At 42.4% G+C, this 48,596-nt stretch carries 62 protein-coding genes and 1 pseudogene; 51 read left to right on the plus strand and 12 right to left on the minus strand.

Features of this window, described 5'->3' with window-relative positions; all coding sequences use genetic code 11:
• Window positions 1-441: 441 nt before the first annotated feature.
• The 3 genes and pseudogenes from HC733_RS23550 to HC733_RS14370 form a co-directional block, all read left to right on the plus strand.
• Window positions 442-558 (plus strand): annotated as a pseudogene (locus HC733_RS23550) (type I restriction-modification system subunit M N-terminal domain-containing protein); the annotation flags it as partial.
• 214 nt (window positions 559-772) lie between these two features.
• Complete coding sequence (locus HC733_RS14365) at window positions 773-982, plus strand: hypothetical protein (RefSeq protein WP_238937563.1); 210 nt, start codon at window positions 773-775, stop codon at window positions 980-982.
• Window positions 983-1,038: 56 nt separating this feature from the next.
• Window positions 1,039-1,386 (plus strand): DUF3024 domain-containing protein, encoded by a 348-nt coding sequence (locus HC733_RS14370; RefSeq protein ID WP_190365716.1) that lies wholly within the window; start codon window positions 1,039-1,041, stop codon window positions 1,384-1,386.
• A 59-nt stretch (window positions 1,387-1,445) separates the two neighbouring features.
• Here the strand turns inward: HC733_RS14370 and HC733_RS14375 are convergent, their stop codons facing one another.
• Together HC733_RS14375 and HC733_RS14380 are read right to left on the minus strand one after the other, a co-directional pair.
• Window positions 1,446-2,012, minus strand: coding sequence for a hypothetical protein (locus HC733_RS14375; RefSeq protein ID WP_190365717.1), 567 nt, complete (start codon window positions 2,010-2,012; stop codon window positions 1,446-1,448).
• 106 nt (window positions 2,013-2,118) lie between these two features.
• On the minus strand, window positions 2,119-2,679 hold the full coding sequence (locus HC733_RS14380) for a hypothetical protein (protein WP_190365718.1): 561 nt from the start codon (window positions 2,677-2,679) through the stop codon (window positions 2,119-2,121).
• Between the two features lie 1,087 nt (window positions 2,680-3,766).
• Here HC733_RS14380 and HC733_RS14385 point away from each other — a divergent pair.
• From HC733_RS14385 to HC733_RS14405, 5 genes are all read left to right on the plus strand, one after another.
• Window positions 3,767-4,657 carry a PD40 domain-containing protein gene (locus HC733_RS14385; protein ID WP_190365719.1) on the plus strand — a complete coding sequence of 297 codons (891 nt, stop codon included), beginning with the start codon at window positions 3,767-3,769 and terminating at the stop codon, window positions 4,655-4,657.
• Window positions 4,658-4,886: 229 nt separating this feature from the next.
• Window positions 4,887-6,653 (plus strand): endonuclease/exonuclease/phosphatase family protein, encoded by a 1,767-nt coding sequence (locus HC733_RS14390; RefSeq protein ID WP_190365720.1) that lies wholly within the window; start codon window positions 4,887-4,889, stop codon window positions 6,651-6,653.
• A gap of 413 nt (window positions 6,654-7,066) precedes the next feature.
• Window positions 7,067-7,669: a recombination mediator RecR gene (gene recR, locus HC733_RS14395; RefSeq protein WP_190365721.1), complete on the plus strand. Its 603-nt coding sequence runs from the start codon at window positions 7,067-7,069 to the stop codon at window positions 7,667-7,669.
• 82 nt (window positions 7,670-7,751) lie between these two features.
• Window positions 7,752-8,105 carry a hypothetical protein gene (locus HC733_RS14400; protein ID WP_190365722.1) on the plus strand — a complete coding sequence of 118 codons (354 nt, stop codon included), beginning with the start codon at window positions 7,752-7,754 and terminating at the stop codon, window positions 8,103-8,105.
• A 502-nt stretch (window positions 8,106-8,607) separates the two neighbouring features.
• Window positions 8,608-9,813 carry a tyrosine-type recombinase/integrase gene (locus HC733_RS14405; RefSeq protein WP_190365723.1) on the plus strand — a complete coding sequence of 402 codons (1,206 nt, stop codon included), beginning with the start codon at window positions 8,608-8,610 and terminating at the stop codon, window positions 9,811-9,813.
• On the opposite strand, the gene HC733_RS14410 is transcribed toward HC733_RS14405, so the two are convergent.
• The 9 genes from HC733_RS14410 to HC733_RS14450 form a co-directional block, all read right to left on the minus strand.
• Window positions 9,788-9,997 carry a helix-turn-helix domain-containing protein gene (locus tag HC733_RS14410; protein ID WP_190365724.1) on the minus strand — a complete coding sequence of 70 codons (210 nt, stop codon included), beginning with the start codon at window positions 9,995-9,997 and terminating at the stop codon, window positions 9,788-9,790. The two genes, HC733_RS14405 and HC733_RS14410, sit on opposite strands and share 26 nt — an antisense overlap.
• A gap of 19 nt (window positions 9,998-10,016) precedes the next feature.
• A complete protein-coding gene (locus HC733_RS14415) occupies window positions 10,017-10,616 on the minus strand; it encodes a hypothetical protein (RefSeq protein WP_190365725.1) in 600 nt (199 codons plus the stop codon).
• Window positions 10,617-10,621: 5 nt separating this feature from the next.
• Complete coding sequence (gene rdgC / locus HC733_RS14420; protein WP_342366019.1) at window positions 10,622-11,761, minus strand: recombination-associated protein RdgC; 1,140 nt, start codon at window positions 11,759-11,761, stop codon at window positions 10,622-10,624.
• Between the two features lie 10 nt (window positions 11,762-11,771).
• Window positions 11,772-12,389: a single-stranded DNA-binding protein gene (gene ssb, locus HC733_RS14425; protein ID WP_190365726.1), complete on the minus strand. Its 618-nt coding sequence runs from the start codon at window positions 12,387-12,389 to the stop codon at window positions 11,772-11,774.
• On the minus strand, window positions 12,389-13,132 hold the full coding sequence (locus HC733_RS14430) for a hypothetical protein (RefSeq protein WP_190365727.1): 744 nt from the start codon (window positions 13,130-13,132) through the stop codon (window positions 12,389-12,391). Before HC733_RS14430 ends, ssb begins: the two co-directional genes overlap by 1 nt.
• A gap of 134 nt (window positions 13,133-13,266) precedes the next feature.
• Window positions 13,267-13,860, minus strand: a complete 594-nt coding sequence (locus HC733_RS14435; protein ID WP_190365728.1) for a 3'-5' exonuclease — start codon at window positions 13,858-13,860, stop codon at window positions 13,267-13,269.
• 27 nt (window positions 13,861-13,887) lie between these two features.
• The gene (locus tag HC733_RS14440) at window positions 13,888-14,889 is read right to left on the minus strand and encodes a hypothetical protein (protein WP_190365729.1); all 1,002 of its coding nucleotides are present in this window, start codon (window positions 14,887-14,889) and stop codon (window positions 13,888-13,890) included.
• Window positions 14,889-15,800, minus strand: a complete 912-nt coding sequence (locus HC733_RS14445) for a Rad52/Rad22 family DNA repair protein (protein WP_190365730.1) — start codon at window positions 15,798-15,800, stop codon at window positions 14,889-14,891. The genes HC733_RS14440 and HC733_RS14445 overlap by 1 nt, the downstream gene beginning before the upstream one ends.
• Entirely contained in the window at window positions 15,800-16,081 is a 282-nt protein-coding gene (locus tag HC733_RS14450; protein ID WP_190365731.1) for a hypothetical protein, read from the minus strand. The genes HC733_RS14445 and HC733_RS14450 overlap by 1 nt, the downstream gene beginning before the upstream one ends.
• A 263-nt stretch (window positions 16,082-16,344) precedes the next feature.
• Here HC733_RS14450 and HC733_RS14455 point away from each other — a divergent pair, with 263 nt between their 5' ends.
• The 4 genes from HC733_RS14455 to HC733_RS14470 all read left to right on the plus strand — a co-directional run bounded on the left by HC733_RS14455 (window position 16,345) and on the right by HC733_RS14470 (window position 17,780).
• Complete coding sequence (locus tag HC733_RS14455) at window positions 16,345-16,836, plus strand: hypothetical protein (protein WP_238937564.1); 492 nt, start codon at window positions 16,345-16,347, stop codon at window positions 16,834-16,836.
• Between the two features lie 11 nt (window positions 16,837-16,847).
• Window positions 16,848-17,213: a hypothetical protein gene (locus HC733_RS14460; protein ID WP_190365733.1), complete on the plus strand. Its 366-nt coding sequence runs from the start codon at window positions 16,848-16,850 to the stop codon at window positions 17,211-17,213.
• Complete coding sequence (locus HC733_RS14465) at window positions 17,210-17,347, plus strand: hypothetical protein (RefSeq protein WP_190365734.1); 138 nt, start codon at window positions 17,210-17,212, stop codon at window positions 17,345-17,347. Before HC733_RS14460 ends, HC733_RS14465 begins: the two co-directional genes overlap by 4 nt.
• A gap of 70 nt (window positions 17,348-17,417) precedes the next feature.
• Window positions 17,418-17,780: a hypothetical protein gene (locus HC733_RS14470; protein WP_190365735.1), complete on the plus strand. Its 363-nt coding sequence runs from the start codon at window positions 17,418-17,420 to the stop codon at window positions 17,778-17,780.
• A 32-nt stretch (window positions 17,781-17,812) separates the two neighbouring features.
• Here the strand turns inward: HC733_RS14470 and HC733_RS14475 are convergent, their stop codons facing one another.
• Entirely contained in the window at window positions 17,813-18,220 is a 408-nt protein-coding gene (locus HC733_RS14475) for a helix-turn-helix domain-containing protein (protein WP_190365736.1), read from the minus strand.
• 117 nt (window positions 18,221-18,337) lie between these two features.
• On the opposite strand from HC733_RS14475, the gene HC733_RS14480 reads away from it, so the two are divergent.
• The 39 genes from HC733_RS14480 to HC733_RS14670 form a co-directional block, all read left to right on the plus strand.
• Window positions 18,338-18,565, plus strand: coding sequence for a YdaS family helix-turn-helix protein (locus HC733_RS14480; RefSeq protein WP_190365737.1), 228 nt, complete (start codon window positions 18,338-18,340; stop codon window positions 18,563-18,565).
• Window positions 18,566-18,733, plus strand: coding sequence for a hypothetical protein (locus HC733_RS14485; protein WP_190365738.1), 168 nt, complete (start codon window positions 18,566-18,568; stop codon window positions 18,731-18,733).
• Between the two features lie 215 nt (window positions 18,734-18,948).
• A complete protein-coding gene (locus HC733_RS14490; RefSeq protein WP_190365739.1) occupies window positions 18,949-20,460 on the plus strand; it encodes a DNA cytosine methyltransferase in 1,512 nt (503 codons plus the stop codon).
• 18 nt (window positions 20,461-20,478) lie between these two features.
• Window positions 20,479-20,889, plus strand: coding sequence for a hypothetical protein (locus HC733_RS14495; RefSeq protein ID WP_190365740.1), 411 nt, complete (start codon window positions 20,479-20,481; stop codon window positions 20,887-20,889).
• A 245-nt stretch (window positions 20,890-21,134) separates the two neighbouring features.
• The gene (locus HC733_RS14500; protein WP_190365741.1) at window positions 21,135-22,004 is read left to right on the plus strand and encodes a helix-turn-helix domain-containing protein; all 870 of its coding nucleotides are present in this window, start codon (window positions 21,135-21,137) and stop codon (window positions 22,002-22,004) included.
• Window positions 22,004-22,177 carry a hypothetical protein gene (locus HC733_RS14505; RefSeq protein ID WP_190365742.1) on the plus strand — a complete coding sequence of 58 codons (174 nt, stop codon included), beginning with the start codon at window positions 22,004-22,006 and terminating at the stop codon, window positions 22,175-22,177. The genes HC733_RS14500 and HC733_RS14505 overlap by 1 nt, the downstream gene beginning before the upstream one ends.
• Window positions 22,134-22,700, plus strand: a complete 567-nt coding sequence (locus HC733_RS14510; protein ID WP_190365743.1) for a hypothetical protein — start codon at window positions 22,134-22,136, stop codon at window positions 22,698-22,700. Before HC733_RS14505 ends, HC733_RS14510 begins: the two co-directional genes overlap by 44 nt.
• Before the next feature lie 248 nt (window positions 22,701-22,948).
• Window positions 22,949-23,416, plus strand: coding sequence for a DUF1367 family protein (locus tag HC733_RS14515; RefSeq protein WP_190365744.1), 468 nt, complete (start codon window positions 22,949-22,951; stop codon window positions 23,414-23,416).
• Window positions 23,416-23,637 (plus strand): hypothetical protein, encoded by a 222-nt coding sequence (locus tag HC733_RS14520; protein ID WP_190365745.1) that lies wholly within the window; start codon window positions 23,416-23,418, stop codon window positions 23,635-23,637. The genes HC733_RS14515 and HC733_RS14520 overlap by 1 nt, the downstream gene beginning before the upstream one ends.
• Window positions 23,634-23,933 (plus strand): nuclease domain-containing protein, encoded by a 300-nt coding sequence (locus HC733_RS14525; RefSeq protein ID WP_190365746.1) that lies wholly within the window; start codon window positions 23,634-23,636, stop codon window positions 23,931-23,933. The genes HC733_RS14520 and HC733_RS14525 overlap by 4 nt, the downstream gene beginning before the upstream one ends.
• The gene (locus HC733_RS14530; protein ID WP_238937565.1) at window positions 23,933-24,136 is read left to right on the plus strand and encodes a helix-turn-helix domain-containing protein; all 204 of its coding nucleotides are present in this window, start codon (window positions 23,933-23,935) and stop codon (window positions 24,134-24,136) included. The genes HC733_RS14525 and HC733_RS14530 overlap by 1 nt, the downstream gene beginning before the upstream one ends.
• Window positions 24,137-24,511 carry a hypothetical protein gene (locus HC733_RS14535; RefSeq protein WP_190365747.1) on the plus strand — a complete coding sequence of 125 codons (375 nt, stop codon included), beginning with the start codon at window positions 24,137-24,139 and terminating at the stop codon, window positions 24,509-24,511.
• A gap of 285 nt (window positions 24,512-24,796) precedes the next feature.
• The gene (locus tag HC733_RS14540) at window positions 24,797-24,949 is read left to right on the plus strand and encodes a hypothetical protein (RefSeq protein WP_190365748.1); all 153 of its coding nucleotides are present in this window, start codon (window positions 24,797-24,799) and stop codon (window positions 24,947-24,949) included.
• Window positions 24,950-25,465, plus strand: coding sequence for a DNA-methyltransferase (locus HC733_RS14545; RefSeq protein ID WP_190365749.1), 516 nt, complete (start codon window positions 24,950-24,952; stop codon window positions 25,463-25,465). It begins immediately after the preceding gene.
• 437 nt (window positions 25,466-25,902) lie between these two features.
• Window positions 25,903-26,103: a hypothetical protein gene (locus HC733_RS14550; RefSeq protein WP_190365750.1), complete on the plus strand. Its 201-nt coding sequence runs from the start codon at window positions 25,903-25,905 to the stop codon at window positions 26,101-26,103.
• Window positions 26,104-26,132: 29 nt separating this feature from the next.
• Window positions 26,133-27,008: a hypothetical protein gene (locus HC733_RS14555; RefSeq protein WP_190365751.1), complete on the plus strand. Its 876-nt coding sequence runs from the start codon at window positions 26,133-26,135 to the stop codon at window positions 27,006-27,008.
• A 41-nt stretch (window positions 27,009-27,049) separates the two neighbouring features.
• Window positions 27,050-27,490, plus strand: a complete 441-nt coding sequence (locus HC733_RS14560; protein ID WP_238937566.1) for a glycoside hydrolase family protein — start codon at window positions 27,050-27,052, stop codon at window positions 27,488-27,490.
• A complete protein-coding gene (locus tag HC733_RS14565; RefSeq protein ID WP_190365752.1) occupies window positions 27,490-27,888 on the plus strand; it encodes a 3TM-type holin in 399 nt (132 codons plus the stop codon). The genes HC733_RS14560 and HC733_RS14565 overlap by 1 nt, the downstream gene beginning before the upstream one ends.
• Entirely contained in the window at window positions 27,885-28,103 is a 219-nt protein-coding gene (locus HC733_RS14570) for a hypothetical protein (RefSeq protein WP_190365753.1), read from the plus strand. The genes HC733_RS14565 and HC733_RS14570 overlap by 4 nt, the downstream gene beginning before the upstream one ends.
• Before the next feature lie 444 nt (window positions 28,104-28,547).
• Complete coding sequence (locus HC733_RS14575) at window positions 28,548-29,000, plus strand: HNH endonuclease (protein WP_190365754.1); 453 nt, start codon at window positions 28,548-28,550, stop codon at window positions 28,998-29,000.
• A gap of 113 nt (window positions 29,001-29,113) precedes the next feature.
• On the plus strand, window positions 29,114-29,554 hold the full coding sequence (locus HC733_RS14580; RefSeq protein WP_190365755.1) for a P27 family phage terminase small subunit: 441 nt from the start codon (window positions 29,114-29,116) through the stop codon (window positions 29,552-29,554).
• A gap of 17 nt (window positions 29,555-29,571) precedes the next feature.
• Window positions 29,572-31,314: a terminase large subunit gene (locus HC733_RS14585; RefSeq protein ID WP_190365756.1), complete on the plus strand. Its 1,743-nt coding sequence runs from the start codon at window positions 29,572-29,574 to the stop codon at window positions 31,312-31,314.
• 178 nt (window positions 31,315-31,492) lie between these two features.
• On the plus strand, window positions 31,493-32,755 hold the full coding sequence (locus HC733_RS14590; protein WP_190365757.1) for a phage portal protein: 1,263 nt from the start codon (window positions 31,493-31,495) through the stop codon (window positions 32,753-32,755).
• Window positions 32,743-33,657 (plus strand): S49 family peptidase, encoded by a 915-nt coding sequence (locus HC733_RS14595; RefSeq protein WP_190365758.1) that lies wholly within the window; start codon window positions 32,743-32,745, stop codon window positions 33,655-33,657. Before HC733_RS14590 ends, HC733_RS14595 begins: the two co-directional genes overlap by 13 nt.
• A gap of 72 nt (window positions 33,658-33,729) precedes the next feature.
• On the plus strand, window positions 33,730-35,028 hold the full coding sequence (locus tag HC733_RS14600) for a phage major capsid protein (RefSeq protein ID WP_190365759.1): 1,299 nt from the start codon (window positions 33,730-33,732) through the stop codon (window positions 35,026-35,028).
• Window positions 35,029-35,083: 55 nt separating this feature from the next.
• Window positions 35,084-35,551, plus strand: coding sequence for a hypothetical protein (locus HC733_RS14605; protein ID WP_190365760.1), 468 nt, complete (start codon window positions 35,084-35,086; stop codon window positions 35,549-35,551).
• A 55-nt stretch (window positions 35,552-35,606) separates the two neighbouring features.
• A complete protein-coding gene (locus HC733_RS14610) occupies window positions 35,607-35,945 on the plus strand; it encodes a head-tail connector protein (RefSeq protein WP_190365761.1) in 339 nt (112 codons plus the stop codon).
• A 1-nt stretch (window position 35,946) separates the two neighbouring features.
• Window positions 35,947-36,270, plus strand: a complete 324-nt coding sequence (locus HC733_RS14615) for a head-tail adaptor protein (RefSeq protein WP_190365762.1) — start codon at window positions 35,947-35,949, stop codon at window positions 36,268-36,270.
• A complete protein-coding gene (locus tag HC733_RS14620) occupies window positions 36,267-36,812 on the plus strand; it encodes an HK97 gp10 family phage protein (RefSeq protein WP_190365763.1) in 546 nt (181 codons plus the stop codon). Before HC733_RS14615 ends, HC733_RS14620 begins: the two co-directional genes overlap by 4 nt.
• Window positions 36,813-36,816: 4 nt before the next feature.
• Entirely contained in the window at window positions 36,817-37,194 is a 378-nt protein-coding gene (gene gp17 / locus HC733_RS14625) for a tail completion protein gp17 (protein ID WP_190365764.1), read from the plus strand.
• A 10-nt stretch (window positions 37,195-37,204) separates the two neighbouring features.
• Window positions 37,205-37,621 carry a hypothetical protein gene (locus HC733_RS14630; RefSeq protein ID WP_190365765.1) on the plus strand — a complete coding sequence of 139 codons (417 nt, stop codon included), beginning with the start codon at window positions 37,205-37,207 and terminating at the stop codon, window positions 37,619-37,621.
• On the plus strand, window positions 37,621-37,968 hold the full coding sequence (locus HC733_RS14635; protein WP_190365766.1) for a hypothetical protein: 348 nt from the start codon (window positions 37,621-37,623) through the stop codon (window positions 37,966-37,968). The genes HC733_RS14630 and HC733_RS14635 overlap by 1 nt, the downstream gene beginning before the upstream one ends.
• 11 nt (window positions 37,969-37,979) lie before the next feature.
• Entirely contained in the window at window positions 37,980-38,180 is a 201-nt protein-coding gene (locus tag HC733_RS14640; protein ID WP_190365767.1) for a hypothetical protein, read from the plus strand.
• Window positions 38,177-40,474, plus strand: a complete 2,298-nt coding sequence (locus tag HC733_RS14645; RefSeq protein WP_190365768.1) for a hypothetical protein — start codon at window positions 38,177-38,179, stop codon at window positions 40,472-40,474. Before HC733_RS14640 ends, HC733_RS14645 begins: the two co-directional genes overlap by 4 nt.
• An 8-nt stretch (window positions 40,475-40,482) precedes the next feature.
• Window positions 40,483-41,097, plus strand: a complete 615-nt coding sequence (locus HC733_RS14650) for a hypothetical protein (protein WP_190365769.1) — start codon at window positions 40,483-40,485, stop codon at window positions 41,095-41,097.
• Window positions 41,090-41,695, plus strand: coding sequence for a hypothetical protein (locus HC733_RS14655; RefSeq protein ID WP_190365770.1), 606 nt, complete (start codon window positions 41,090-41,092; stop codon window positions 41,693-41,695). The genes HC733_RS14650 and HC733_RS14655 overlap by 8 nt, the downstream gene beginning before the upstream one ends.
• A gap of 15 nt (window positions 41,696-41,710) precedes the next feature.
• Window positions 41,711-45,622: a hypothetical protein gene (locus tag HC733_RS14660; protein WP_190365771.1), complete on the plus strand. Its 3,912-nt coding sequence runs from the start codon at window positions 41,711-41,713 to the stop codon at window positions 45,620-45,622.
• A gap of 2 nt (window positions 45,623-45,624) precedes the next feature.
• Window positions 45,625-46,992 (plus strand): hypothetical protein, encoded by a 1,368-nt coding sequence (locus HC733_RS14665; protein ID WP_190365772.1) that lies wholly within the window; start codon window positions 45,625-45,627, stop codon window positions 46,990-46,992.
• A 12-nt stretch (window positions 46,993-47,004) separates the two neighbouring features.
• On the plus strand, window positions 47,005-48,596 hold a 1,592-nt coding region (locus HC733_RS14670), incomplete at its 3' end, for a hypothetical protein (protein WP_190365773.1).

The following is a 48,596-nucleotide window of genomic DNA, read 5'->3' on the forward strand; positions in this document are numbered from 1 at the left end:
TGGACAATGCCGATAAGAAATTGGAAATCGGCCTTGAATCGATTTATGATCGAATTCGAAGACCGATTAAAAGATGTTATTTAAAACTGGCAGTTACACAAAATGTGTTACAGGGTCTTTGAAGGGTGTTGTCGCCTATAATCTATTGTATAACGCAAACATAAACCCTCGTACCCATTACAAGTTACTGACAACCTAGCTCAAAAATGCTAGCTTCTCACAACAATAAATAAGGATATAGATAATAACGCAGACCGTTGAGGCTATTTCGTCATTCTGAACTTGCTTCAGGAACTTCATCACTTAAACGAGTCGCGTTTACTATAGATAACCGTTTTTTACGCAAATAATAAACAATGATCTTCTCTAAACATCTTATTTTAATTTTTGGTGCCGCTGCGCCTTTAAAAGTCACTCATCATTATTTTTTGGAACACTAACATGACCAACAACAATTTTTCTCAAACTGCGGCTTTTATTTGGTCGGTTGCAGATCTTCTGCGTGGGGACTTCAAACAATCTCAATATAGTCGCTTTTGTTTGCTATTTATCTTACTTTACGTTTGGTAAAGGTGGAGAGCACAATAATTGTGCGGCTGTAAAACTCATATAGTGTCGTGTTGAGAAGCAAATAGTCTCTGCACTGCGGAGACAATTAAGTTTGACGCATATCAATACCTTGATTTACACCGATGAGTCACTACTGACTATCTAAAATTCGCTAACAAGATATTCAGCTCAAAGAAGACAAGCCTTCACAGTACGTGATAAGTTGACTGAAAACGAAACGGTGATGAGTCAAATTGCCAATAATACCCGTGAACAAGCGATGCTTGGCGATTTTCCAAAAGCAATTGATGATGCCATCTTAGATAGCAATGAAGCTCATCAAGAGCAAATGATGCAGTTGTTATCTGACCCATCTAAAACCGCTCAGTTTGCAAAAGTGGTATTTGATATGTTGTATGGGTTTAAAAGATAACAAAAGGGTAGTGATTTGTGGTAATGCACTCTGTCTTAAAGAATAAGAGAAAACCTATGGCATTCAGTGAATTTGAAATAAAACGAATAGAAAAAGTGGTGGGTGAGGCCGTTGAAAAGCGCCGTCCGCCTGTGCATCTGCGCAATAAACTTGATATTGGCTTTCGCATTGACAACCAAACGGTGTTTATATTTGAGCGCCGCCCTGATTGGCGTGATAAAACCCAATACAACGAGTTTGAGAATGTTAAATTCACTTATGTTAAGTTGCAAAAAATCTGGAAGATTTATTGGCTTCGGCAAAACCTAAAATGGGATGATTACGAGCCAGACCCAACAGCGAAGAGTATTGAGCTTGCGCTTGCGGTAGTCATGAAAGATGAGTTTGGTTGTTTTTGGGGGTAGCCTCCGACGGAATCAAAAGGGCGCCCTTTCATTTTCAATCCGAGGGCTTTGTGAATAGCTTAGCCCAAAGACGCTTTTTTAAAGTGAGCTAATGTGTGTCGAATTGGATAAATTGAGATTGCGATAATACTTGCTATGTTACATGACCAAAAAACTATTTTATACGCAGGCTTTAACTCATGGTAATCAAAATAGCCTCTTGCGATAAGTTGCATCATCATTACAGCCATGACGATCAAAGTTGTATATAGGTTGAATCGTGTGACTAGAGAGAATTGAATATAACGTATTCTATGAATACAAAACACTGCTGACAAAAATATAAACTGATTAATCAAAACAACGAGATAAAACACTCGGATCTTGTCATCTAATTGCGCTAAAAATGGCCCTGTAAAAAACGCCTCGAGTTCTGAGCCAATAATATGAAACATCAAGATACACAAAGCAGTAATAAAGCATGAGTGCATTTCATGCAGATGCAACGAGTTGAGATTTTTACCGCTTGCTGTAAATAATGACCATTTACATGTAGGGAAATAGGCAACAACAAACCAAAAAACAATTAAGAATTCGTAACCTTTCAAGTACCAACCGATGTGATGCAAAAGCTCATTTAATTCCATGTGCGGTCCTTTAATGGCATTTTGGTTAACTAGTTTACCTTACTAAAAACAAAAATGGCGATCATAGATCGCCATTTAACATGAATGAATTTTATATGTAAGAGATTTACTCTACAGCAGTTTTTCTTTGCTTCAAGTACTCTTTGATTGAGCGAATAGGGTATGAGCAGAGAGCTCCTACAGCAATAAAGTTGCAAAGCCAGCCACCAACTACATAAATCACACTTAGTTCATGATAATCATAGTATCCGCGGGCTATTAACTCCATACCTAACAGCATCATGACAACCAAAGAACTATAAGTGCATATTCTTGCTGTTGCTGAAAAAGTGCACCCTCTAATAAGGTGTAAACATACTAATGTTAGAATAAATGAAAACCTAACAATTATCATCGTGGTATAAAATAGCTTGATTCTCTCATTACTATCTAGTTGAAGAGATAATATGAGTTGCTCAGTTTCAGACCCAATCAAATGAAAAATCAAAAAAGAAAATGCAGTTAAAAAACAAGAGTATAGTTCATGTCTCTGTACTGAAAATGGGTCTTTTTTTATCCCAAAAAACAGCTTCCATTTCATTTTTGAGAACTTATACAACCAAAATAGCACTATTAAAAGTTCTATTACTTTTAGCACCCAACCAGCGCTATAAAAAAATTCATTCATGTTCCTTCCTTTGATTTAACTTTTTAGCATTTGCAAGAGTATAATGTAGGCCAAAAACTCCCCTGCGCTTTGTATGGCAAAGTAATGTCTCCAGTTCCACCACCCACGAGTTGCGCTTTATCTTTTGATAACTCTTTTAGTTTCTTCGTTTTAATAGTTAGTTTCATTGAGGTTTTCATTATCCAATTCCTTATCTTTGGGTATACATTCCTTACCTCAACGCGAGAAATTAACGTATTTGGTACAAAATAGCAACAAGCTGAGTGGCGTTAATTTTCACGTAACGGTTTGGTTTGTATAAATTTATTAATAATTAGGCGCCAACTGCAACAACCTATTTGCGAGTTGACTAGGTTATGTTACGTTTTTCGCTTTGACTGAACAAACATTTTTAGATGATAAGCGAGGTCTCAAGTGCTTTTGTTTAATCGCTTTTATTCAATAATAAAAAGGATCATATTACTTTGTGCAACCTAGCAATTATGTTGAACAGCAAATGATAGGTTATGTTAGACCCCTACCTTCGTTAGGATGACGCTGTAGTAGTTGACGCATTCGTGGTTGATGTAATCGTGGTCAGCATATTAATAGGATTAGCATTGGCAGGTTTATTAATCGTTTAGCGTGTCGCCCTGAACTAGTTTCAGGGTCTTCCTTCGAGTCACTCTGGCTGTGCAACAGATCCTGACCTTCGTCGGATGACGCTGCAGTGGTTGACGCATTCGTGGTTGATGTAATTGTGGTCAGCTCATGAATGGGATTAGCATTGGCAGGTTTATTAATCGTTTAATGTGTCGCCCTGAACTGGTTTCAGGGTCTTCCTTCGAGTCACTCTGCATGTGCAACAGATCCTGACCTGCGTCAGGATGACGAGGTATATAGGAGAGGTGAGCATTACTGTATCATTTTATTCAGTTTTTATTAGCATTAAAATCATATGGTTACCTGAAATTTATTGGCAAAGCCACACCACTGAACATGTCATTCAACACAAAATCAGCTAAACACCATACTGCCGTCAGGTGTTTTAAAATCAATTTATATAACTTGGTGACTTATTCACACACACTAATACAAAGGATAAGTGATGCGTTATATATCTATGCCCATTCTGTCATTGTTTTGCATGCTCACGATGAGCGTGAAAAGTATGGCCCAAGATAAGCCCTGCGTGGCAGAGCAAGAATACTTTGGCGAGCAGCCGCCGGGTTTAATACCAAAACTGTTCGACCCTAAAATTGTCTCTCCTGAGGGGCGCTTTGAAGGGGGGACGTTTAACCATGATATGACTGAGTTTTATTTCACTCGTAAAAATGGCAAGTATAAAAAGCGCACCTTTTTTGTTATCCGTTATGAAAATGGTTGCTGGGGGGAAGAGGCTGAAACGGATATTCGCTGGCCGCAATTTTCTGCTGATGGCAAGGTGATGCGCCTTGGTAAGCAGTATAAAGAGCGTACAGCAACAGGTTGGTCGGCGCCTAAAAGCCTAGGCACGTTTATACAAGAGCAGGGGCATGGTTTGTCTGTGTCGGCAAACGGAACTTACTATTTTCCGTTTTATAAAAAACAAGATAATGGCCATGGCAACATCGGCTATTCAAAGCGAGTGAATGGCCAATACCAAGACCCGATAAAGCTGGGGCAACAGATCAATACCGGTGAGTGGATAGCACACCCTTATATTGCACCCGATGAATCATATTTAATGTGGGATGTGGTGCGCGATGTAGGTCATGGTGGGTCTGACATTTATATCAGCTTTAAAAATAAAGAAGGAGAGTGGCTACCTGCCATCAATATGGGCGAGCATATTAACACTGACTCTGATGAAAGTTCGCCTTGGGTTAGTCATGACGGAAAATACCTATTTTTCTCTCGAGGTGATTGGTATCGTCGAGCAGATGGCAGCAAAAACTGGGTGGGTAGAAGTTACTGGGTGGATGCAAAAGTGATCGAAAACTTAAGACCTAAACTCTAACCCTAAGCGCGGCGCAGTCATCAGTTGGTGGTTGCGCTTTAGGCGGCAAAAGTTAAGCACCGAGTATAAGTAAGGTGTTGGCTTAGGTTGTTACGAGGTAGCAGTGAGTCATAATTTCGTCATTATAGTATCGTGATTTCGTCATCATTTATTTCTGAAAAGGTAACAATGGGGCCGTATCTTCTGCGACTTGTTAATTTTAGTCGTTCACTTAGAAGTAGAAGTACAGATGAAAAAGCCTCTTTCAGTTAGTTTTGCCGCAGCACTTACTTTGTCAGGATTAACCCATGCCATATCGGCACACGCGCAGCCTTTAGTTTTCGATACACAAGTAAAAGTTGTTACCGCTAATTTATGGCATGATTTAAGTGCCAAGGCACATTACTACGAAGCAGGCGTTGCCGAGTTTAAACACTTAGACGCCGATATCATTTTTACGCAAGAAGCCGATGGTGCCAGTGCTCGCCTTGCAAATGACCTTGATATGTATTTGTGGCAAGGCAGCTACGCGGCAAGCTCAATGGGTATTTTGTCTAAATTTCCGATCAAACAGGTGATAGATACTGATACAACGGGTAGTCATATTGGTGCGGTATTAGATATTAATGGTCGCGATGTGGTGGTTTGGTCAAACCATTGGAACTATAAGCAATATGTATCTTACGATGCACGCGGTGGCAATGGCACAACGTGGGCGGCGCGCAAACACTGCCAAGCTGTAAGTGATAGTAACGAGTTAGATGCCCTGAACGACCAATCACAGCGACCGATTCAGGCAGCCAGTTTACTGCAAAGTTTAAAGCCTTTTATTGAGCAGGGTATACCCGTGATTGCAGGTGGTGATACCAATGAGCCAAGTGGTTTAGATTGGCGTGCCAACACTGCCAATATGTTTGATCATAAAGGCACGGTATATGATTTTAAATCTCATCGTATCGTGCGCGCTGGCGGGCTGACAGACAGCTATCGCAAGCTTTATCCAAATCCTGTTACGCATCCTGGGATATCGTGGCCGTTTAGACAAGAAGATAGCTGGACCAAAGGCAGCACTTACATTAAAGAATGTGGCAGAGCATTAGATGACAGAGATCGAATCGACTTTATTTATTACAACCAACAGGCCGATGGTGTGAGCTTACAAAGTGCTGCGTTTGTGGGGCCACGTTTTAATACCTACTTTAGTGGCCCCGATGGGCAAGATGCGCAGCATAATTGGCAAGACCCTTACGTAGGGCGATTGGTTAATAGCGAAACACAAACGCATGAGTATGGCATTTATGACTTCCCATCGGATCACCTGTGGTATCAAACGTCATTTATCATTAAAACGCCGTCAGATAAAAGTACAAGTGTGTCGCTTGATAACAATGCCAAGTTTGATAATGTGCTATTAAGTGCAGCAGGCACCGATCTGCAAGTAACATTTACACTCAGCAATAGCCAATATTTAGGCAAAGATAGTAACTACTTGGTCAATGTCTCGAGCAAAAACGCAGGACCAGCGGACCAAAGTGGTGGCAGTGTTAGTATTTCGAGCAATCAGTTTGAGCAACAAATTTCTTTACTGATCCCTAAGCGCTTTTTAACCAGCCAACTAGCGCAAAATGATATTCAATTGCGCTTATTCCATCACAACGGTGCATCTCTTCGCGTGGATGCGGTGTACGATTTAAGCTGGGCAGCAATCGGTGCTGTGATTGACTTGGGCGCTACCACCAATACCACCATTAGCGCCTCCAAAACGGTTTATGGCGTTAATGAACCTATTGTTGCCAATTTTAGCAATGCACCGGGCAACGCCAAAGATTGGATTGGGATTTACCACAAAGGCAGCCCAAGTGACGGCTCAGTTTATTCGATAGACTGGCAATATATAAATGGGCAAACGTCAGGTAGTAGAACCTTTGCAGGATTAGCAGCGGGGGAGTATTTGCTAAGAGTGTTTGCCGATAATGGCTATACGTTGCTTGCGCAAACAAGCTTTGTGGTGCAATAGTTTTATCACCATTTTATAAAAACTGAGCCAGCATCACGCTGGCTCAGTTGTTTTGTTCAAGCTCTCTGCCAGCGCGCTGACGCCATTACATATCTCGCATAACGAAAGTCATGCAGGCGTTTAAGTGCGCCTGATGCATATTCAAGCTTAGCTCTATCCTATAGAGTGTTCGATTGAGAGGCTTTGAGTTCGCTTACCAATGGAGTTATGGTATTTAAGATTGACCACGAAGTTACGTCTTGCGCCTTATCACGAGGCAGCCCTCAATTATCAACATTTTAGAAATACGCCTGAAAAGGGCCCTCGAATGGATAAGCCGCAGTGTACTCTATTTCATGGTTGTGATACTTTTCTGACTATTAATGAACGCTTGCTTGGGAAGCCCTAACAAGCCAATTAGAAAACAAAATTTTATGCAATTATCACCTAGTTTAACGGCGCTTATTGAAGCGCTGCGTTGTTTACCAGGAATAGGCCCAAAGTCAGCGCAACGGATCGCATTTCATCTTTTAGAGCGTGACCGAGACGGTGGCACACAGCTTGGTAATAGTTTGACAAAAGCCATGCAGGTCATTGGTCATTGCCAATCTTGTCGAACTTTTACTGAAAATGAGCATTGCGATATTTGTCAAAGTATTAAACGCCAAGATAGCCGTTTGTTATGTATTGTAGAATCGCCCACCGATGTATTGGCGATTGAGCAAACAGGTCAATATCAAGGACTCTATTTTGTTTTAATGGGTCATTTGTCGCCCATCGATGGGATAGGGCCTAAAGAAATTGGTTTAGATTTACTAGAGCAAAAACTATCGCAGGGTAATATCGATGAAGTGATCTTGGCCACTAACCCAACGGTTGAAGGCGAAGCGACAGCTCACTTTATTGGCGAACTGTGCAACAAATATCACGTTGAAGCATCAAGGATCGCCCATGGTATGCCCGTCGGTGGCGAACTCGATCTGGTTGATGGTATGACGCTAATGCATGCGTTTTCTGGTAGGCGCAAACTGAGTTAAGCAACACCATTATTGATGAAGTAGTAGCCGAAGGCGTTTGGCCTCGGCTTTTGATAATAACAATCAGATACAAGGATTATGTATGAACAAACTGCTCCCATTCATATTTATTGCTCCCTTTTTATTAAATGCAAAAGAAGAGCGTTCAATATTTGTAACAACGTCCCCACCTGATCACAGTTTTATGAAGTTGGTCACCACGGACTCATATGCAAAATCGCAGCTGATCCGAGTAGGAACTACTCGTTCTAAAGAGGGTCAACGCTATATTTCTTTTGAAGAAGCGTACAGCGATTTTTTCGACGAACTTGTGACTGTTGCTAAAGAGCGCTCTAAAAAATATAACATGGATGGGGCATGCAACATCAAAGTGACCTATCAAGTAACAGAAGAGTACTATTACTTTGCTGGTACTTATGACTATTGGCAAAGGTAAATTCTCTTATGATTGAAATGCTGTAAAAGAAATTGCAGCGTTTTGAAAATTGCCAGATACAGAACAAATGATTGAGGTAGTCTCAACTTCACTCAAAATGAACCAGCGAAAGTTACAATCTATTTCTAGTCAGAGAAAAATTGTCGATCTCCCCTTGAAGTTAAAAATCTCCCCCCCATATCTGATTGCATATTAACACTGCATCAATTGGTTATACCGGAGAGAACAATGACCGCAGCTCAAAAAGAAACATTAGGCTTTCAAACAGAAGTCAAACAACTATTAAACCTAATGATCCATTAAATTTAGTTACTAAAACTTACACTCCTATATTTTCCTATCTTTCATTATATCATATTAAAATCAATGGTTTGTGTTGTCTATAATCTCTAGTGTTTTATCTTGTTGTCCGTTTCGTTCCGTTTGATTCGGTGGAAAGCGTGTCCAAATTTGTGTACCATATTTTTGGTGATGTTTTTCTTGGTACACAAAAGGTGGATACATGAAAGTTACAGCGGCTAAACTCAAGAGCATTCACGGCAAACCATATGATGGTAAGGCCGAGGTAACAGACGGGGATAATTTAAGTCTAAGGATCTCTCCCAAGGGTAAGATCGCTTTTCAAATGCGTTACCGCATAAATGGTAAGCCGGCTAGATTTAGACTTGGCGCTTATCCTGAAATGTCCCTAGCTGAAGCTCGAAAAAAATGTGAAGAGCAAATGCAACTTGTTAGGCAGGATTTAGATCCTCGCAATATGGTGGCATTGAGCGAGATCGAGCTACCTGATGAAAACAATCCGACTATTTCAGAATGTATCGATTATTGGTTTAAGCTCTATTGCTTGAGCAAACGAGAGCGGCCCTATGAAATACTAAACAGGGTTTCAAGTTGCATTAATAAAGACTGGATGAGCCAATACATAAGCCAAATGAACAAAAGCCATTTCTCTGCGCTGTTTTTGTCTATGTCAAAGGAGGGTGTTGAAAAAGGGCGTGGTGCTGGTTATGCGTTTAATTCAATAATTGAATTAAGAACAGTGCTTAGGTATTGCCTCCGACAAGGGTTTATCAAGAACTCTGAATTTGAAGCGCTTAGACCGGGTGATTTTGCAAGGGACTACGACAGCCGAGAGCATTTTTTGTCACTTGACGAGTGTAGGCGCATTTGGAAAAACGTTGATCACCTAGCGTTAACTGACCGAAACAAAGTAATGCTGCGTTGTGCAATGGTTTTTGGTTGTAGGATTAGCGAGCTATACACCGCGCATAAAAGTGATTTCGACTTAGATGCCAAGTTGTTTACGGTTAGACGAGAAAACACCAAAGGTAAGGTTCACTCAATAGTAAGGCCAATTCCTGATATATTGATTGAAGACTTGAAATACCTTAAGGGTTTAACACCTGGTTATAAACATATTTTCCCAAATCGTGACGGAGATAAGCCAGCAAGTAGCGCTAGTGTCAGCCGCATTGCATCAGCCTGCTATGAGTATATTGATGGCGTGAACGAGTTTAGAATGCACGATTTCAGGCGAACTATATCAACGCACCTTACTGATGCGGGATGCCCTTTGCAGTTCACTGAGAAACTACTCGGGCATAAAATGAAAGGGGTTCTTGCAATATATAACAAGTCCCCCATGCTTGATGGCTTGACGGAGTGGGTTAATAAATGGGTTGTCATGCTTGAAGCTGATCTTCAATAGTGCTGCATAACTTTGCGCAATGTTCGTTTATTACTTTTTTATGCCAGCGCCTCATTCGACCGTTGTCGATTGCTGGCTCTGGTATTAGTTTCTGGTTAACCCAAGGGGTAACCGTTTTTGACGCGATGCCGTAGATTGCGGCTACTTCTTTTGTGCTGTAAAACAGGCTGCTAGGTAAACTCATTTGTGCTGCTCCTTGTAAGTTACTTAACTACGCCAATCTCTGAGAAAATGGCTCTAAATTCATCTGTACGATCACCAAGGTATGTTATAAAACAGCCTTTGGTGGTGCCTTTTTTAAGCTTGTTGTTCTCATCATGAAAATGAGTGCGACCATTTAAAAAACAGCTTAAACCAGCATTTAACAGCTTTTGGCACCATGCTTCTGAGCTGTTCACAAACGTGATGTTCATAGCTTCTTTGATATTTCCAGCATTAAATTGATACAGGAGATAATCAATCCAGTCACCGTTTGATGGAATATCAGTATCTATGCAGTGGCCACGATATTTACTGTAGTTAGGATCGTTGCATATTTTCTTCTGGCATTTTGTTTTACATGCCTTTTCGCCCTTGTTGAACGGGTGATTCATCCAAAGTGTTTTCGCGATCCATGGTTGTTTAAGTCCATCGACGCTTTTGTCAAAAAACCGAAGTGCTTTAACGTTTTGATTCGCAGTTTCACAGCTTGCTGGATCTAACTCGATTACTGGGAACATTCTGTGCACGTAGGCAAGAAGCGTGGGCGGCGTGTAGTATTCAGCGCAGCCGCTATCTTGATTTATTAGTTGGTCGTTGCCCATTTTCATTACCCCACTAACACGCTACGAGCGCCGTTGTGGTTAGGTTCACTAACAATGCCGTTTGCAACCATATCATCAACTATCCTAGCCGAGCGGTTGTAACCAATTCTGAATTTACGCTGGATTGCGGATACAGAAACGCGCCCCTCAGATTTAACAAAATCAACAGCATCGGTGTAAAAAATGTCGTTGCCGCTGGCGTCTATAAATGGGTTACTTGTTGGCTCTTCGACCTCTTCGTGATCGCTTTCAGTTGATTGGCTTAGTTGTTGTAAAAGAGCTGTAATGAGACAGGTAAGCTCATTGGTAACTAGAATAAAATCAGCGCTGAGCTTTAATGCCATGTCCTCATTTGGCATGTCAGCGTTAGCTTCCTTTATGATGTCCGAGTACTTTATTTGGCTAATGATTCCGCTGTTACTCAAAGAAAATTTAAGCTTGTCGCTTTTCATTGCTAGCTTTGTGACCAGTGAGTCATTGAGGAGCGCTAGCACTTCACTTGTACTGAGCTCTTGGTCTTTTAAAGTTACTTCTGAGCTTTTTTCACAAGAGTCTGTAAATGTGGCGTCACCTCCAAATTCAAAGCCATCTAGAGGCTGTTGGTCACGCAGGTGTAGTGTGAGAGTTTGCGCAATATCAGCATTAGAAAATGCAGGCACAACTGGTAGAGTGCCAAGTGACTTGCGAAGTAGCGCGAGCAATGCCTCTGCTTTTTTGAAGCTGCTAGCATTGACGATAATTAACTCTGATTCTGTGTCGATCAGCGCATATTCATAAGAATTTTTGACAAAAGCCTGTGGTAATAGGGTGCTCAACAGGTTTTCTTTTAGCTCTTCACGTTCCTTTTTATTAACTGGACGATTCTCTTCTAGCTCGATTGTATCTACTTTATTTTGAAGTATTTCGTTTATCACAGCAGGTGGCAATACCTTTTCTTGCCTGCGAGCTTTAACAAGTATTTTTCCGTCATCAAAATGAGCTAGGGAACTGCCATGCTTACCTAGCGCGTTTACCCATCCGAATGTGCTTATTTCCTGTTCTCCGCAGCTTCTTGCAGGGTCTTGTGAAAGTGCAGCTTCAAATTCGCCTTGATCATAATTTGGCTTGTCTTTGTATTTGTATGCTATTGCGTTAGTGAAAAACATGTTTATCTCCTTACATTACGCTTAATAGCGCTGGGTATTGAAGCCCGATAGGGGCGAATGGAATGTCATCATCGAAATCCGCTGGCGGCTCCATTGGGTTTGATGGAGTACCAGTTTGTTGTCTGGGCGTAAAATTACCTTGTTGCTGTTGCTGTTGCTGTGGTCTTGCTGATTGCGCTGGGCGTTGTGCATTCTGCTGTTGCGGAGCTTGGTTAGTGTGCTGCTGCTGACCTTGCTGCTGAGCATAGTTATTTTGCTGTTGGCCACCGCCTTGTTGCTCGCCACGACCGCCTAGCATTTGCATTTGGCCGCCCATATCAACCACAATTTCAGTGGTGTATTTCTCTTGGCCACTTTGGTCAGTCCATTTGCGTGTCTGCAAACGACCTTCAATATAAACCTGTGAGCCTCTACGTAGATACTCACCCGCCACTTCAGCTAACTTTCCAAACAACACCACTCGGTGCCACTCGGTGCGCTCTTGCTGCTGGCCTGTGTTTTTGTCTTTCCAGCTGTCTGTAGTGGCAATACTGATCTGAGATACAGCATTGCCATTAGGCATATAGCGGACTTCAGGGTCTTTGCCCAAATGTCCAACTAAAATTACTTTGTTTACACCGCGTGCCATTAGTAATCGCTCCAGCTCGTTTCGTAATCACAAGCGTCAATCCCTTGATCAACAATGATTTCACCTTTCATTGCATAAACGTTGAAAAGAATTTTATCGATGTTGTAAAGTCGGCCAGCACATAAGCGCTTATCTGAGTCATTATCACCTACAGAGAGAGATAGCATTTCATAGTTACCTGACTCCTTTCTTTTTGATAAATGCAATCTGTAGTCGCAAGAAAAGCTGGATTCATCTGCCTCTTTATCAATACCAATAATCAAAGAATCACTGCCACTGATTAACGGCTTAATATGCAATGTGATCTCACCCTCAGGCTCATACTCACGCGCATTCTCAACAATTTTCTCGACTATGTATGAAAGTGTTAACTGTTCAGGTACTTCTGAAAACACTTGCTGTAACTCTTTATCAAGAACATCTTTTAAGCGTTCATCATAAAAACTTTGCGCAGCTAGTTTTAGGCGATTAGTAACAAAATCATGATAAACGGGTAAGTCATCTAAACTGTCTAACGCGGGCATTATTGCCTTGGTTAATTGCTTTTCTATTGCTTTTCCTAAATCGCTATAGCTTCTAAATACACTATCTGCGGTGCTGTTAATTAAACCATCAACTTTTTCTTCAATGGCTTTTTCAAGCGCCCCAGCTTGTATGCGCTCATTAAGAATGCGACTAAACATATCTTGTGCCGTTGTGTTGCTTGGGTCTATTTTTGGTGAGAACTCTGTGTTATCTGGCATTTACTTATCCTTAATTCATTACTAAAAGCGTTGGGGTATATAGAGCAAGCACAATTGCAACTAGCGCTAGTACGAAGTGATTGCTACGTGTAAAGAGCTGTGCCATATCTGGGCGCTTGTTATTAGTTGGAGTGTCATGCAACATCAGCATCTATCTCTTTAATTTTCAAGTAAACGACTGCCGCAGCTTTAGCATCAATCAGTGCATCGTGAGCACCCTCAAGGTTTTCACCCGTGAAATATCGGTATGCTTCGCTTAATTTTGGCTGCTTGTAACCATAACGGCCTTTTGGTGATAGCTGCATAATTGGCTTAGCGAGCAGCATTGTGCAATGATGGTCTTCTTTGTTTGCCCATGCCTCTTGCGTTTCTTCATTAAAGAAGCGCTTAAGGCCAATACGGATAATTCGCTGGTCGAAAGTGCGGTTAAATGCATTTCGCTCTGACCCCTCACAGAACTCAACTAGTTTTTGAATTGCATCTTTTTCTGGGATACCCTCAGCTAAAGCGCGTTCATTTGTAATGCCGTGAATATCGATTGTCTCTTGTGGGATTTCCCAGCCATCTGGTTTAACGATGATATTAAGTTGATCAATTTCTTCACCGGTATCCAAGTTGTGCTTAATAGCGCCAATTTGTACAGTGTGAGGTTGCGCTTCGTCGTCGCTCGGTTTTTTCCATTCAGGTAAACCTGTTGTTTCAGTGTCATAAGTTACTAGTGTTGCCATGATGACTATCTCCAATTGAGTCAGTGGTTATGCTGTTGCCATGCTTAGCATTTCAATGCATTGCTCTGCTTCTTCTAATTTGACGCAAACGTGGTCAAGCTTAGGGCTTTCAGCGCGGTCAATATCGCTAGGCCATGCTTGTATAGGGGTGTAAGTAGCTAATTTGCGAGGCACAAATACTTCTTTGCGCTGGACACGTATGTTTTGTGGTTTTGACGGCTCTTTAGGCTGAGCGGCTTCAAGTTGTTTTGCTTGCTCTAGCATCATTTCAAGCTGTTTCACTGCTTGTGTTTTATAGTCAGCAGCTTGTGCTACAAAATCACCGTAATCACATTCATTGATAGGTAGCTCTCGAAGCACTTCAAGCTTTCGTTCAATTTCACCCGCTGATTTACCAATACAATCTAGCGTGTACATTTGAAGTTGATTCAAGCGCTTTTGTGCATCCATGACAGCTTGTTCCGCTGCTAACTTTTCTCGTGCTTTTGCGTCTGAGAGCATTAGCATCAGTGTTGCAAGTGTTTGCTCTTTTGCTTCAATTGCTTCGTGAATTAGGTCTTTGCTAAAAACGCTTGTATCAATTAGGTCTACGCTTTCAATCGTGTCAGCAATGTACTGAGCATCTTTGTTTTGACAGTCTGAAATGAAGTTGCGAATTTGATTAATTCCATTACGTTCTTTTGCTAGCCTTTCTTCTTTCTCACGCTTGATGCGCGCAGCTTCTTCTTTGCGGCGTTTTTCTTCGCGTTCCATGGGTTCAATGATCGGGGCGTAAATCTTGTCTACTTCTTCCGCTAGGCTCTTTTCTTTTTCAACCAGCTCGTTATTGAAATCAATTCTTGCGCGCTTAAAGCCAGCCTTTAGCTTGTTGCGTTCAGTTCTTGCCGCAGTGCCAAGTTTATATTGCTCATCGTTAGACATGTCGTAAACAACATTGCTAGGGTATTTTTTGCGAAGGCCTGCTAGCCCTTGCGCTGTAATCTCTGGGTTAAATACCTGCTGTATTAGCTGCGTGTTTTGCTCTTGCATTAGTGCGCTCCTTGAAGTTGCGAAATTCGTTGATGTTTAACTTGGTTAAGCCTGTTTTCGTACTCGACTTTATTTAAAGTCAATGCCAAGCACTGGCCGCGCAATTCATTCATAGCTGCCTTGAATTTGCGCTCTAGAATTGATTCGTTTTCAGTTTCTTCTAACTCTTGAATAGTTGAGTTAAGCCACTTGTTAAAACGAGCAAGCGACTCTTTGCGCTTTTGCTCTGATAACTCTTCGAGTTCAAACAAGCGGCTATCACGAAGCGCTTGCGCTTGCTCTTTAATGTCTGAACGATTGTGTACATCTGCCACTTTTACAGCTTCTATAAGCGCAGCTTTTAATGCTGTAAGTGTTTCGGCGCTTTTGATAGCGTCTAGGTAACTATCAAATTTTGCGCGAGGTAGAGCCCAGGCGGGTAGGGCTGGCGCTTCCCATTGTGCGCTTACAGGAACACCTGTACTGCTTTTTATTTCTATGTAATTAGCAGTGCACTCTTTGCCGTCAGATAAAGGCTGGCACTGCATAAAAACAGGCTCAATAGAGTACAAGTATCTAGCTATGCCAAACTGGACTGCAGCGCGCTTCATAGAGCCTGACAATGCTGACTTTAGAGGTTCATAACCGTGATTACCTTGATAGTCTGCACCATCCCACTTGGTAATAGTCTGATCCCCAAGCTTTAGTTTAAGGCCGCAGATTTGGCCGTGCGGTGTATCTCTGGGTAGATTTTCCCAGCCATTTAGACCAAGCACATCGTCTAATCTCTGCTGCACCGCTCTGTTAGTTACATATGGGACCACTTGAACCCATGGGCCAGTGTGGTTGATTCCGCAGCGTTGGACCATCCACTCAATTTCATGCTCTTCAAACGGATCGCTTAGCTGCTTTTGAATTTCTTGAATATTCATTACGCAGCCTCAACTAAATTCGCTTGTGAGCTATACAACCTGTTAATTTTTACCAGTAGGTTGTCTATTTGAGTTATGGCATCATGTGAATTTAATTTAATTGTCAGCGGCGGCTCGTAGAGTTCAGAGTGTTCCTTGCCATTAACAAGTGAATATTTGAAAATCACTACATCCAGCATTTGGTTACGCGGGAAAGTGGTGGTTGATACTGATACCTGCTCGTTATAAATCAACGAAAGTGAGATTAGTTGAGCGAGCTTATTAATGACACTCTCAGTCATGTAAGTTTCTCTTGATAAAAGTTTCTATTTGAACAAAATACTAATCACTTTTTGAAAATATACAAGTAAAACTTTAATTTTTTATCTGTATTAGTTCGGTTTTCCTTGTATTTTGTGGTTTTGACGGTGAATAAGAGAAATTATTTAAGTATTACTTGCGTGAAAAATGTAAGTGTTATATTCTTGTGTACAAATCGTTTTTGGGCGGTTAATAGTTGGGCGAATTGCGCCCATAGCTTTGATTTGGTGGGTTTAGGATGACCGTGATTTTTGATTCAATTGACCTGTTTATACTAGCTCTGTATATGGGTATCTGTTATTACCATGTTTTTCATTCAAAGAAGCCCTCAGCTCTATTAATAGCTGTTGTGACGCTTACGTTTGTAGAAATTACATCTATTGTATTTAAGCCTGTAAGGTGGGGGGGACCTCCTGAACTAGCGAAGCATGTTTGGTATTTGGGATACATGGTTATCGATACTCTGGCAATTGCTCTGATGGCAAGATTATCTAAAGTATTTAGTTTAACGTTCCGTCAAAATTATGAGTTGATAATGACCCTGGGGGTTCTACTGTTACTATTTACAGTTCAAGCTGCCAGATATTTTGATAGGATGATTATTGAGAGCAATATATTGACTGGCTTTTATCAAACTGCGATACCAGCTATAAATATTGCTACATTGGCAATGATTATATATTTCACTGTTAAGCACTTCTATTCAAGACGCAAAATACAAGGGGCAAAAAGTTGATTGACCTTTACATGAAAATTGTAGGAGTTGCATTTTTCACCATAAACATGTCGATTCTTGCAAGAGTGCTTTCAGGGGTTTATAAAACAAAGCCAATCGAAAACCAAGAAACTGATGATGAAGTCACTCAAAAATATGAAAATATTAATATTTACAGGGTGTTAGACGCGGTTTTTGAGAGGGCGGAAATCGCATCTCTAGCTGATTCACCAAACCCTCCTGAAAATATATATGAGCGTAACAGGGATAATATATCAGAATGCATCGCCATAGCTAACATCGCTTTAAATGATGGTGGTGCGGAAGACAAATCATCAGATAATGTTGTACACTTGCACAGGGATATGCAGAAGAAACAATTGAAGGAATTGAAATGAAACAACTAACAGATGTGAAAGTGTTAAGAAAGATAAAAGGTTCTGGAAATGGGGGTGGGACTGAACCTCAGCAGCAAGGTTATTATTACTATGTAGCCACTCCACCACCAAAAAGCGCAAGCACACAACCTTAAAAGTAAAAGGCCGACAATGAAAATTGTCGGCCTTTTTGCATAACAAATTAGAAATATTCAAGGAGATACAATGAAAAATAAAGCTGTTACCTGCTTTTTCCTAGCGGTCCTCGCTTCTGGATGTGCAAAGTCTAGCTACACAGTAGGGGTGGATTTTTCATCTGACGATGTAAAAAAAATAGAAAAAGGTAAAACTGAAACCTCAGAACTAGTAATGCTTTTTGGAGAGCCTTTTTCAAAGGTAGTGCTTAGCGAAACTGACGAGAAGTGGCTGTATACTCACTCTAGCGGAACTGCTAATGTTCAAAGTTACATAATTACTGCAAACATTGAAACAAAAGGTATTCAGAAGACGTTAGATATTCTAGTGAGAAACGGTGTTGTTATCAACTACACTTATTCTGAAGGGGACACTGCTATTAATGTAAATTAAAAGGTGCTCGCTGGAAAGCTAAAACTTTACGGTTAATTGTTTTTATCCAGCTGGGATCTAAGGTTTTTCATCATAATGTCAGCCAAAATACTCGGGGTAATGCCATTTTTTGTTTTGATCCAGCCTATATCTGAAAGTTCAAGCATAGTTTTAGTAAAGGCTATGCTTACATCTTCATAAACTTTTTCAGCTTGAATTGCGTCACTTTTGCTATTCGCTTCACTCTGCTCGACTTTTCCAAACGCCAAAAACTCAACGGGAACATTAAATAGGGCAGCTAGTTTTCTCATTCTCTCCCCTCTAGGAGATGTTTGCCCATTTTCCCATTGCTGTACTGATTGATGGGATACGTCAAGTTCACGAGCAACATCTGATTTTTTAAGTCCAGAGTTCTCTCTCGCTTCTTTAAAACGTGATCCAAAGTCTAATTTTGCATTCATTCTTTAATGTTACAAGCAATGCTTGTATAAAGCAATACAATTAAAAGTTGTATTTTTTGATTGTTAATGTAATTATTACTTGTATTGTTTGCTTTAACCTATTTTAAAAAGGGACACATGAATATTGTTTCGAAATCTATTAAAAAAGCTGGTGGGGTTACAAAAGTATCCAAATCCTTTGGAATATCTTATCAAGCAGTGCAGCAGTGGGTAGAAAAAGGGGTTCCAGCAGGGCGGGTCCTAAAGCTAGAGAGTCAATCTGGAGTCAGTCGAACATTACTCAGACCAGACTTGTATCCTCCTGAAATTAAAACGTTGGCAACAGGTGAAGCCAAGGGGTCTTAAATGGTTAAGGCATGCATAAGTTGCGATGAAGATCTAGAGAATGTTCACGATACAACGGTATCAAACATAGAAACGGATCGCTGCTACATAGGCCAGCATACAGGCAACATTATCGATGTGAAAAATGCGGTACAGATACATATGAAAATCTACTGGATAACACTGTAGAGGAATGGATTTACTAAAAGGCAAAAAGCATGAGCAAGGACAATATTCTAGAAGCATTACTAAAAGCATTTGATGCACGAATAGAAGAAAAAAAGAGCTAAGTGATTCAGCACAGCATGATCCACGGCATGAATATTTTATAGGGCGCTTGGATGGTATAGACACTGGCCGCGCTTTGGTTGAGCAAGTGCTAAACGAGATATAGGGAAGTGAGTATGTTAAGGCCTAACGAAATAGTGGTTGACAATTTTGCTGGCGGCGGTGGCGCATCGACAGGCATAGAGCTTGGTTTAAATCGTCATGTTGATATTGCGATTAATCACGACCCAGCAGCGATAGACATGCACAAGCTCAATCATCCAGAAACAGTACACTACTGTGAGTCAGTATGGGATGTTGATCCAGTAAAAGCTTGTCGTGGCCGTCCAGTTGGTTTTGCTTGGTTTTCGCCCGATTGTAAGCATTTTTCGCGAGCAAAGGGTGCGACACCTGTAGACAAAAATATTAGGGGTTTGGCATGGGTTGCCATTAATTGGGCAGCGCAGGTCCCAGTAAGAATAATTGCGTTAGAAAACGTGGAAGAGTTTTTAACATGGGGTCCTGTTGTTGATGGTAAGCCATGTAAAGAGGGGCGTGGACAGACCTTTAAAGGCTTTATTGCAGCTTTGTCGGTAGGTCTTGGCAAAGATCATCCAGCGTATAGAGATATATACCAATCATTGTTTCGTTGTAACTATGACCTTAAAAGAAAGCTCAAAATCTATAAATCAATTAAGCATGGTCTTGGTTACAAAGTAGAGTGGAAAATATTATCAGCAAGTGATTATGGCACGCCCACTATACGTAAGCGCCTTTTTTTGATTGCCAGAAATGACAAACAGCCAATTGTATGGCCCGAACCCACTCATGGAGAAGGTCTAAAGCCTTATAAAACTGCGGCTGACATTATTGATTGGAGCATTCCAGTTCGTTCAATTTTTAATAGAAAGCGCCCCCTAGCTGAAAACACAATGAAGCGTATTGCTAAAGGTTTAGAAAAGTTTGTTATTAACTCGGATAAGCCTTTTGTAGTGCCTGAAGAGTGCTCGGTGCCATTTATTACTGAACACGCCAACGCAAGCAATCAGCGCAACATGGCAGCAAATGAGCCGTTAAGAACTATATGTGCTCAAGTCAAAGGTGGGCACTTTGCATTGGTATCTGCTCATATAGCAAAGCATTACACAGGTGTTCATGGTTCCGATATCCAAGAGCCGTTACACACAGTAACAGCCAAAGATCACAACGCCTTAGTAACCAGCCACATGATAAAAATGCGCGGCACAAATATTGGGCATGGCACTGATGAACCTGTTCACACAATTTCCGCCGGCGGATTTCATATTGGTGAGGTGAGGGCGTTTCTTGTTGAGTATTACGGCACGGGTAATGCCCATAGATTAGATAAACCTTTGCATACAGTTACAACGCGTGATCGCTTTGGGCTAGTCACGATCAGAGGTGAAGAATATCAAATTGTAGATATTGGGATGCGCATGCTTGAGCCTCATGAACTGTTTGCGGCTCAAGGCTTTCCCGATGATTACATCATTAGTCACGACAGCGAGGGTAAGAAACTATCAAAAGCAAGCCAAGTCGCTCGATGTGGCAATGCTGTTTGCCCACCAGTAGCACAAGCGATAGTCGAGGCCAATTTAGGCGCAAATCAAAGCAGCATCGCTGCATAACTTTAGAAGGATATAACCATGCAACTAACACCGCCACCAAAGGCACCGACAAGAAAACTAGTTAAAAACCAAAAGCCGATAGTCGATTGGCAGCCGCCAGAGAAAACGCCTGATGTTAAAAAAGGCGAAGCAAATTCATTCTGGGTAGCAGTGAGACGTAATCATAACGGTAGCTCATGGGACTGCATTTTTGATGCTCAGTACGTTAACAAGCCTCTCGAGTATGCTTCAGACGACCCAGACAAAGAAGAGCCTATCGGCGATTACTTTGAGGATTCAGATGGTATGCCAGTTAGTGCAATAGGTTGGCATAACACTTTAAATCACCCCGAATACTCAAGCTATTACGAACCAATCACATTCGATGAAAACAACGTTCTTGTTGGATGGGGTAAATACCTTAAACCTGATTTTCCAGTAAAACCCTGAGGTGGTTAAAAATTGGGAATAGCAAGATAGGAGCAATAGTCATGTTTGACAATCTATATGACAGATACCCAGAACACAAAGCGGGTAGGGGCAGTACGAAGAAAGACGGCGAAAGCCAAAGTGAAAAACCAGATCGTAAATAAAACAAAACCCGCATCAGGCTTGGTCGGCTAAGTATGCGGGTTCAATCATTAACGGAGTTAAGTATATGACACATAGTGCACAAAAATCAAGCGGGGTGGTTTATGAGTAGGATAGCCACTGATTGGGCTTGGAAACAAGAGCTAAAACCAGCGACTTTAAAGCTGTTACTGTTATCAATAGCTGATAGGGCAGACGAGTACCATTGTTGTTTCCCCAGCATTATGCGCTTGGCAAAAGATACTGGCTTGAACGAGAAGACAGTAAACAGCAATTTAAGGAAGCTAGAGTCTCTAGGGATCATCTCTGATACGGGCAGGCGAGTTGGAGAAAGAGGCAGGACTAAAGTTTATCGCTTGAATGGCGTTGAGAAGGTCGAAAAATCTAATACCACCGAAATTGGGGGTATTAACGAATGCGACCCGTTGGAGGCCCCGTCTCACGAGGCTTCTAGAGGTGAGAATTTCAATACACCCAAAAACGGTAGTATTAGTGAAGGAGAGGGCTTTAATCCTACCGTAAACGGGTCTTTTAAAACTACCGAAAACGGAGCGCTAAACTCCAAAAACGGATCTTTTAATCCTACCAAAAACGGATCACATAACCAGTCATTAGAACCAGTCATAAAACCATTAAAAAATAATACTAAAAAGCCACTGGATTTTTCATGTTGGCCTCAAGAGCCGAGTGAGCAGGTTTTATCTGATTGGTTTGATATGCGCAAGCGAATGAAAGCTAACGTTTCCCAGACTGTGATCAATCGACTTGCAAAGCAATTTGAAATTGCAGTGCAAAACGGGGTTAGTGTCGATGATTGCTTGGGAGAATGCATATTGCGGAATTGGCGCGGGTTCGAGTTCGCATGGCTTGCTAACTCAGGTTTTCATCAGCGCAAACCAACCAACGCGCTGCAAGAAATTAAACAGCGGTGCTTGGTTGGTATGCCACTGTTAGACGACAACCAAAGGGTGTAATGAATCCACGAAACTTTGACAGCGATTGGGATTATTACGATGCACTAGAGAGCATCTGGCAAAACAAAAACCTCAATCCATTTGACCAACTTAGTTACAGAGACGAACAGATAATTTGGGAGCAGGAACATGGAACAGGCATTGTTGAAGACAACGAACAGCACAGTAAGTAACCCACTGGATGCACTCGTCAGCACATTTGAACAAGAGGTGATCCCGACCATGCTGGCGGCACACCCAGCGGCTAACTTCAACTGGCAGGGCAACACACAAGAGCTAGCCATTGAATACGCGAGGGCGCTGATTGGGACGGGTTGTACTGGCAAAAACATACGTGATGCAGTCGATGCAATGCGCACACGCTCAACATACGAGAAACACCCGCCTAACGCGCAAGAGTTCATGATCATGTGTTTACACGCTAAGGGCATGCCGACAATTGAAAACTGCTTAAGTGAAATGGAATACCAGCGCAAAGAGAACTACGGCAAAGCAAAAACATGGGCTGAGCCATTAAGCTACTGGCTAAACGCCGCTGTTTCTCAGTCTCGCCGAATGTTACCGCATTCTCAATGGCTAAAAGAGGTCAAGAAGCACTACACAGAACTGGCAGTAAAATATGCCAAAGGCCAACTGGCGGAAATTCCGCAGTTGCTTGAGCACAAAGTTCAGCCAGCTTATATGCGTTACATGTAATTGAGGTGACTAAATGCAGCTAAGACATTTGCCAGCGGGAACGCGATTCAAGCTATTACGCAATGGACAAAAATATACATTGAATGGTGCTCAACTTTGTAAACATCGCTTATTTGTAAAACGAGATAGTGGTCAAGAGTTAACAGACTTGAACCATCAATGTGAAATCAAGCCAATTATTAGGTGCACTGGCACAGCAAGCGAAACGATTCAAATGATAGAAGTTTGCAAGGCATTAAGGGTTTCAAATGGCTGAGCTGTCCTTTATTAAAACGCCTCAAGGTCTAATGCCACTCACAACCATGGATGGCGACTACATCCAAAAGCTAAAGCTTGGTGAGGTTGTTAATGGTGAATTTAAGCGCGTAAGAAACCCTGATTTCCACCGCAAATATATGGCGCTTCTAAATCTTGGTTTTGAGCACTTTGAAGTCAAGCCGATTCAAAACAAGGGGTTTTGTATAACGCCTCTTAAAAACTTCAACGAGTTTAGAAAGTGGATAGCAATACAGGCTGGATTTTACGAGGTTGTGGGTTATCCAGATGGTGGGGTTCGTATGCGCGCTAAGTCTATCTCATTTGCAAAAATGGATGAGGCTGAGTTCAGCGAGCTTTACAGCAAAACAATTGATGTTCTCCTTCAATCTGTACTTAGTCAGTATAAGGACTACTCAGAAGTAGAGCAGACTGTTGAACAGTTAATTAGGTTTGCATAATGACAGACGTAATTTACCCCAAATACTACCACTCAAGAGCTGGTGACTCTGACGCAAATTGGATATACGCACGTATGCGAGTCATACCAGCCGACAAACAACAAGAAGTGGCTGACGAATACGAGCGCATATATAGAACGACAGTTAGGAAAGACGCCCGAGGTGCGGCAAATACCTACCTTCACAACATAGCAAAACAATACAGGAATAAAGCAGCATGAGCGTAACAAGCAAAAAACTAAGAGAAAGTGCAAGGGGCCAAGAGTGCCAAGTTCGAGTACCAGGTATATGCAGGAGCAGAACTGACACGGTTGTTTTGGCTCATGTTGCAAAAGGGTCTGGTGTCGGTCAAAAGTGCAATGACATACATGCTGCTTTCTGCTGTTTTGAGTGTCATCAAGAAATTGACCGCGTAACAATGATCACCCCTAAAGAATATGCTGACCAATGCGCATATGAAGGGATGATCAGAACACAGTCTATTTGGCTCAATCAAGGTTTAATTAAGGTGGCATGATGACAGGTGGGCAAGTAATAAAAGTGGCTCGAACTTTCAGAGCTATGAGCCAAGAAGATGTGGCACGAATTTACGGCGTAAGCCCTCGCACAGTTCAGCGTTGGGAAAGTGACAAAGGCAAACTGCCATTTGATACTGTTTCTGCAATAGTTGAACAAGTATGCCAGTTAAGTCTCATACAAGTATTACAGGTGGGTAAATAAATGGAAAACCTTAAACAAGTTAGGGCTCAGCTGAAGCTGTGGGGGCGCTATTGGGCAAGTAAAGAGGCGTTGCAAGGATATGCCCAAAAGTCGAGCACTCATAAAATTTACGAAAACCACGTGTTAGGCGGTTCGTTCAGCTCAGATGCGCACTTGTATAGCCATGGCTCAAATGGCATTAACCCGCCTGAACATATCGCTTTGCTCAGCGATAAAATTGAGACACTTAGAGCAGAATGTAAAAAGGTGTTAATTGCCAAGTATGTTAAGAAAATGGACTTAAAGGAAGCGTGTGCTTGGGGTGGTTTTGACAGTGCTACAAGTGTCGATTTTTGGCTGCTTAGAGCCGAAACAGGGCTTTTGAGCAGGCAGTAACAGTATAAAGTGCTTAAATGTCGCAAAATGCGACAGTATATGTCGTTTTCTTCGGCGTAGAATGTGCCATAATTTCATTAAGCTTGTGAGAGCTTCGTAAACAAAAACCTTGTCTAAATAAACCTGCCCTTTGCAGGTTTTTTTGTAGGTGAAATATGCAAGATGTTAGATGTACTTGCGGAAAGTTGCTTTGTCGATTAATCGGAAAAGTAGAAGTTAAATGCCCCCGTTGTAAAAAAACAATCAATACAGAACGCCAAGAGCGTCACGAAGAAAAGGTGACGCATGACAGAAGTATCATTAGTTAATGGCGACTGTGTAGAAGAAAGCAAAAACATTCCAGACAATTCAGTCGATTTAGTTTTAACAGATCCCCCATATTTGATAGGCGCTAGCAGTATCGGCAAACCATCAAGGGCTGGCTCTTGGGCTGACTAGATGAACGTGGCTCATTTCTATAAGTCATGGTTTGAGCAAGCAAAGCGCATACTGAAAGATACAGGTTATCTAGTCTCTTTCTGTAATTGGCGCTCAATGCCTGTGATAACAAAGGCGCTAGCTGACTTAGGCTTGTCCATTACCTCAGTCTTGGTATGGGACAAACAGTGTATAGGCACTGGGCCAAAGAAAGCGTTAAGACCACGTTATGAACTGGTTGTATTTGTCGGTATGAAAGACGCCGAGATCCCCAATCGCTCACTTTCTGATATATGGGAATGCAAGAAGGTCGCACCGCAAAACAGGGTGACAGGCCATCCAGCAGAAAAGCCAGTACAACTATTTGAAAAGCTGATATGCGAAACCACCCAAGAGGGTGCATTAGTTGTTGATTTCTTTACAGGTAGCGGAACGGCGGGAGTTGCATGCGAAAACACAGGACGTGACTTTATAGGTTACGAGTTAGACCCGCACTGGTATGCAGAAGCCGCTAAAAGGCTAAACACGCAAGAGTAGTAAACAGACAATTTAACTAAGAGAAACGTGCGCATACGGATGTGGCACGCTCTTGCTTATGAATATATGCATATCAACAGTTGTTCTGGTGATTAAATTTTTTCACACATTACCTATTTATACGTATAACTAAAAAGTGAACTTAAAAAGTTAAGTTAAATCATTAACTAAAAGGGTTAGCCTAACAGTTTACAAAAGGGACAGCTAAATCTTTTGCAAAAGGGTTTATTGAAAGTTTTGCTTAATTGTCTTAGTATCAATTTAAACGCCAGTAAACGACATTAAACGCCAGTAAACGACATTTAAACGAACTTAAAGTTGTTTAAAGGTCTTTAAACAATGTTTAAACATGGCTGTTTAAAATTTAAAGGTCATGTTTGGCCTTCTAAGATTAGGAGCCGAGCTGATAGATTACATCTATTTGTTGGGAGATATTTATGAGTATTTTGGAAAGAATATTTAATAGTTTTGGTTCAAGTGGCGTAGAAAGTAAAATTAGTGGAAATCCAAAAGAAGAGCCCTTGAAAGTTCGCACGATTGGTACTGACTATTTTGTTGTGGATATTGACTCGCTTTTTGATAGTGAAACGGTGAAGGCGCAGGCGCGAGCAGCAAGTAAAGTTGGAAGAAACGTCTAGCTAGAAATGTAATAATTTCAAGGGAATGCATGATAAAACCAACAGTTCTGTTGATTCTTTTATTTACCGCAAGTGGGTCGTTATTTCTGAGTAGGTTTCCCCCAACTATAGTTGAGTATAAAAACTCGAGTGGGTACCATACTTTTATAATGGCCGCATTTGCCGGTATGATTCTTTTCGGTTTAACTTATGGCGCTGTCACTTTATTAGTCTATGCAGAGTTCGCGATATCGATAGGAAGTTGGTTTGCAAAGTTTATGGGTAAGCTACTGCCAACCGTCTCTAGCTCGCATGAGACACTAAATCTTATATCAGTTTCGCTTTTAACATTAATTCTGGCAGCTATCCTTCCCTCAATTTACAAGTTCGCCTTTTTTATTGTTACGCGGGGCAATGATCCATATCTTTACCAATGGCGAAAAGATGCTGATCGTGGTGATACTCACGAATGTTTATCGCTAATCTTTAACTCACTAGATTTAGAGTTACCTATTGCCTTCACCCTTTCAAATAGGAAAGTATATATTGGCTACGTAATAAAGTTTGGCGTGTTCAGCAATGAAATCTATGTTCTGCCGCTGATAAGTGGTTACCGAGGAAAGAGTGACTTGGACGTTGTAAAAGTCATCAACTACAAAAATGTAATACATAATCTAGTGCAGGACGAGCTAAAGGAAGTTGATAAAAAAACTAGAGCTGAATTAATTGCAAAAAAGTTTTCAATAGCCATTCCTGTTAGAGAATTAGTTCATGCCAATATACATGATGTGAAACACTATTCTGATTTTGAGAAGCATAGATACGACTTAGATACCGTCAAACCTGATCATGTAGATTTTGATGTGAATTTGAATTCATCCAGCACAGAAAGTAAGCCAAGATGTAAAGTCCGTGCAGGGACCTAGTGCAGAAGTACATTGTCAACCCGCTTAATGCGGGTTTTTTTATGCCCAAATTTAGGGAGTGGACAGCTATGACCATGCTTTCAATAGAACAACTTAAAGAACATGAGGGATATAGATCCACTCCCTACACCTGTACAGCGGGAAAGCTGACGATTGGATACGGATTAAATCTAGAGGCTGGCATCACAGAAGATGAAGCTGAAATCATTCTAGCGCACAGAGTAGAGGGGCTTATAACACGCCTAACGCAATCATTCCCTTTTTTCATGAAGCTGAATGAGCCACGGAAGGCTGTTCTTATAAATATGGCATACCAGCTTGGCTTTAAAGGGCTGCTGAATTTCAGCAAGACACTTGCACACATCAAAGCATGTGAATACGAAAGTGCAGCATGTGAGATGCTTAATAGTCGCTGGGCAAAACAAACGCCGAATCGCGCTGAACAATTAGCACAGCAGATGCTGGCAGGGGAATGGCAATAATGAATTGGCTATCTAATCTATTTAGCGCCGCAACAAAAGACCCTATTGAGGCTGTTGGCAATATACTGGATGAGCTAATAACAAGTGAAGAAGAAGTTCTCAATCATGAGCTATTAAAGGCTAGATTAGTTTCAAAGTCTCGCGAAGTGCAGGCGCATATCAATGCTGTAAGCGCATCACATAGAAGTGTGTTTGTCGCAGGAGCTAGGCCATTCCTAATGTGGGTATGTGGCTTGGGCTTTCTGTTTGCATTTGTAATTAACCCATTACTGCAATGGCTATGGCCAGAAGTAGGCGCACCGCAATTGCCACTCGATGTCATGCTTGAGTTAACACTGGGCATGTTGGGGCTAGCGGGCCTCAGAACAGTAGAAAAGATTAAAGGAGTTGCCAAGTGATAGGTAAAAACGATGCGATTAGCGTATCTGCATATTTAGTGAACTGGTTATCAGCAGCCTTAAACGCATTACTTCTATTCTTTGGCGGCTTATCTATTAATGAGTGGGGCGTGCTTGCTGGCATTCTGTTTGGAGCGATAACAGCAATCGTCAATTACTGGTCAAGGGTGCGACTAGTCAAGATAGCAGCAGAGAGCGGCAAGGTAAGTTTATAAGTATTCAGCAATCAAATTAAGGGCAAATGCAATATGTCAAAGCATAATCAACACAATACATATGTACGCGGTATAAGTGCATCGCAAATATTCTGAGCCATTGGCGTACTAGGCATAATGCTTATCTGCATTGCTTAGCTATTTTAATAAGCATATTTCTTTAAACGAGCAAGGAATCGAACGGGTGAAAGATGCCCGTATCGAAGACCACGAGCGAACACTGGAACGGCTCAAGTCTATAGATAAGAAGCTAGATACATTAATACAAGCAAAGTAAACGAGTTGGCGGAGTGTGAAGATATTTGGGCTCCTTGTAACCAAGGGGCTGCTTACCCCTTTTTATTCTAATTGCAATGAGAGGACAAGCTCGTTGCGCAGAGATATTAAACCAAACGCATTAGCGAAAGGTTTCTTACGCTTTAGTCAAACCAAATAGGTAACAGTATGCCGCAAGCAATACCAAAGCGTTGTCGTGAGCGAGGGTGTGGTAACAGAACTACACATCGCCATGGCTACTGTGACCAGCATGCAGATAAAGCTAGCTGGGGTAACTACCAACAGCAACAACAACGCAAGGGTAAGCGCATATACCAGACAAAGGAATGGCGAACGGAGATAGCGCCAAGAGTTAAAGAGCTTGCTAATCACCTTTGTTTAAACTGTTTGCTAGGCACATCATCACTTGTAGTACCGGGCAATGTATGTGAACACATTATACCGGTATCAATGGGCGGTGATGAAAGTGATAAGAACTTATCTTGCTTCTGTAATTCCTGCGCAAAAGATAAGACTGCATGGGAAAGAGGTAAGAGCAAGGACCTTATACTCAAAAAATACGCAAACACCTCAATCTTTAACGCAATTCATAGGGGTATGGGGGTCAAATTGTTGGGATGAAACGACTATTTATAGTACCGCCATCCAGTCACATTTTTATGCGTAAAAAATAAGAATCGCAATTTGATCAGTAAATTTACATTTACGAGCTAAATTTTTTGCTTGGGTGGATAATGGGAAGTGTTAGAGCGGCTGGTGCTGGCAGACCAAAATCAGGTTTGGCAGTGGGAGATCCAAATATAAAAGGCAAACCACATTGCCCTAAAGAGCTGCTGAACGATGATAAATATGCAATTGATGCATGGCATTCAAACCTAGAAGTGATGTTTGAACGTGGCTCATTTTCGACCGAAGACATCCCACATTTAATTAATTACTGCAACTCAATTGGCAAGGTTATAAAAATTGAAAAGCAGCTGGCCCAAATGGAAGAGTTCACGGATGTAACTGCCTCCGGTGGTCTTAAATTGCACCCATTAGTCAATGCCCACAATATATTTACCAATCAATCTCTAAAGCTGGCTGCACAACTTGGCCTTACGCCGATGGCGCGCGCGCGCATGATCAGTGGAGGGAAAGGTGAAGAAGGCGAAGGGGAATTTGACGAGTTTTAACAGAGTTAGAATAATGCATGTCCGCAAAACGAAAAGCATACAAAGCGCCAAATTACGACAATGTAAATTCGGCCAATAAATATGCACGTGATGTCGTTTCTGGAAAGATAAATGTTTGCAGGTATACCCGCTTAGCATGCGAGCGTCACCTAAATGATTTAAAGCGCCAATCCAACAAAAATTATCAATATCAATTTGATAAAGACAAAGCCGAACGTGCTTGTAGGTTTATTCAAAAACTTCCTCACACCAAAGGAAAATGGCTAAAGCAAAAATTAAAAATCACGCTAGAGCCTTGGCAATTATTCTTTTTTTGCTGTGTATTTGGTTGGGTTAAAAAAAGCGATGGAACACGCCGTTTTAGAGAAGTCTATTTAAAAGTACCACGAAAAAACGGTAAATCAATCATTGCTGCTGGGCTCGGGTTATATGGCTTTGTTGCTGATGGTGAATACGGCAGCGAAATTTACTGCGGAGCTACAAACGAAAAGCAAGCGTGGGAGGTGTTCAAGCCTGCCAAGTTAATGGTGCAAAAGTTACCATCGCTTAAAAAGCGCTTTGGCATACAGGTCAATGCAAAAAAGCTTGAGCTCAGTGATGGTTCAAAGTTTGAGCCGGTAATCGGACAACCTGGTGATGGTGCGAGTCCGCATCAGGGGATAATTGACGAGTACCACGAACACCCAACATCAGATCAATACGACACGTTTGATACAGGTATGGGATCACGTGAACAACCTATGATGTTGGTGATCACTACAGCTGGTGATGACATTAGCAGCCCTTGTCATGATTTGGAAGAACGTTGCGCGTCAATGCTTGAGTCTGATGATGACGATGGTCTATTTGCGCTAATCTACGGGATTGACGCAGGGGATGATTGGACAGACCCAGATATACTAAAAAAGGCCAATCCTAACTTTGGCGTCAGTGTTAAAGCTGAATACTTACTCGCACAACAACAGAAAGCAATTAAGAACCCGCGCTTTGCGAATAGATTTAAAACCAAACACTTAAATATTTGGGTTAGTGCAAAGACTGCTTTTTTCAACATGGAAGATTGGAAGAAGTGCGAAGATAAAAATTTAAAACTTGGTCACTTTGTTGGCTGGGAATCTGTTCTTGCACTTGATTTGGCTCGTAAGCTTGATATGAATGCTGGGCCTAGAGTCTTTTGGCGAGAGATTAGGGGTAAAATTCACTGGTACTGCATCAGCCCTATGTTTTGGGTGCCATACGATCAGGTATACGACAATCAGGACAAAAAGCTGGGTGAAATTTATATGAAATTTGCCCAGCAAAACTTACTCAACATTACGGATGGTTGCGAGGTCGATTACAGAGAAATAAAAGCCGATGTGTTGCACGCTCATTCTGAAACGCCTTTTGTGAGCGTTCCTATTGACCCACATGGTGCGACCAACTTAGCGCATGAATTGATCGATGAAAACTTAGATGTGTTTGCTGTCACGCAGAACTACACCAACTTGTCGGACCCAATGAAAGAACTTGAAGCGGCCATTAGTTCTGGTCGTTTTCATCATGACGGGAATGCCGTTATGACTTGGCATATCAGTAACGTTGTTGGTAAAAATCTACAGGGTAATGACGATGTTGTACGGCCAATTAAGCAAAAGGCAATTAACAAGATAGACGGTGCTGTCGCTTTGATCATGGCTATGGGTGAAGCAATGCATAAAATCAGAAAGCCAGAAGAAAACAAAGAATCTATATATGAATCAGGGGAAGTCGGGTGTTAAAAGATATTATAAGCGTACTGATAGGCCTGTTGGGTTTGAGCTCCTTGAGCTATGGGGCGTGGCTTTTCACCCCCTCTCTTGGTTTTGTGGTAGCAGGACTTATTTGCATGGCTTATTCATTTTTGCTTGCACGTTCAAACGCATCTTTAAAATACTCAAACACTAAGGCCAAAACATAATGTTTTTTTCTGGATTATTTGATGCAAATACCTCAAGTACAACGATAGGTGAGCATTGGCCTACAGGTGGCGGCGCAGCTAGAGCAAGTCAATCAGGCATAATTGTCACGCCCGAATCCGCTATGGCAAATAGCGCTGTTTACCGAGCAGTCACGCTGTTATCAGAATCTGTTGCAAGTATGCCGTGTGAGCTATTTAAGCGAGAAGGAGAGCATCGAAAAAAAGCTAAGGAACACCCGTTATATGACGTATTAAGATATCAACCCAACAAAAAAGACACTTCCTTCGAGTATTTTGAACGAGGGCAGGGGTTCTTAGGTACAAATGGAAATCATATCGCCCTTATTCAGCGCAACAAGAATATGCGCGTTGAAGAGCTTATTCCTATCCACTTTAGTAAGATTAGGGTTTTAAAAGGTGGTGATGGATTACCTTATTACAATATACCTAGTGAGAATCGAACCCTGAGCATGGATGATGTGCACCATGTAAAAGGACCATCCATTGACGGATTTATTGGGTGTAGCCCATTGCAGATAGCAGCTGATACGGTGGGGCTGGCACTGGCAACAGAGAGGCATGCAGCATACAGTTTTAATAATGGCACTATGATGAATGGCGTTATTGAAGCACCGAAAGAGGCCGAGAAAATAACCAGTCAGTTATCTATAGACAAACTATTAGAATCATTCTCAGCTCGCCATTCTGGCTGGCGCAATATGTTTAAAGTCGCCTTTTTACAAGAAGGGATGACTTATAAGCAGTTGGCGATGACGAATGAGCAAGCACAGCTTATTGAAGCCAGAAAAATGGGCATTGCTGATATTTCACGCTTATACGGCATTCCGCTGAATATGCTCAGTGAAACGGCAGGGGAGTCCTATAAATCTGTAGAGCAAAACACTCTAAACTTTTTAGTGTTTGCGCTATTGCCTTGGATTAAGCGCTGGGAAGCGGCCATGCACCGCGACTTATTGCTCAAAGAAGAGCGTAGCGAATACTTCATTGAATTTAACTTAAGCGCATTAATGAGAGGCGATTTAAAAAGTCGTTATGAAGCTTATGCGTTAGGCCGCCAATGGGGGTTCTTATCTGTTAATGATATCCGCCGTTTAGAAAACTTACCTCCACTAGGTTCTGAGGGTGATATCTATCTTTCACCACTCAATATGGTTGATAGTAAAAACGCTGAAATTCATCAGCAGTTAAACACTGCTTCACCAGAGCAAATAAAAGAGATACAAGCAATATGTCAAAGATGACCAATTACCCGCACATCGCTGCAATGGTATTTAATACCCCATTGCTAGCCACTGCAACATTGGCCCAAACCGTCAGTGAGTTCCTACACAAACGCTTACTTGGTGATTTTCCCGAGCTTTCATCAACTGCACAGGTCTCAGCGAAACAAACTCAAGAGTATGTGGTCGGAGATCCTGAGCAGGGCGATAAAGTCGCAGTGATAGCCGTTCACGGCATCTTGATCCCTAGAATGGGTTTTATTGATGCAAGCTGCGAAGAAGTTATGAGCTATGAGCGTTTGCAGAAGCAAATTAATGCAGCGCTTAAAGATGATAAGGTCCAAGAGATTGCACTCGATATAAACTCAGGTGGGGGGAGTGCACAGGGCGCTTTTGAATGTGCAGATTTTATAAAGCAGGCCGCGCAGCAAAAACCAATCCGAGCAATCATCAATATGAACGCATGTAGCGGGGCATATCTAATAGCATGTGCATGTACAGAAATTATCATTAGCAAAACGGCTGTTGTTGGCTCTGTAGGTGTATATTTAAAACGCCTTGATCTTACCGCCCACTATGAGCAAAACGGGGTAAAAATCCATACGTTTTACAGAGGGGCTACCAAAGTAGATTTTCACCCTGACATCGCGCTCAGCGAAGAAGAAAGAAAGCGGATAGAGTACGACACCGAAGCAACCTATCAAATGTTTGTTGAGTATGTTTCTCAAAACCGTAATTTAAGCATCGCTGATGTACAGGCAACTGAAGCTGATACATACCAGGGGCAAGCTGCCATTGATATGGGATTGGCTGACAGATTGGCAACACCACAAGATGCAATTAATTCTATAGTCCATAGCGTTGCTCAGCAAGCTAGCAACCAGGGCATGATCGCGCATGCGGCTCTACTAAAGACTATTTAAATCAAAATCAAATCTAATTCTCTAAGGGTCGCCGTGTGCGGCCTTTTTTTATGTCATTAAAAAGGTAAATTCATGTTTAAACTATCCGACCTAAAAGCCGCGCACAATACTAAAGTGGAGCGTGTAAAAGTGCTTGCATCAAAATTAGAAACAACTGGCAAGTTAAGTGATGAAGAGCGAGGTGAGTTCACTAAACTGCAAAGTGAAATTTCTGATATTAAAGGCAGTATTGCGAGTCTTGAATACGCACAAGGCTTAGCAATTGAGCAAGCTACGTCAATAGAGTCACCACAAGGTCCTGCAATCCATGTTAAAAAAGAGCCAGAAGATTACCCCGGCGCAAAGGTCGCGCGTTTTGGTATGGCAATTGCGGCAGGTAAAGGTGATTTAAATCTTGCTCAAAAGTTTGCTGCAAATGAAATTGGTGACAAAGAAGTTGCCATGGCCGTGTCAACAGCTGAAGATTCTGGTGGTGCATTAGTGCCAGAAACGCTTAGCAATGATTTCATTGAACTGCTAAGGCCCAAAACGGTTGTTAGAGCACTGGGCGCACAGCAATTACCATTGGTGAATGGCAATCTGACAATGCCTCGCCATACTGGTGGCGCAACATCAGGATATAAGGGCGAGAACGAATCGCGCAATTCTGAAGGGCAAAAAACCGATGAAGTAAAGTTATCTGCGAAAACGCAGATGACTATCGTGCCGGTATCTAATGAGTTAATCGGTTATGCTGGATATAACGTAGAACGCGTGTTTCTAAACGATATGCTGCAAGCAACTGCAACGCGACAAGATAAAGCGTTCCTACGAGATGATGGAACAAACAACACGCCAAAAGGCATGAGACCGACAGCATTAAGTGCAGGCCGAGTAGTCCCGTTCACTGGTGATATGAGTGATACATCAAACATTGCATACATCATCGACAAATACCTAGATAGTCTAATTCTTACGCTCGAAAATTCTGATAGTGCAATGATTAGTTGCGGATGGGCGCTGTCTCCACGTAGTGCGATGTTTTTATTTGGTTTACGAAACGGGAATGGCACTAAGCTTTATCCAGAAATGGAGCAAGGCAGGCTAAAAGGTTATCCACTCCGCAAAACAACCAATATTCCTAACAATTTAGTTGAAGGTGCGATGACGGACCTGTCTGAAATCTACTTTGCTGATTTTAACGATGTGCTCATTGGTGAGACCAATTCTATGACCATCGACTTTAGCCGTGAAGCAACCTACAAAGATGCGAATGGTAATTTAGTCTCTGCGTACTCTAATAACCAATCAGTATTACGAGTAGTAACGGGTAATGATATTGGTTTCCGCCATGAAGAAGGCCTGGTGGTAGGCACAAATATCAAGTTCTAACCCACACAGACTTTTTTAAAAGTTAGATCCTCAAAGAATAACTAAAGGTAATACGATGGATAATGTAAATGATCACTTAAAAGAAAGGTTGATTGAACCGAAATATGAACAGGTTGAGCAAACGGGATTAGATTTAAGCCAGTGCCCTCAAGAGATCCTGTACTATGTTGCCGCACTTGCCGCGTTGCAACCAAAGGAAAAGCCGAAAGTCGCAGATGTAGAGGTTTTGGTATTTGATGACAATGGCGGCACAGAGAAACTAAAGCCCAAATCTGATGAATTAACAAAAGCGTATGAGTTTTACATGTCATTGCTTACTAAGCCTGAAAAGCGCATCGAAGAGGCGAAAACGGAACAGCCTTTAAATGAAAAGGCGTTCCTAGTATTTACTGCACCGCATGGCCGATACAGCAAAGGTGATAGAGCTTGTTTCAATGCAAAAGACGCAAAACGCTATTTGAACTTAAAACCTTCCGTGGCTCACAAGTACGATCCCAATGGCGAGTCAGAGCAAACTGACTAAGTTAAGCTAAGCCGTTTTCTTTTTGAAAACGGCTTTTTGTTTCAAAGGTTGTTGAATGTTAATTACATTAGAAATGGCAAAGCAGCAATTATGCATTGGCGATGATTTAGATAATGACAAGGTTTCAATGCTCATTCCTCAAGCGATCGGCCTAGTAGTCGCGGATGTAGGTCGAGATATATACCAGTCTAATGCAGATGTTCCCGAGAGTGCTGAAGCGCCAATAATTTTAGATGGTTTATCACCTTATCAACTATCAAATCTGCAAACCGCTGTGTTGTTGCAATTAGGTTCTCTATGGGTAAACACTGAAGCAGACACTACAAAGAATGCGTCAGAAACGCCAGCTTATAAAACAGCAATTAAACCTTTTAGACGCACATTGGTTGGCTAATATGAGTCGATTAAAGCCATCACAGAAACGTCACCGAGCAACACTATACGAAACGGTAAAAGTATCAGGTCCAAGAGGTGATAAAACTGAAATGCAGAGTCTCGCAGAAGTGCGCGGCAGTTTTAAAAAACAGCGAGGCGGATTGGTTAACAGGGAAACCCTTGAAATTTCCACCGCTCAAGCAAGTTTTGCATGCGATTATCGTTCAGCATTTTTGAATATATCCCATATCAAAGTGAGTGGTATCGAATATAAAGTGACGGACGTTACTAATGTCGGTCTAAATAATCACACGCTTATTTTCGATATTGAGCTAAACAGATGAAATTAACAGGACAGGTAGCAGGCTTTAAGGAGCTTGAACAAGCGTTGAAGAGGGTTGATAAAAGCGTTGGGCCAAAAGCGCTACGTAGCGCGTTAAAAAAGGCTGCTGACTCTCCCAAAAATAGCATACAACGTTCAATTGCGGCTAATTTTGAGTCTCAATCAGGAGTACTTGCTAATTCTATCAAAGTACGCGCAACACTTAATAAGAAACAGACTCACAATATCTATGATGCTGCGGTTTATGTGGGTGTTTACAATGTTAAGGCACTGCAAAAAGCCGCAGGTGGAGATATACCCGTCAGCGTTTATGCATATTGGCTTGAAACTGGCGTGAAGCCGCATGATCTAAATGCAAAGTCTAAACGATCACGTGGCAAAGTCGGTTCGGGTCAAAATAATTTTCATCCCGGTATTGAACCCAAGCCTTTCATAAGACCAGCGTTAATAAACAACAGCGAGCGCGTCATATCGGATATGCACATAGAGTTAAAGCGCAAGATCGATTTGGCACTAAAGCGCGCAGCAAAGCAAAAGAGGTAAGCGAATGTTAGAAAATGCTTTAGTTGAGTTGCTGCGGCAGGAATATATCGCTCAACATCACAAAGGCGTATATAGCGGTAGCATTCCAGAAGGAACTGAGTTGCCAGCTATTAGTTATCTAGTGGTAAACGACAAGCCAATTAATACCATAGATCTTACCGGTCCAAGACAAGCTGATGTTCAGATCAGTAGTGTTGCAGAGCAGGATGATCAGGCATACACACTTGCTAAATCAATCCGTAATGCATTACCCAGTATCAAAGGGGTGCATGCAGGTATAAACCTAAAAAGCATCATTGAAAACCAAGAAATTCCAAGCGCCGATGAGGGAAGCAGTACCTTTCGGCGCATCCAAGATTACACAATTAATTACTCAGAGTAAGAGGTAAAACATGCAATTCCCAGAGGGTACAGAGTTTCGCATTGCTAGTAGTGCTGCGGAGGATGCGGCTATGGTGGTGGTATATGGCTTTGATGAGATTGGTGATTTAGGACTTGATGTTACGATCAGCGATGAATCAACAATATCAGACACTAGCCCTGTATACGGAGTGTCAAATCGCAAAGAAGGCGGTGAGCGAGATTTGGTGTGTCGATATGAAAAAGAGGACGCTGGCCAACAGCATGTAATCGCAGCATGTAAGGCAAAAGAGCGCCGCAAGTGTGAGGTGCAGTTGCCAGATTCAACAAGCAAATGGGCTTTTACAGGCTTTTTTGCAGGTTACAAATTAAGCAAGCCTGAAAGCGGAAAATCGCTTCAGTTATCAGTGAAAATCGGAATAGAAAAAGAAACGGAGAGTGCAGCATAATGAGTTTTAACAAGCAAGCCTTATTCAAAGCGTTACAAGCGAGCCACAAAGTACCTGTTGAAATTGCAGGGTTTGGCACGGTATATGTCAAGTCGCTCAGCATTGCAGAGCAAGAAGCACATGAACTGTCTCAGCTTGACGATGAAGGAAATATGAAAAAAGGAACCATGTTTTCATCATTACTTGTCCAAGCTGTAGTTGATAAAGATGGAAACAAAGTATTTGATGAATCAGATATCCCCATGCTGAACGAATGTAAAGCGGGTCCCTTAACAAAACTATTCATTGAAGCGAAAAAGTTAAACTCTTTTGCAGAAGATGACATAGAGCAAGCTGAAAAAAACTAAAGCAAGATGGCTTGCGGTGTTTCATTATAAATCTAGCGCTTGAGCTGGGCCGCTTGCCATCAGAACTAAAACAATCACTTACCGTATTAGAGCTCAAAGAACTCATCGCATTTCATAACATTCGTAATAATACCTCTAAAACACCGCAGGCTCGCATGACAAATAAAGAGGCTGAGGACTACTTATCAGAACTTGGAGCTAATTTGGTATGAGCACACTTGCATCACTCAATATAATGTTGGGTGCAAACAGCGCTGTGCTGCGCAAAGAGTTAGTAAGAGCTAAAAAAGCGACTTCGAGCTTTGTGTCAAGCGCGACAAAAAAGCTTAACGCCTTATCCAAGAGCACACTAACTATGGGTAAACGGATGGGGGGAGGGCTTGCCATTGGGACCGCTTCACTAGGTGCAGGTTTGTATGCGATGGAGCGAACGCTTAAATCAATAGAAGATATTCGCAGACAAGCGGCAAATGTGTCGCTGCCCATTGAGCAGTATCAAGCGTATGCATTTGCCACTCAAGCGGCTGGGTTACAGTCAGAGCAATTTGGCGATGTTGTGAAAGACTTAAATGCCAAGATTACTGACTTTGCTGTTAGTGGGGGTGGCGCTTTAGCTGACTTCTTTGCGGTCACTGGTGAGAGCATAGATGAATGGCAACAGTTACAGCCTGCTGAGCAGTTTGAGCGTTTCGTATCTGAAATAAACAAAATGAGTGAAAGCCAAGCAAGATTTTGGCTTGACGAGATTAATGATTCAGCGTCACAAATGTTTAGCACGTTAGTCGGAAGTAACGGGGAATTTAAACAAAACGTTGAACTTGCCAAACAGCTCGGTTTAGTCATGAATAAAGACACCGTGGCTGGCGTCCAGCAAACGTATAAAGAAGTCAACATACTTAAAGCGATGCTGGGGGGCACTTGGCAGCACTTAGTTGCAAGTGCTGCACCTGCCATTAAGTTTGTGACTACAGGGCTTAGAAGCTGGTTAACTGATACGGCTAACGCGAGCGGGGGATTTGCCAACCTAGGTAAATCTCTATCAACCAGTATTTTAAGCGCTGTACATACGAGCATTAAGAGCTTAAGTCAGCTCTTTTATCAGATACAAAGTGCAAGCTACAAGTTTACGGGCGAGCATAATGGCGCTTACCTCATTATGCAGCGGAATTTGCGTAAGCTAAACACAGAGTATACAGCACAAGAGCGCATAGTTAATTCTCTTCGTGATGAGTATCAATCAGCACAAAAGGCGGTTGAATTGCATCAGCGCGGCGCAACAACTTTATCTAGCACTCAGCTAAAACATGCAAAAAATGTGATTGCTCAGTACGATGAGCAACTTTTTACGCTTGGCAGAATCGGCAATCAAACAACATTTTTAGAGCAGCAGTTAAGTGACTTTGAGCAGCAAGAAGGGATCTCAGCACCGTTTAAATCTGCACTTAGCACCATTCAGCAGCTAAAAACAGAAATCAACAACGTAAAAACAACATCAACATTTGATACGCCGAAAGCGCCTGCTCTACCTGCGTTTAAGCCTCAGACAGTGGTGAAAAACCCGTTTGCGAGTCAAATCAAGCAAGCTCAGGAATACTATGAAGTTAAGCGGCTCATGCGCGAGCAAGATTGGAATCAGGAAAAGGCCCAATTACAACTCAAGCTCAATGAATATGCATTAGCGAACGACTCAAGACTCATTACTGACGATCAGTATCGTCTGTTAGCAAGTCAAGCAACAGACTTATACAACCAGCAGCAGCTTACAAAAAATCAGTCATTCTTAGAGCAGCTCAAGAGCCAAGTTAGACAAACCAACACGGACTATCAATCCATGTGGGGTAACACATTTGACCGATTCACTCAGGGGGTTGGGCAAAGCGTAGCGAATGCGGTTATGGTGCAACAAAGCTTTAGCGATAGCATGAAAAGTATTCTGCGCAGTGTGTTGCATAGCACTATCGCAGCGCTAGCAGAAATGGGAGCCAAAAGGATGGCGCTATGGGCCGTTGAGAAGCTACTCAATAAAGCGACTGCAACAGGAGCTGCAACATTGCTTACAACGCAAGCCCAAGCGATGGCGTTAATGGCTGGATTGAACGCCTTTTCGAGTACAGCGGCCATCCCCATAGTTGGCCCCTTCGCTGCACCTGCGGCAATGGGGGCGGCGCTCGCTATTTCTCAGCCGATGGCCGCAGCGATAACTGGTATTAGTGCCGGTATGGTAGGTATGGCGCACAGTGGTATCGACTACGTGCCAAAGGAGGGAACTTGGTTACTAGATAAAGGTGAACGTGTTTATAAGCAAGAATCAGCAGAGAAAATAGACAGAATGAGCGCTGCTTTAGTTTCTCTTTCTCAACAACAAACACAATCCAAATCACCAACAAATATCAACGTATCCTTCAAAGTTGATGCGACAGATGTTAACGGCTTTCAGGCTTGGTTTGATGCTAACAAAACGCAAGTGATCAGGCTTGTACAAGATAATTTAGACGCACCAATATAGGTATATAAATGCTTTTTCCTAGTCGATTTGTTGATCCCCGTTCAGTGCGGTTTGGTTCAAAGACTGTAACACAGGTAAGCGAAACCCATGGCGGAACAGTGTATGCAAATATGCTAGGTGATCCCCACCAATGGCAAATTGAACTAACTACATGCACTATGGAATATTCTGATTGCATGGAGTTATTTGCTTTTGCATGCAGCCTGTCAGGCAAACTAAAGATGTGCCGGCTACGAAACCCAATGCCAGTAATTGGTCTTGGTTTATCAGATACGTGCACTATTAGAGAGGATATCCCCGCTGGTGTTTCTTCTATTCCCATAAGCTCGTTTCAAAGCAATAGAATGGGGGTGTTATTACCTGGTGACTTTATACAGATCACTGGTAGCGACAAAGCGTACATGGTTACGGGGACAGTCAATACAAACGGCGTTGGCGAGTCAACCATTCCCATTACACCCAAACTAAGACGTGCTGCAACCAAGGGGCAAAAATTAGTTAGTGGCAAAAATGTATTCTTTTCAATGAGTCTAACAACCGATGAGCAAACAATCATATTTTCAGCGAAAGATGGGGTAAAGCAAAAAGTGATCTTGGGTTTTGAGGAACGGCTATATGATTAATCTAAGCAGTAAACTCAAAAAAGCATTAGAGAGTGGTCATAGCTATGCCCATCTATTACACATCGATTTCCCTTCATCTGGGTTGCGCTTTACAGATGCAGGTTATGACGTTCAAGCCCATGGCGCAACATACAAATCTGGTGTGTGGTCAAAAGCCCCTGATATTGAGGTCATGGGGGAGCCTAAAATAGGTGAGATCACGATAAAACTCCATGCCAATAACTCAGACATTTCCGCCATTTTTTTTAATAGTAACTGGCTGAATCTGCCCGTTTCGATATATCGCATTTATTTTGATAACGATATGACTCTTGTCGGTGACGTTAAGATTTGGGATGGCTTGCTCAGTGGTAAATCGGGCAGAGAAAGCCAAAAAGAAGCATCCTTGGATCTTAAAGCCGCATCTATTTGGGCTGACTTTGAAGCGGCTAGTGGCAGAAAAACAAATGATGAAAGCCAAAAACTACATTTCCCTGATGATAATGGATTTGAGTTTTGCGGCGTTCTTATCAAGGACATTCCTTGGGGCAAAAAAGGAGCCACGCCCGCACCACTTGGCGGTGTTGGTAGGGGAGGCGGTAACCAGCAACATAATTAGATTCGGACATTGTAAATGAGTTTTTGGAAAAAAATGTTTGGCTGGCTTGTGCCAGAGCAAGACAAGCTTGATACAGGATCACTATTAACTAAGCCGGCTTCTGATGACGCAATAAAAGTGATCTACGGTCGCAGAAAAGTGCAGGGCACAATCGTTTTCCAAAATGTGAGTAACCCAGATGACAACGATGATGTTACTAATGATTTGCTGCACTTAGTCATCGTCTGGTCTGAAGCGGTATCAGACATCGAGACAATTTGGCTAGGCGATTACCCAATTACAGACAAAAGATATGATGGCGTAGCGTTTGCAGTTAACTTTCCAAATGGAATGCATGGATATAGTGATCCGCATTTAAAGGCTGCAGGTTTTGACCCAATTACCAAAGGACATTCATTAAGTGGATTAGCCTGTAGCTACATTCGATTAGAGTGGTTAGCTGGTCAAGATAATGTATTCTCAGGTGTGCCCAATATTCAGGCTACAATTTCTGGATGTAGTATCAAAGGGCTGATTTCAAACTCAAATTATGTCAGCTCTAACCCAGCAGAGTGTTTGTATGATTACTTGACTAACAAACGATATGGAAAAGGCTTATCAGAAAGCGAGCTCGATAGATCATCGTTTATAAATGCTGCGAAAATATGTAATACACAAGTCCCACTTTATGACGGCGCGGTCGATAAGCGCTCTCTTTTTACAGTGAACATTGCGTTAGATACATCTAACAGAGTATTGGACAATGTGCATAGTTTGCTGAAAACGATGCGAGGCTCATTACCAGTAATCAACGGTAAGTTGACTTTGCTTGTTGAGCAAGACGATCCCGTGGTTCCTCATCCGATCACAGCCAGTATGACGCGCAACACCTTGAAATATAGTGAAGGGGACAAATCCAATAGGTTTAATCGGGTTGTTGTGGAATTTCCCGATGAAGAAAAGGGGTTCAGCACACAGCAAGCCATTTTCCCAGAACCAAGCAGTGAAACATTTAAAAAGTGGTCAATTGAAGATAACGGCGTTGTACTAGAGCATAGAGCAAAGATAAACGGCATCACTAACTATTACGAAGCACGGCAAATGGCGCGCATTATTGCGATGTTAAGTCGTGAATCGCTCGCTTTAGAAATGGAAGTATCACCCATTGCATTACAATATACGCACGGTGATATCATCCCAATCAACTATGAAAAGTTAGGCTTTGATAACAAGCCATTTAGGTTAATCGAATCTGTTTCAATGTCAGATGGATGGTTTAAGTTAAAGCTTCGAGAGCATCAACCGCACATTTATGATTGGTTAAACGACCATGTTCGTCAACCTATTCCTGATTCGGGCTTACCTGATCCGCGCTCTGTTGATGCGCCAGAGGGCATTAGTTTTGAAAATAAAAATGATGGTCAAGTCCTCATTAATTGGGTGTCTCGATATTATCTATTTGACGTTGAAATATATCGAGATAATAGGCGTTTAGTTGCTACTCACGTTACGCAACCAGAGTATCTAACTGATGCACTTGAGTCGGGCGATTACGTAATTGAGATACGGGCGCGCTCTTCACTGGGCTATAGCAGTCAGTGGGTTAGCGCTTCTTTTAGTATTAATGCCCCATCATTGCCAATAATTGAAGAGTTAGCAGTAACCCATAACATGGTAACGTTATTGGCAACAGTAGACGATGCAGGGCTAGGCACATCGTTTGAGTGGCGGTTCACTGGGGAAGGGACTCAAAAAAGCGCTATGGGTTCTCAGCTTACATTTGCCGGGTTACTGCCTGATAAAACGTATGCTGGCTCATGTAGAACGATTAATGTCACCGGGCATAGTGCATGGAAAGCTTTTGAAGTTAGAACAAAAGCGCTGACAGTTAGTGAAATGGCGCTAACGCTACAGTTTAAGCTAACTCAATCACCATCTTGGTTTGGCGCTGTATTTGAGTGGATACCGTCTAACAATGTGCATAATGTACAAGTTGAACTACATGACTCAATTTCCAATACAACGCTGGGGACAAAACAGTTAAGTATTACACTTGATGTTAACAGTGGATTTTTAACCGGTAAATTAGAGAGTGAGCAAGGGGAGGTGTTTACAGTCTCTTTTGAGGGACAAGGAACTAGCAGTTTAACTGTATCAGCAAGCTTTGAGGGTATTGCTGCGCTTCAAACATTTAGTGCCATTGGCGTGTCGATGGGAGACTTGGAGGGTATAAAGGAGCAGCTAAATGATATTGATGAACTGGCGGAATCGGTTTTAGAGCAGGCGCTCGATGCTGAAAATGTATTTGAAGCTGACTTACACAGCACACTTAAACTTGAGCAAAAGACCGATATAACCAACGCGGTTATCAGTGAAGCGGTAGCGGCCCAAGCGACTGAAAATGAAGCGATAGCAACCAAGATAAGCTCAGTTAAATCTGAAGTTGAAGACAGTAAGGCGCAAATAGTTGAAGTAAGTCAAACATTGGCAACCACTGAACAAGCGTTAGCAACCAAAATTACGCAGCTAACTTCTACTGTGGATGAAAATCACGCTGAAATTAAAACCTACTACATCACCAAAGCGGACTCAGAAAGCGCAGTGTCTCAAGCTAAAACTGAGTTGCAAAGTAAGGTTAATGATAACTTAGCTTATTTGAACCAGACCTTTTATACCGCAGCAAGGACCGATGATGTAATTTCGGCAAAGGCGAGTGAACTTCGCGCAGAATATAACGACAATCACGCGACAATCACGGATAACTACTATACAAAAAGTGCTGCTAATGAAGCTATAGCAGCCAAAGTCACCACGCTAGAAAGTAAAGTAAATAAAAACATTTCAGGGTTAAGTGAAGTTTACTTTTCCAAATCTGACAACGACAGTGCGTTGGCTAACTTTGTGCGCAATGTGAGTGTGTCCACACCCTCAGGCACAGCCAGTGTTATCAACTTAATGACGGCTCATTCAAATAAACTGGGGCAACTAGAGGCCCGAGCCGAAATCGGCGTTGATGTGAATGGTCATGTGACAGGCATGACTATTACACCCGGGCAAATGCGTATAAAAGCCGGCGTTTTTGAATTGTTGGATAACAGCAATAACAGTGCAGTGTATTTTGATACTAGCTCTGGTCGTTATACTTTTAATGGTCATGTAAATGCTACTAGCGGCACATTTACTGGAAGAGTTGAAGCAAGTAGCGGCACGCTGAATTACATGACTTTGCAATCATGTACATGGAACGTTGGGAACGGTTCGATTTTGAATGCGAATTCAGGCCAACTTTCCTTAAGTTATTATGGAATGCCAAATGTAAAGTTTTGGTCAAATGGTGATGCTTTAGTCAGACATTTTCAAGTGATTAATGGAGCAATTAAAAAGGAAACAGGTGTTTATGTAAAAGACTACAAATATGGTATTCAAGTAGACGCAACGTCATTTGCGCTATATGCACTGAATGGAGAAATAGGCCCTCACACATCAGCACACGAAACCTTGCTCCCCAAAGAACTCACCCCGGAACCGGGTGACATTCTCTGTGACGATGAGCTTATGCACATTGCAAATATCTCCAATGCAATTTGTACGGCAAAGCTTTCAAGTTCACCGATGGATGTAACGGCTCGTGGAGTATACACCCGCCGCCGCTCGCTGACCGACTCACAACCCGCTGGGCTGATCGGTTTTGAAGAATGGGAGCAACTAGCTTACCTGTACGACGTCGCGAGCATAAACGCAGGCGGTGAAGGCGCTATGAATGTCTGTGGCGAAGGTGGCAACTTGCAAACGGGCGACCTTATTTGCTCAAGCTCCATGCCTGGAAAAGGTATGCGCCAACCCACGCAAAGCGAAGAACGTTACACCATCGCGCAAGTGCGCCATAACGTCACCTTTGACTCCCCCGACCAAGTGAAAATGGTCGCAGTAATCTACAAACGAGGTTAATCATGGCTTATTCCATAGGCACAATCTCAATACAACAAAACAACGCAATCATCACTGGCACAAACACGCTGTTTGAACGTGTGGCCAAGGCGCAAGCGGGCGACTTACTTTACTTTAGAGCGAACGAGCAAGATGTTATTTTGCAAGTGGCAGAGGTTATAAGCGATTCACAACTGCGTGTTGCAACGCTCGATGGCCAGCCGTTTTCGCCCGAGTTTAGCAAAAACGCTTTAGGTTATGGCTTGGTACAAAACTTTACTGCCACAACCACGGCCAAGCTAGCCAAAGGTATCGCTGATTTACAAACCAAGTGGCATCAACGCGAGAGTCAATTAACAGGCTGGTTTGCAAGTACCGATGACACCTACCCAATCACCACATTTTTGGGCGAGCAAAACGCGATACCCACGCCAACAAAAATTGCTGAGTTGGCACACGTGGCCATGAATGCCAGTAGTGACATGTCTACCATGGCGCAAGCCATCGAGGCTAACAAGCAAAGTTTGGCAACGGTTGAGCCGCGCATTGCTCAGTTTGATAAGGCGTACCCGCTGGTTATCAGCGCCAGCAACAAAGTAACAACTAAGCACGATGAAGTGGTAACTGCACATAATGACGTTATTACAAAATCAAGCGCGGTGGCAACTCAAGCACAGCAAGTAAGCAATGCACAACAAGTCGTGTTTGAGCTAAAAGCAGATATAGAGCAAACCGCGCAACTGGTTGAGCTTGATAAAACCCACAGCCATGCGGCAGCGGCTATTTGCACAGCCGCGCAAGCACAAACACAAAGCGATGTTCAAAGTGTTAGCGCAGATAAAACAGCGGTTGAACAGCTCAAGAGTGACCTACTTACGCTCAGCGATACGCTTAACAATTCGATGGCAAATGCACAGCAACAAATAGCAAGCCAAGCACAGCAAACACAAGCACAGGCAACACAGGCGCAAGCTGACATTGAAAGCGCCGCAATAGATGCTAAAAATACGGTGGTACTCACAGCTAACACCTTTACAAAGCAAACGGCATCGACAGAGCGAAACACCCAGCGTCATGCATTTAATGCCATGAATGCGAGCAATCAAGCGATTATTAAGCATGATGAAGTAATTCAAGCCTCTGCACATATCAATCATGACTTAGCGCATATAGCTCAGCTTAAAGACTTCGTAATTGATGTTAATGCCGCAGTGCAAACATCAGCACAAGCCGTATCACTTGATGCGCTACACAGTAAAGCCAATGCCGCACTGAGCGCGCTTGGGGCCAGCATGCTGAGTGAGCAAAACATCAAGCTTAATACTGCGTTTAACGGCTTACTAAACAACTCCCTGACATCCACCCAAATCAACGAACTATTTCCTATTTAAAACGAGGCAATGATGAGTACAGAACTCAATAATGCGGTTACTGCATTGCAAAACGTAACAGACAAACATGAGCAACTAAACGCGCAGTACAAGGGCACCCATGACGCCCTAGCAAGTAACGCTAAAGCCATGACAGATTGGCAAACCCAAGCGGGTACTGTCGAGTTGACCGACCAAAACGGTAACAAACACCCAACGCCCACGCTTAAAACACTGGTTGAACAGGCGCAAAGCGTAAACCCGCATCCCGATGTGATGAGCAAAGCCCAGTTTGATGCACTGCGCCAAATGCGTAAACAGCAATATGCTGGCAGTGGGTTTGTTGAGTGGGGGAAGCATATAGAAGTAAGCAACATACATAAAGCTGTTAATGAAGGTTTTTACTCTCACATTACCACCCCAAATATGCTGAGAATGGCTAGGGAGTCAGATGGAACTGGCATATCAACACCATCATTTCCAATCGTCTCTGTGGATGGTGTATTACACAAAATGGATAGAATAGCATCGGATTCTGAATTTAATAGAACTGGTATAAAATTCCCCCCAGCCCCAGATGGCACTAAAACCTATGATTCAGCAACGGGTACTGTCACTGAGCACAGTGATGCAGAAGTCGCGTTTGCGTCTGAAACTGAGACAAACAAGGTCATTACCTCTCGTAAAGACCTCGTGTTCTTAGAGTCCTGGCATGAAAAAATCGCCGATAAAGATGTGGTTTACCCGCTTGGCAATGTGCAATACGGCGCGAGCAACTATCAAGGTATTACGCTACTTAACAACTTAGTTGCACAAGGCTACTCAGCCTTTGGTGAGTGGGACCAAAGCACCAAAGGCTATGGCGTGAAGTGGTCAACACTCACAGATGAGCAAAAAGCGGTGTTCTTAAGCGAGCCAGAGCACAATATCTATTTTGACCCAAAAGCCAAAGCGTATATTCAAGTAAGGTATAGGGTAAGGGTAATTGAGGGGTTAGGCGATGATTGGCAAGGGCGCTCTAGCCTCTCCGGCGGTGCTGGGGCTAGTCCTTATAAGTCAAGATATTTAGGTCATGGTGATTTTAGTACTGGCGTATGGCAATGGATGCAACCGCGAGGCAGTGATGTTGATTATCAAGATTTGACGTCAAGTACTTTGCCTGATCAAAAGATCTTTCAGTCGGCAAATTTCCATGCAGGCAGCAATACAGTCACATTGGATGATTCAGGGCTGTGGCGTGTGTTGGGCAGAGATATAACAGCAGTGCCTGTCGCGCTCGTACAGCGCCTAAACCAAGGAGCTTATCACCCTAGCTATAACCCGATGGGGTGCGATAGATGGATAAAGCAAGATGTTATTGCTGGTGAGTGGTATACACACACTGACTTTATCAACGCATCTCGAAGCACGGCATTTTTCGAGGCTATTCAGTCGGGTGAATCAGGAAAGCAGCGCGCAGGTTCTATCGGTTCGGGGCTTACGGGTCGTCCAGACCAATATAAATATCACGATGCTATCTATGCTGGCCAAGTTGAAGACTTACGTTTAAATGCCAATAAGCTCGATGTAAACCAACTTCGTGAAGACACCATGCATAAAGCGGTGTCGGGGACATTACGAGGTAA

Origin of the sequence: Pseudoalteromonas sp. S16_S37, assembly GCF_014694405.1 — a bacterium.
Taxonomy (GTDB): domain Bacteria; phylum Pseudomonadota; class Gammaproteobacteria; order Enterobacterales; family Alteromonadaceae; genus Pseudoalteromonas.

Coding starts and splice junctions, on each gene's coding strand:
- HC733_RS14370 (WP_190365716.1), top strand. CDS start 1,039: ATGGCATTCAGTGAATTTGAAATAAAACGAATAGAAAAAGTGGTGGGT.
- HC733_RS14375 (WP_190365717.1), bottom strand. CDS start 2,012: ATGGAATTAAATGAGCTTTTGCATCACATCGGTTGGTACTTGAAAGGT.
- HC733_RS14380 (WP_190365718.1), bottom strand. CDS start 2,679: ATGAATGAATTTTTTTATAGCGCTGGTTGGGTGCTAAAAGTAATAGAA.
- HC733_RS14385 (WP_190365719.1), top strand. CDS start 3,767: ATGCGTTATATATCTATGCCCATTCTGTCATTGTTTTGCATGCTCACG.
- HC733_RS14390 (WP_190365720.1), top strand. CDS start 4,887: ATGAAAAAGCCTCTTTCAGTTAGTTTTGCCGCAGCACTTACTTTGTCA.
- recR (WP_190365721.1), top strand. CDS start 7,067: ATGCAATTATCACCTAGTTTAACGGCGCTTATTGAAGCGCTGCGTTGT.
- HC733_RS14400 (WP_190365722.1), top strand. CDS start 7,752: ATGAACAAACTGCTCCCATTCATATTTATTGCTCCCTTTTTATTAAAT.
- HC733_RS14405 (WP_190365723.1), top strand. CDS start 8,608: ATGAAAGTTACAGCGGCTAAACTCAAGAGCATTCACGGCAAACCATAT.
- HC733_RS14410 (WP_190365724.1), bottom strand. CDS start 9,997: ATGAGTTTACCTAGCAGCCTGTTTTACAGCACAAAAGAAGTAGCCGCA.
- HC733_RS14415 (WP_190365725.1), bottom strand. CDS start 10,616: ATGGGCAACGACCAACTAATAAATCAAGATAGCGGCTGCGCTGAATAC.
- rdgC (WP_342366019.1), bottom strand. CDS start 11,761: ATGTTTTTCACTAACGCAATAGCATACAAATACAAAGACAAGCCAAAT.
- ssb (WP_190365726.1), bottom strand. CDS start 12,389: ATGGCACGCGGTGTAAACAAAGTAATTTTAGTTGGACATTTGGGCAAA.
- HC733_RS14430 (WP_190365727.1), bottom strand. CDS start 13,132: ATGCCAGATAACACAGAGTTCTCACCAAAAATAGACCCAAGCAACACA.
- HC733_RS14435 (WP_190365728.1), bottom strand. CDS start 13,860: ATGGCAACACTAGTAACTTATGACACTGAAACAACAGGTTTACCTGAA.
- HC733_RS14440 (WP_190365729.1), bottom strand. CDS start 14,889: ATGCAAGAGCAAAACACGCAGCTAATACAGCAGGTATTTAACCCAGAG.
- HC733_RS14445 (WP_190365730.1), bottom strand. CDS start 15,800: ATGAATATTCAAGAAATTCAAAAGCAGCTAAGCGATCCGTTTGAAGAG.
- HC733_RS14450 (WP_190365731.1), bottom strand. CDS start 16,081: ATGACTGAGAGTGTCATTAATAAGCTCGCTCAACTAATCTCACTTTCG.
- HC733_RS14460 (WP_190365733.1), top strand. CDS start 16,848: ATGAAAATTGTAGGAGTTGCATTTTTCACCATAAACATGTCGATTCTT.
- HC733_RS14465 (WP_190365734.1), top strand. CDS start 17,210: ATGAAACAACTAACAGATGTGAAAGTGTTAAGAAAGATAAAAGGTTCT.
- HC733_RS14470 (WP_190365735.1), top strand. CDS start 17,418: ATGAAAAATAAAGCTGTTACCTGCTTTTTCCTAGCGGTCCTCGCTTCT.
- HC733_RS14475 (WP_190365736.1), bottom strand. CDS start 18,220: ATGAATGCAAAATTAGACTTTGGATCACGTTTTAAAGAAGCGAGAGAG.
- HC733_RS14480 (WP_190365737.1), top strand. CDS start 18,338: ATGAATATTGTTTCGAAATCTATTAAAAAAGCTGGTGGGGTTACAAAA.
- HC733_RS14485 (WP_190365738.1), top strand. CDS start 18,566: ATGGTTAAGGCATGCATAAGTTGCGATGAAGATCTAGAGAATGTTCAC.
- HC733_RS14490 (WP_190365739.1), top strand. CDS start 18,949: ATGTTAAGGCCTAACGAAATAGTGGTTGACAATTTTGCTGGCGGCGGT.
- HC733_RS14495 (WP_190365740.1), top strand. CDS start 20,479: ATGCAACTAACACCGCCACCAAAGGCACCGACAAGAAAACTAGTTAAA.
- HC733_RS14500 (WP_190365741.1), top strand. CDS start 21,135: ATGAGTAGGATAGCCACTGATTGGGCTTGGAAACAAGAGCTAAAACCA.
- HC733_RS14505 (WP_190365742.1), top strand. CDS start 22,004: ATGAATCCACGAAACTTTGACAGCGATTGGGATTATTACGATGCACTA.
- HC733_RS14510 (WP_190365743.1), top strand. CDS start 22,134: ATGGAACAGGCATTGTTGAAGACAACGAACAGCACAGTAAGTAACCCA.
- HC733_RS14515 (WP_190365744.1), top strand. CDS start 22,949: ATGGCTGAGCTGTCCTTTATTAAAACGCCTCAAGGTCTAATGCCACTC.
- HC733_RS14520 (WP_190365745.1), top strand. CDS start 23,416: ATGACAGACGTAATTTACCCCAAATACTACCACTCAAGAGCTGGTGAC.
- HC733_RS14525 (WP_190365746.1), top strand. CDS start 23,634: ATGAGCGTAACAAGCAAAAAACTAAGAGAAAGTGCAAGGGGCCAAGAG.
- HC733_RS14530 (WP_238937565.1), top strand. CDS start 23,933: ATGACAGGTGGGCAAGTAATAAAAGTGGCTCGAACTTTCAGAGCTATG.
- HC733_RS14535 (WP_190365747.1), top strand. CDS start 24,137: ATGGAAAACCTTAAACAAGTTAGGGCTCAGCTGAAGCTGTGGGGGCGC.
- HC733_RS14540 (WP_190365748.1), top strand. CDS start 24,797: ATGACAGAAGTATCATTAGTTAATGGCGACTGTGTAGAAGAAAGCAAA.
- HC733_RS14545 (WP_190365749.1), top strand. CDS start 24,950: ATGAACGTGGCTCATTTCTATAAGTCATGGTTTGAGCAAGCAAAGCGC.
- HC733_RS14550 (WP_190365750.1), top strand. CDS start 25,903: ATGAGTATTTTGGAAAGAATATTTAATAGTTTTGGTTCAAGTGGCGTA.
- HC733_RS14555 (WP_190365751.1), top strand. CDS start 26,133: ATGATAAAACCAACAGTTCTGTTGATTCTTTTATTTACCGCAAGTGGG.
- HC733_RS14560 (WP_238937566.1), top strand. CDS start 27,050: ATGCCCAAATTTAGGGAGTGGACAGCTATGACCATGCTTTCAATAGAA.
- HC733_RS14565 (WP_190365752.1), top strand. CDS start 27,490: ATGAATTGGCTATCTAATCTATTTAGCGCCGCAACAAAAGACCCTATT.
- HC733_RS14575 (WP_190365754.1), top strand. CDS start 28,548: ATGCCGCAAGCAATACCAAAGCGTTGTCGTGAGCGAGGGTGTGGTAAC.
- HC733_RS14580 (WP_190365755.1), top strand. CDS start 29,114: ATGGGAAGTGTTAGAGCGGCTGGTGCTGGCAGACCAAAATCAGGTTTG.
- HC733_RS14585 (WP_190365756.1), top strand. CDS start 29,572: ATGTCCGCAAAACGAAAAGCATACAAAGCGCCAAATTACGACAATGTA.
- HC733_RS14590 (WP_190365757.1), top strand. CDS start 31,493: ATGTTTTTTTCTGGATTATTTGATGCAAATACCTCAAGTACAACGATA.
- HC733_RS14595 (WP_190365758.1), top strand. CDS start 32,743: ATGTCAAAGATGACCAATTACCCGCACATCGCTGCAATGGTATTTAAT.
- HC733_RS14600 (WP_190365759.1), top strand. CDS start 33,730: ATGTTTAAACTATCCGACCTAAAAGCCGCGCACAATACTAAAGTGGAG.
- HC733_RS14605 (WP_190365760.1), top strand. CDS start 35,084: ATGGATAATGTAAATGATCACTTAAAAGAAAGGTTGATTGAACCGAAA.
- HC733_RS14610 (WP_190365761.1), top strand. CDS start 35,607: ATGTTAATTACATTAGAAATGGCAAAGCAGCAATTATGCATTGGCGAT.
- HC733_RS14615 (WP_190365762.1), top strand. CDS start 35,947: ATGAGTCGATTAAAGCCATCACAGAAACGTCACCGAGCAACACTATAC.
- HC733_RS14620 (WP_190365763.1), top strand. CDS start 36,267: ATGAAATTAACAGGACAGGTAGCAGGCTTTAAGGAGCTTGAACAAGCG.
- gp17 (WP_190365764.1), top strand. CDS start 36,817: ATGTTAGAAAATGCTTTAGTTGAGTTGCTGCGGCAGGAATATATCGCT.
- HC733_RS14630 (WP_190365765.1), top strand. CDS start 37,205: ATGCAATTCCCAGAGGGTACAGAGTTTCGCATTGCTAGTAGTGCTGCG.
- HC733_RS14635 (WP_190365766.1), top strand. CDS start 37,621: ATGAGTTTTAACAAGCAAGCCTTATTCAAAGCGTTACAAGCGAGCCAC.
- HC733_RS14645 (WP_190365768.1), top strand. CDS start 38,177: ATGAGCACACTTGCATCACTCAATATAATGTTGGGTGCAAACAGCGCT.
- HC733_RS14650 (WP_190365769.1), top strand. CDS start 40,483: ATGCTTTTTCCTAGTCGATTTGTTGATCCCCGTTCAGTGCGGTTTGGT.
- HC733_RS14655 (WP_190365770.1), top strand. CDS start 41,090: ATGATTAATCTAAGCAGTAAACTCAAAAAAGCATTAGAGAGTGGTCAT.
- HC733_RS14660 (WP_190365771.1), top strand. CDS start 41,711: ATGAGTTTTTGGAAAAAAATGTTTGGCTGGCTTGTGCCAGAGCAAGAC.
- HC733_RS14665 (WP_190365772.1), top strand. CDS start 45,625: ATGGCTTATTCCATAGGCACAATCTCAATACAACAAAACAACGCAATC.